The 56,762-nt window shown below is 60.0% G+C and carries 55 protein-coding genes (1 of these 55 running past the window's edge); 36 read left to right on the plus strand and 19 right to left on the minus strand.

What is annotated here, in order from left to right; genetic code table 11:
* Positions 1-104: 104 nt before the first annotated feature.
* The 3 genes from ACNKU7_RS00005 to ACNKU7_RS00015 all read left to right on the plus strand — a co-directional run bounded on the left by ACNKU7_RS00005 (position 105) and on the right by ACNKU7_RS00015 (position 2,382).
* Entirely contained in the window at positions 105-482 is a 378-nt protein-coding gene (locus tag ACNKU7_RS00005) for a DUF423 domain-containing protein (RefSeq protein ID WP_418294892.1), read from the plus strand.
* A 209-nt stretch (positions 483-691) separates the two neighbouring features.
* Positions 692-1,429 (plus strand): tRNA (guanosine(46)-N7)-methyltransferase TrmB, encoded by a 738-nt coding sequence (gene trmB / locus ACNKU7_RS00010; RefSeq protein WP_418294893.1) that lies wholly within the window; start codon positions 692-694, stop codon positions 1,427-1,429.
* A gap of 104 nt (positions 1,430-1,533) precedes the next feature.
* Entirely contained in the window at positions 1,534-2,382 is an 849-nt protein-coding gene (locus ACNKU7_RS00015) for a porin family protein (RefSeq protein ID WP_418294894.1), read from the plus strand.
* Positions 2,383-2,403: 21 nt separating this feature from the next.
* Here ACNKU7_RS00015 and ACNKU7_RS00020 read toward each other — a convergent pair whose 3' ends face one another.
* Positions 2,404-4,308, minus strand: a complete 1,905-nt coding sequence (locus tag ACNKU7_RS00020; RefSeq protein ID WP_418294895.1) for an ABC-F family ATP-binding cassette domain-containing protein — start codon at positions 4,306-4,308, stop codon at positions 2,404-2,406.
* An 85-nt stretch (positions 4,309-4,393) separates the two neighbouring features.
* On the opposite strand from ACNKU7_RS00020, the gene ACNKU7_RS00025 reads away from it, so the two are divergent.
* Positions 4,394-4,897, plus strand: coding sequence for a TIGR02444 family protein (locus tag ACNKU7_RS00025; protein ID WP_418294896.1), 504 nt, complete (start codon positions 4,394-4,396; stop codon positions 4,895-4,897).
* Positions 4,898-4,916: 19 nt separating this feature from the next.
* On the opposite strand, the gene ACNKU7_RS00030 is transcribed toward ACNKU7_RS00025, so the two are convergent.
* Positions 4,917-5,912, minus strand: coding sequence for a histidine kinase (locus ACNKU7_RS00030; RefSeq protein WP_418294897.1), 996 nt, complete (start codon positions 5,910-5,912; stop codon positions 4,917-4,919).
* 435 nt (positions 5,913-6,347) lie between these two features.
* On the opposite strand from ACNKU7_RS00030, the gene ACNKU7_RS00035 reads away from it, so the two are divergent.
* Entirely contained in the window at positions 6,348-7,151 is an 804-nt protein-coding gene (locus ACNKU7_RS00035) for an FKBP-type peptidyl-prolyl cis-trans isomerase (protein ID WP_418294898.1), read from the plus strand.
* Between the two features lie 89 nt (positions 7,152-7,240).
* On the opposite strand, the gene rsd is transcribed toward ACNKU7_RS00035, so the two are convergent.
* The 10 genes from rsd to rpmE form a co-directional block, all read right to left on the minus strand.
* Complete coding sequence (gene rsd / locus ACNKU7_RS00040; RefSeq protein WP_418294899.1) at positions 7,241-7,708, minus strand: sigma D regulator; 468 nt, start codon at positions 7,706-7,708, stop codon at positions 7,241-7,243.
* A gap of 149 nt (positions 7,709-7,857) precedes the next feature.
* A complete protein-coding gene (locus ACNKU7_RS00045; RefSeq protein WP_418294900.1) occupies positions 7,858-8,592 on the minus strand; it encodes an LrgB family protein in 735 nt (244 codons plus the stop codon).
* Positions 8,585-8,998, minus strand: coding sequence for a CidA/LrgA family protein (locus tag ACNKU7_RS00050; RefSeq protein WP_418294901.1), 414 nt, complete (start codon positions 8,996-8,998; stop codon positions 8,585-8,587). The genes ACNKU7_RS00045 and ACNKU7_RS00050 overlap by 8 nt, the downstream gene beginning before the upstream one ends.
* A gap of 24 nt (positions 8,999-9,022) precedes the next feature.
* Complete coding sequence (locus ACNKU7_RS00055) at positions 9,023-9,523, minus strand: disulfide bond formation protein B (RefSeq protein ID WP_418294902.1); 501 nt, start codon at positions 9,521-9,523, stop codon at positions 9,023-9,025.
* 7 nt (positions 9,524-9,530) lie between these two features.
* Positions 9,531-10,121 carry an acyl carrier protein phosphodiesterase gene (locus tag ACNKU7_RS00060; RefSeq protein WP_418294903.1) on the minus strand — a complete coding sequence of 197 codons (591 nt, stop codon included), beginning with the start codon at positions 10,119-10,121 and terminating at the stop codon, positions 9,531-9,533.
* A gap of 18 nt (positions 10,122-10,139) precedes the next feature.
* The gene (gene gshA, locus ACNKU7_RS00065; RefSeq protein WP_418294904.1) at positions 10,140-11,723 is read right to left on the minus strand and encodes a glutamate--cysteine ligase; all 1,584 of its coding nucleotides are present in this window, start codon (positions 11,721-11,723) and stop codon (positions 10,140-10,142) included.
* 61 nt (positions 11,724-11,784) lie between these two features.
* Complete coding sequence (locus ACNKU7_RS00070) at positions 11,785-12,267, minus strand: hypothetical protein (RefSeq protein ID WP_418294905.1); 483 nt, start codon at positions 12,265-12,267, stop codon at positions 11,785-11,787.
* A 122-nt stretch (positions 12,268-12,389) separates the two neighbouring features.
* A complete protein-coding gene (locus ACNKU7_RS00075) occupies positions 12,390-13,643 on the minus strand; it encodes a malic enzyme-like NAD(P)-binding protein (RefSeq protein ID WP_418294906.1) in 1,254 nt (417 codons plus the stop codon).
* 144 nt (positions 13,644-13,787) lie between these two features.
* Positions 13,788-14,597 (minus strand): thermonuclease family protein, encoded by an 810-nt coding sequence (locus ACNKU7_RS00080; protein WP_418294907.1) that lies wholly within the window; start codon positions 14,595-14,597, stop codon positions 13,788-13,790.
* Positions 14,598-14,635: 38 nt separating this feature from the next.
* Complete coding sequence (gene rpmE / locus ACNKU7_RS00085; RefSeq protein WP_418294908.1) at positions 14,636-14,848, minus strand: 50S ribosomal protein L31; 213 nt, start codon at positions 14,846-14,848, stop codon at positions 14,636-14,638.
* Positions 14,849-15,039: 191 nt separating this feature from the next.
* Between rpmE and ACNKU7_RS00090 the strand changes: the two genes are divergently transcribed.
* Complete coding sequence (locus ACNKU7_RS00090) at positions 15,040-17,265, plus strand: primosomal protein N' (protein ID WP_418295632.1); 2,226 nt, start codon at positions 15,040-15,042, stop codon at positions 17,263-17,265.
* A gap of 87 nt (positions 17,266-17,352) precedes the next feature.
* Positions 17,353-17,928, plus strand: a complete 576-nt coding sequence (locus tag ACNKU7_RS00095) for an SPOR domain-containing protein (protein ID WP_418294909.1) — start codon at positions 17,353-17,355, stop codon at positions 17,926-17,928.
* A gap of 10 nt (positions 17,929-17,938) precedes the next feature.
* On the opposite strand, the gene ACNKU7_RS00100 is transcribed toward ACNKU7_RS00095, so the two are convergent.
* A complete protein-coding gene (locus ACNKU7_RS00100) occupies positions 17,939-18,172 on the minus strand; it encodes a DUF2798 domain-containing protein (protein ID WP_418294910.1) in 234 nt (77 codons plus the stop codon).
* 117 nt (positions 18,173-18,289) lie between these two features.
* Between ACNKU7_RS00100 and hslV the strand changes: the two genes are divergently transcribed.
* The 6 genes from hslV to ACNKU7_RS00130 all read left to right on the plus strand — a co-directional run bounded on the left by hslV (position 18,290) and on the right by ACNKU7_RS00130 (position 26,259).
* Positions 18,290-18,829: an ATP-dependent protease subunit HslV gene (gene hslV / locus ACNKU7_RS00105; RefSeq protein WP_418294911.1), complete on the plus strand. Its 540-nt coding sequence runs from the start codon at positions 18,290-18,292 to the stop codon at positions 18,827-18,829.
* A 214-nt stretch (positions 18,830-19,043) separates the two neighbouring features.
* Positions 19,044-20,357 carry an ATP-dependent protease ATPase subunit HslU gene (hslU, locus tag ACNKU7_RS00110; protein WP_418294912.1) on the plus strand — a complete coding sequence of 438 codons (1,314 nt, stop codon included), beginning with the start codon at positions 19,044-19,046 and terminating at the stop codon, positions 20,355-20,357.
* A 73-nt stretch (positions 20,358-20,430) separates the two neighbouring features.
* On the plus strand, positions 20,431-20,811 hold the full coding sequence (locus ACNKU7_RS00115) for a gamma-butyrobetaine hydroxylase family protein (RefSeq protein WP_418294913.1): 381 nt from the start codon (positions 20,431-20,433) through the stop codon (positions 20,809-20,811).
* 138 nt (positions 20,812-20,949) lie between these two features.
* A complete protein-coding gene (locus ACNKU7_RS00120) occupies positions 20,950-22,797 on the plus strand; it encodes a PhoX family protein (RefSeq protein WP_418294914.1) in 1,848 nt (615 codons plus the stop codon).
* Positions 22,798-22,881: 84 nt separating this feature from the next.
* Positions 22,882-24,561 (plus strand): hypothetical protein, encoded by a 1,680-nt coding sequence (locus ACNKU7_RS00125; protein ID WP_418294915.1) that lies wholly within the window; start codon positions 22,882-22,884, stop codon positions 24,559-24,561.
* 117 nt (positions 24,562-24,678) lie between these two features.
* Positions 24,679-26,259, plus strand: a complete 1,581-nt coding sequence (locus tag ACNKU7_RS00130; RefSeq protein ID WP_418294916.1) for an alkaline phosphatase — start codon at positions 24,679-24,681, stop codon at positions 26,257-26,259.
* Here ACNKU7_RS00130 and ACNKU7_RS00135 read toward each other — a convergent pair.
* Positions 26,256-27,119, minus strand: a complete 864-nt coding sequence (locus ACNKU7_RS00135; RefSeq protein ID WP_418294917.1) for a CHAD domain-containing protein — start codon at positions 27,117-27,119, stop codon at positions 26,256-26,258. The genes ACNKU7_RS00130 and ACNKU7_RS00135 overlap by 4 nt on opposite strands.
* Positions 27,120-27,241: 122 nt before the next feature.
* On the opposite strand from ACNKU7_RS00135, the gene ubiE reads away from it, so the two are divergent.
* The 9 genes from ubiE to ACNKU7_RS00180 all read left to right on the plus strand — a co-directional run bounded on the left by ubiE (position 27,242) and on the right by ACNKU7_RS00180 (position 33,785).
* Positions 27,242-27,991 carry a bifunctional demethylmenaquinone methyltransferase/2-methoxy-6-polyprenyl-1,4-benzoquinol methylase UbiE gene (gene ubiE, locus ACNKU7_RS00140; RefSeq protein ID WP_418294918.1) on the plus strand — a complete coding sequence of 250 codons (750 nt, stop codon included), beginning with the start codon at positions 27,242-27,244 and terminating at the stop codon, positions 27,989-27,991.
* Between the two features lie 181 nt (positions 27,992-28,172).
* Positions 28,173-28,802: a ubiquinone biosynthesis accessory factor UbiJ gene (locus ACNKU7_RS00145; protein WP_418294919.1), complete on the plus strand. Its 630-nt coding sequence runs from the start codon at positions 28,173-28,175 to the stop codon at positions 28,800-28,802.
* Between the two features lie 2 nt (positions 28,803-28,804).
* A complete protein-coding gene (gene ubiB, locus ACNKU7_RS00150) occupies positions 28,805-30,442 on the plus strand; it encodes a ubiquinone biosynthesis regulatory protein kinase UbiB (RefSeq protein ID WP_418294920.1) in 1,638 nt (545 codons plus the stop codon).
* Positions 30,443-30,526: 84 nt separating this feature from the next.
* On the plus strand, positions 30,527-30,925 hold the full coding sequence (gene hisI, locus ACNKU7_RS00155; protein ID WP_418294921.1) for a phosphoribosyl-AMP cyclohydrolase: 399 nt from the start codon (positions 30,527-30,529) through the stop codon (positions 30,923-30,925).
* Between the two features lie 9 nt (positions 30,926-30,934).
* Positions 30,935-31,282, plus strand: coding sequence for a phosphoribosyl-ATP diphosphatase (locus tag ACNKU7_RS00160; RefSeq protein ID WP_418294922.1), 348 nt, complete (start codon positions 30,935-30,937; stop codon positions 31,280-31,282).
* A gap of 64 nt (positions 31,283-31,346) precedes the next feature.
* On the plus strand, positions 31,347-31,595 hold the full coding sequence (gene tatA, locus ACNKU7_RS00165) for a twin-arginine translocase TatA/TatE family subunit (protein WP_418294923.1): 249 nt from the start codon (positions 31,347-31,349) through the stop codon (positions 31,593-31,595).
* A gap of 30 nt (positions 31,596-31,625) precedes the next feature.
* Entirely contained in the window at positions 31,626-32,258 is a 633-nt protein-coding gene (tatB, locus tag ACNKU7_RS00170) for a Sec-independent protein translocase protein TatB (RefSeq protein ID WP_418294924.1), read from the plus strand.
* Entirely contained in the window at positions 32,255-32,989 is a 735-nt protein-coding gene (gene tatC, locus ACNKU7_RS00175; protein ID WP_418294925.1) for a twin-arginine translocase subunit TatC, read from the plus strand. The genes tatB and tatC overlap by 4 nt, the downstream gene beginning before the upstream one ends.
* A gap of 88 nt (positions 32,990-33,077) precedes the next feature.
* Complete coding sequence (locus tag ACNKU7_RS00180; RefSeq protein WP_418294926.1) at positions 33,078-33,785, plus strand: alpha/beta fold hydrolase; 708 nt, start codon at positions 33,078-33,080, stop codon at positions 33,783-33,785.
* Positions 33,786-33,822: 37 nt separating this feature from the next.
* Here ACNKU7_RS00180 and ACNKU7_RS00185 read toward each other — a convergent pair whose 3' ends face one another.
* Positions 33,823-34,056, minus strand: coding sequence for a hypothetical protein (locus tag ACNKU7_RS00185; RefSeq protein WP_418294927.1), 234 nt, complete (start codon positions 34,054-34,056; stop codon positions 33,823-33,825).
* Between the two features lie 103 nt (positions 34,057-34,159).
* Here ACNKU7_RS00185 and ACNKU7_RS00190 point away from each other — a divergent pair, with 103 nt between their 5' ends.
* Complete coding sequence (locus tag ACNKU7_RS00190) at positions 34,160-35,221, plus strand: aminopeptidase (RefSeq protein ID WP_418294928.1); 1,062 nt, start codon at positions 34,160-34,162, stop codon at positions 35,219-35,221.
* Here ACNKU7_RS00190 and dtd read toward each other — a convergent pair.
* Positions 35,152-35,589, minus strand: a complete 438-nt coding sequence (dtd, locus tag ACNKU7_RS00195) for a D-aminoacyl-tRNA deacylase (RefSeq protein ID WP_418294929.1) — start codon at positions 35,587-35,589, stop codon at positions 35,152-35,154. The two genes, ACNKU7_RS00190 and dtd, sit on opposite strands and share 70 nt — an antisense overlap.
* A gap of 99 nt (positions 35,590-35,688) precedes the next feature.
* On the opposite strand from dtd, the gene ACNKU7_RS00200 reads away from it, so the two are divergent.
* The gene (locus ACNKU7_RS00200; RefSeq protein WP_418294930.1) at positions 35,689-37,797 is read left to right on the plus strand and encodes a prolyl oligopeptidase family serine peptidase; all 2,109 of its coding nucleotides are present in this window, start codon (positions 35,689-35,691) and stop codon (positions 37,795-37,797) included.
* A 63-nt stretch (positions 37,798-37,860) separates the two neighbouring features.
* Here ACNKU7_RS00200 and ACNKU7_RS00205 read toward each other — a convergent pair whose 3' ends face one another.
* Positions 37,861-40,071, minus strand: a complete 2,211-nt coding sequence (locus ACNKU7_RS00205) for an Ig-like domain-containing protein (protein WP_418294931.1) — start codon at positions 40,069-40,071, stop codon at positions 37,861-37,863.
* Positions 40,072-40,292: 221 nt separating this feature from the next.
* Between ACNKU7_RS00205 and ACNKU7_RS00210 the strand changes: the two genes are divergently transcribed.
* From ACNKU7_RS00210 to ACNKU7_RS00245, 8 genes are all read left to right on the plus strand, one after another.
* A complete protein-coding gene (locus ACNKU7_RS00210) occupies positions 40,293-41,312 on the plus strand; it encodes an NAD-dependent epimerase/dehydratase family protein (RefSeq protein WP_418294932.1) in 1,020 nt (339 codons plus the stop codon).
* 115 nt (positions 41,313-41,427) lie between these two features.
* Entirely contained in the window at positions 41,428-42,021 is a 594-nt protein-coding gene (locus ACNKU7_RS00215) for a DNA-3-methyladenine glycosylase I (protein WP_418294933.1), read from the plus strand.
* 184 nt (positions 42,022-42,205) lie between these two features.
* Positions 42,206-43,054: a mechanosensitive ion channel family protein gene (locus ACNKU7_RS00220; RefSeq protein ID WP_418294934.1), complete on the plus strand. Its 849-nt coding sequence runs from the start codon at positions 42,206-42,208 to the stop codon at positions 43,052-43,054.
* On the plus strand, positions 43,047-43,640 hold the full coding sequence (locus ACNKU7_RS00225; RefSeq protein ID WP_418294935.1) for an MgtC/SapB family protein: 594 nt from the start codon (positions 43,047-43,049) through the stop codon (positions 43,638-43,640). The genes ACNKU7_RS00220 and ACNKU7_RS00225 overlap by 8 nt, the downstream gene beginning before the upstream one ends.
* Positions 43,641-43,802: 162 nt before the next feature.
* Entirely contained in the window at positions 43,803-45,695 is a 1,893-nt protein-coding gene (locus ACNKU7_RS00230) for a DUF885 domain-containing protein (RefSeq protein ID WP_418294936.1), read from the plus strand.
* A gap of 331 nt (positions 45,696-46,026) precedes the next feature.
* Positions 46,027-47,952 (plus strand): DUF885 domain-containing protein, encoded by a 1,926-nt coding sequence (locus tag ACNKU7_RS00235; protein ID WP_418294937.1) that lies wholly within the window; start codon positions 46,027-46,029, stop codon positions 47,950-47,952.
* 264 nt (positions 47,953-48,216) lie between these two features.
* Complete coding sequence (locus ACNKU7_RS00240) at positions 48,217-48,993, plus strand: outer membrane protein (RefSeq protein WP_418294938.1); 777 nt, start codon at positions 48,217-48,219, stop codon at positions 48,991-48,993.
* 197 nt (positions 48,994-49,190) lie between these two features.
* On the plus strand, positions 49,191-49,583 hold the full coding sequence (locus ACNKU7_RS00245) for an acyl-CoA thioesterase (RefSeq protein WP_418294939.1): 393 nt from the start codon (positions 49,191-49,193) through the stop codon (positions 49,581-49,583).
* 72 nt (positions 49,584-49,655) lie between these two features.
* On the opposite strand, the gene ACNKU7_RS00250 is transcribed toward ACNKU7_RS00245, so the two are convergent.
* Positions 49,656-50,084, minus strand: a complete 429-nt coding sequence (locus tag ACNKU7_RS00250) for an Hsp20/alpha crystallin family protein (protein ID WP_418294940.1) — start codon at positions 50,082-50,084, stop codon at positions 49,656-49,658.
* A 163-nt stretch (positions 50,085-50,247) separates the two neighbouring features.
* Positions 50,248-51,336, minus strand: coding sequence for a GGDEF domain-containing protein (locus ACNKU7_RS00255; RefSeq protein ID WP_418294941.1), 1,089 nt, complete (start codon positions 51,334-51,336; stop codon positions 50,248-50,250).
* Between the two features lie 73 nt (positions 51,337-51,409).
* Between ACNKU7_RS00255 and ACNKU7_RS00260 the strand changes: the two genes are divergently transcribed.
* The 4 genes from ACNKU7_RS00260 to ACNKU7_RS00275 form a co-directional block, all read left to right on the plus strand.
* Positions 51,410-51,952, plus strand: a complete 543-nt coding sequence (locus ACNKU7_RS00260) for a macro domain-containing protein (protein WP_418294942.1) — start codon at positions 51,410-51,412, stop codon at positions 51,950-51,952.
* 342 nt (positions 51,953-52,294) lie between these two features.
* Positions 52,295-54,703 carry a TonB-dependent receptor gene (locus tag ACNKU7_RS00265; RefSeq protein WP_418294943.1) on the plus strand — a complete coding sequence of 803 codons (2,409 nt, stop codon included), beginning with the start codon at positions 52,295-52,297 and terminating at the stop codon, positions 54,701-54,703.
* A 113-nt stretch (positions 54,704-54,816) separates the two neighbouring features.
* On the plus strand, positions 54,817-56,364 hold the full coding sequence (locus tag ACNKU7_RS00270; protein WP_418294944.1) for a tetratricopeptide repeat-containing sulfotransferase family protein: 1,548 nt from the start codon (positions 54,817-54,819) through the stop codon (positions 56,362-56,364).
* 91 nt (positions 56,365-56,455) lie between these two features.
* A protein-coding gene (locus ACNKU7_RS00275) for a glutathione S-transferase family protein (protein WP_418294945.1) crosses the window boundary here: on the plus strand, positions 56,456-56,762 show its 5' portion. 257 nt of this gene lie beyond the right edge of the window; the window shows 307 of its 564 coding nt (coding positions 1-307); its start codon is at positions 56,456-56,458; its stop codon lies beyond the right edge, outside the window.

Here is a 56,762-nt window from a genome sequence, read left to right on the forward strand (position 1 = left end):
GTCGGCGACGTCCTGTCGCCGACGCTTCTGAATACCCGCCCCCAGCAATCCCCCTTCGCGTTGGACAAATCTGCCTCGCAAGCCATTTTTGGAAGGGAAAATTGATGGCTAAATTGTATTTACTGCTCGCTGCATTTTTTGGTGGCACCGGCGTTGCCCTGGGAGCCTTCGGCGCCCATGGCCTGCGCAACAAAGTCGCAGAAAACCTGCTGGAAGCCTATAAAACCGGTGTGCACTACCAGATGATCCACGCCCTGGCGCTTATCGCCGTGGCTATCCTGATACATCAGATCGGAGCAAAAACCTCACTGGTGGTCAGCGGTGCCCTGTTTGCTATCGGTATCCTGCTTTTCTCCGGTAGTCTTTATGGCCTGACCTTCGGTGGCCCGAGAATCCTGGGGCCAATCACCCCACTTGGCGGATCGCTGATGATTGGTGGATGGATAGCACTGTTTATCGCCGCACTAAATTATTCAAAGTAATCACCAAACTAAGGTGGTTAGAGCCCAAAAACATGAATTGAAGGCCAAGTGCCGGGTACGGGTTTTCGGAAGCGTCGCAAACAGGATGTTTGCGCCGCAGCGCCCAGGGATGGGTTTACCGCGGTTCCGAAAACCCGTACCCGGTGCTTGACCGCCCCAGCACTAGCTGCGAAGCACCTGAAGGTAGCGACGTAGGCCCGAGGTACATGATGCAAGAAGAACCCACAAACCAAGAAGGTAACGAGGAAGAAGACTTCCCCTACCGCACCGAATTCAAAAAGAAATCCATCCGCAGCTACGTCATCCGCGGCGGACGCATGACCGAAGGTCAGCGCAAGGCGTTTGATACCTACTGGGCTCCCTACGGCCTTTCCCTGTACGGTGGTGGTATCGACCCGAAAGAAATCTTCGGGCGTGAAGCGCCGGTGGTGCTGGAAATCGGCTTCGGTATGGGCGACTCCCTGCTGGAAATGACACAGGCGGAAACCGACAAAGACTTTATCGGCATCGAAGTCCACCCGCCTGGTGTGGGTCGACTGATCAATAATGCAGGCAAGGCCGAAGTCAAAAACCTGCGCGTGTATATGGCTGACGCCATCGACGTACTGAACGATTGTATTCCCGACGCCAGCCTTGACCGGTTCCAGCTGTATTTCCCGGATCCCTGGCACAAGAAAAAGCACAACAAGCGTCGTATCGTGCAGCCGGAATTCGTCAGGCTCCTGTGCAGCAAGCTGAAACCCGGTGGCCTGATGCATATGGCGACCGATTGGGAAAACTACGCCGAACAGATGCTGGAAGTTCTGGAAGCAGAACAAATGCTGGAAAACACCGCGGGCAAAGGTAACTACGCCCCGCGCCCGGAATTCCGCCCGCAGACCAAGTTCGAGCGCCGCGGTGAGCGCCTGGGACACGGCGTCTGGGATCTGTTGTATCGCCGGGTTTAACGGGGTGCGAAGCGCGTCATAAATAATCAACTGCTCCGGGCGCCTGGCCAACGGAATTTGCTATCTTCAGTTTACCGCCGGTAAACGGAAGCTCCGGAGCAACAATGACAACAAGACGTAATGGATCCTGCGGGCCGCTGAGTACGCATCGCGGCCTGCAAATCTTCTCCCTGCTGATCGGCTGTTTCGGTTTTCTACTGAGCAGCCAGGCCCTTGCCGACCGCGAGGGCACGCTAAACCTCTATCTCAACGCCGGCCAGTACTGGTTTGACGACAAGCGGCTGGATGGCACCCCCTACTTCGGACTCGAGCTGGAAGACACCGCCGGTGGCGGCATAGGCTTTGGCTACAACATCAACGACCGCTGGGCGATCGAAGGCGTCTACGACCTGTTCAGCGTGAATGTCGACGATACCGACCTGGATGTTCGGGTCTCCAATTACCACTTCGACCTGCTGTACCAGTTTGGTGGCCGCTTCTGTGGAAACTTTGACTGGCAGCCCTATCTCGTGTTCGGAGCGGGAGAGCTGCGGGTGGATGAGGACTCCAGTGATGTCAGCTTCGACTGGTATCGCCGCCAGACCATGGTCAATTTCGGCGCTGGCCTGAAATACCGCCTCGGGCCGCGCTGGCAAGTGCGTGGTGATGCCCGCGGCTTCCAGGGCGTTGAGGAAGGCGGTCTGGACAGCTTTCTCAGCCTTAGCATCGGTTACCAGTGGGGTGCGGATCCGATCGTGTATGACCGCGATGGCGACGGCGTGCTGGACGATGCCGATGAGTGCCCGCAGACGCCTGCAGGCCTGGATGTAGACTTCCGCGGCTGTCCAATCGACAGCGATGGCGACGGGGTTCCGGACTACCTGGATCGCTGCGCGATGACCCCCATGGGCGTAACCGTAAACGAGGATGGCTGCGGGCGGCCATCCTACGACCCTGCTGACTTCGCAAAATAGCCACGCGCAACGGCGGCGGCGTCAGTCGCCGCGCGCCGCCTCCAATGCCTCCGAGACTTCGAGCCATTCCATCTCCAGCTTATCAAGCGCTTCCCGCGCTTGCCCCTGGGCTTGGGTCAGGCGCGCAATTTCATCCTGCTGGCCGCCGCTGTAGAGGTTTTCGTCGGCCAGCTGTGCCTCGACCTGTGCCAGAGCCTGCTCGGCCTTCGCCATTTTCTGCTCGATGCTCTTGAGTTTGTTGGTCAGGGGCTTGAGCTGTTCGCGCAGGGCAGCCGCGGCTCGGCGTTGCGCTTTCTTGTCCTCAGTGGGTTTTTCCGCGTTCACTGACGCCGTTTCTTCCTGCTTCTCCTGGCGACGGAAGCTCAGCAGCCACTGTTTGTAGTCGTCCAGGTCGCCGTCGTAGGGCTCGGCGCGGCCATTGGCGACCAGAATAAACTCGTCGGTGGTGTTGGCCAGCAGGTGGCGGTCGTGTGACACCAGCACGACGGCGCCGGGGAACTCCGCCAGTGCCATGGTCAGCGCATGGCGCATCTCCAGATCCAGGTGGTTGGTGGGCTCATCGAGCAGCAGCAGGTTTGGCTTTTGCCAGGCAAGCAATGCCAGCGCAACCCGGGCCTTCTCGCCGCCGGAAAAGCCCCCTACCGGTTCGAAAACGCGATCGCCGACAAAGCCGTAGCCGCCAAGGAAATCCCGCACCTGCTGCTCGCTGGCTTCCGGCGACAGTCGCTGTACATGCAGTAGCGGCGAGGCGTTGGCATCCAGCGCTTCCAGCTGGTGCTGGGCGAAATAGCCGATCTTCAGGTGCTCGCCACATTGCCGCTCGCCGCTGAGCACCGGCAGGTCGCCGGCGAGTGTCTTGATCAGTGAAGACTTGCCGGCACCGTTGGGGCCGAGCAGACCGATGCGCCGGCCTGGCTGGATACCGAGTTGCACCCTTTGCAACACCGGCTTGCCGGGGTAGCCGATTTCCGCCTCGCGCAGGTCAATCAGCGGGTTGGAAACCTTGTCCGCTGCGGGCAATCGGAAGCGGAATGGCGAATCGATATGGGCCGGGGCGATTTCCGCCATCCGATCCAGGGCTTTGAGCCGGCTCTGGGCCTGCTTCGCTTTGGTCGCCTTTGCCCGGAAGCGGCGCACGAAGTCTTCCATGTGCGCGCGCTCTGCCTGTTGCTTCTCGTACTGAACCTGCTGCTGGGCCAGGCGCTCGGCGCGCGCGCGCTCAAACGCGGTGTAGTTGCCGCTGTACAAAACCAGCTCCTGCTGTTCGAAGCTGACGATGTTGTTGACCACCGCGTCGAGGAAATCGCGGTCGTGGGAAATGATCAGCAGGGTACCGGGAAAGCGCTGCAACCACTGTTCGAGCCACAGGGTCGCATCCAGATCCAGGTGGTTGGTGGGCTCGTCCAGCAACAGCAGGTCTGCCGGGCACATCAAGGCGCGGGCCAGGTTCAGGCGAATGCGCCAGCCGCCGGAAAAGCTTTTCACCGGACGCTGCTGGTCGGCGTGGGAAAACCCGAGGCCGTCCAGGAGCTGTGCCGCGCGCGCAGGGCCGCTGTAGCCATCGATGGCCGCCATGCGCTCGTGCAGTTCGCCGATACGCTTGCCGTCGGTGCCATCGGTCTCGGCGGCATCCAGCTCCCGCTGCAGCGCGCGCAGGCGGTGATCGCCATCCAGGGCGTATTCCAGCGCACTGCGATCAGTGGCTGACACCTCCTGTGCCATATGGGCGACTTCCCAGTTTGCCGGAACGTCCACACTGCCGGCATCGCTGTCTTGCTGCTTAAGCAGCAGCTTGAACAGGGTGGACTTACCGCAGCCATTGGCGCCAATGACGCCTACCTTCTGGCCGGGAAAGATACGGCAGCTTGCGTTGCGTAACAGATCGCGCCCACCAATTTGCAGTGAGACGCCTTGCAGATTAATCACTGGATAACCTCTATGATGCTGCCGACATTTGTCTTGTGCATAACTGTCCTATGCTATCGGCATAACAAATCGCCGGGATTCTAACGTGACCGCAACCGCACCTCCATCTCCGCCAGCAGAACCGCTGCAGAACCCCCTCTGGCAGTTCAGCCTTGAGTTTTATCGCCAGCCTGAGGTGGCTGAATTTCTGCTCAACTGCCAGGACAGTCGCGGCGCGGATGTATGCCTCCTGCTGTGGGCCAGCTATGCCACTGCGTGTGGACGCCAGCTCAGCGATGAAAGCTGGCAGGTAGCGGATCGCGGACTTGCGCCGCGCCGGCGCATGATCAATAGCCTGCGCAACCTGCGAAGGCTGCTGGGGCGGGTCAATAAAGGCGGTAGCGTATACGAGTGGTGCAAGCGCTGCGAATTGCGCATGGAGCAGCGGCAGTTGGCGGCACTGTGGAAACTGCACGGGGAACACTGGCCGGAGAACCGATCCCCGCTGGAACTGGCGGGACAGCAATATGGTCTGCTGCAAAAAGATCAGGCCCGCTGGGCGGGCCTGATCGACGCGTACAGCCGGGCAAATATCGACCCGGTCAAATAGTTATACCCGCGTATTTTTCTCAATACTTGTGCTTGTGCTCTTCGGGGCCGTAATGCTTGTTTTCCGGCTCGCTGGCAAACAGGCTGTTGGGCGGCGTGCTCGGGGTAATGGTCGGCGTCACCGGAGTCACTGCAGCCGGGCTTGATTCCGGAACCAGGGGTTTGGGCTCAGACGTTTTACCCATCACCGGCTCTACGGTCGTGGAAACGGCCGGTGCTGAGTCGGGCTTGGCAGCCGCAGGTTTGCTGCCATTGGTTTTACCGGCGGATTTTGCCGCGGCTTTTTTAACAGTGGCCTTCTTGCTCGCGGGCTTTTTTGCAGCAGGCTGGGCTGCCGCTTTCTTCGCGGCCGGCTTGGCTGCTGGCGTGCTAGCGTCCGCTTTGTTGTCGGCTTTCGCCGCAGCGGGCTTCGCAGTGGCCTTTACGCTACTCTTTTTGGCCGGTGCTTTCTTTGCCGCGGCTTTTTTCGGGGCTGCCTTCTTGGCGCCTGTGGCCGGCTTCTCTGCGGCCTTCTTGGTTGCAGATTTGGTTGCGCTTTTTGCAGAGGCTTTCTTGGCTGCAGCTTTCTTGGTCGCAGCTTTCTTGGATTTCGGCTTGTTAGCAGCAATCACTTTCTTGGTGGTGACTGCCGCAGCCTTCTGCAGGGTTTCAGCAGTCTTGGCTGCGAGTTTCGCCGCAGCCTCAGCGGCCTTGGCTTCAGTGGCTGCTTTACTGGCGTCTTTGGCGGCTTTGTCGAGCTTGGTTACGGCTGCTTTTGCCGCATCCACTTTTTTCTTGGCGGAGTTTTTCGCCGCCGGTGTTTTCGCCTTGGTAACAGCGGCCTTGGCTGTAGCCAGCTTATCCTTGGCTTTGCTCAGCTGGGCTTTTGCGCTGGTTTCCGCCTTGGTGGCCTTTTGTACATTCTTGCCAGCGTCGGTAACTTCCTTGATGCGTGCTTTGTCCAGTTGGGTGGTCAGCTTGGCAATCTGTTTTTCTATGTCTGCAATAGAAACATCGGCTTTGCGTTTGGCGGCCATGGGTCAAATCCTGAGGTTGGTGTTCGGGAATAGTCGAGAGCCGGATACTTCCGCTCGGACCACCTCTCCGTAGCGTGAAATATTCGCGGGTTGAACGCTGATAATAGCGCTGTTATTTGTGAAGTGCATCCCTGTGGTTACGGCTTTTGAAGCATTTTATCGGTGTTAAAACCTTCTGGGCTGAGCGCGCTCACGGTTGGTATCGCCGGGGAATTCTTTGTGCAGACCCGTGGTCTCAATTGCCGTGATGTGCACCGACTGTAGGCATGGGTTAGACTTGCTCGTCGCCAGTTAGCCTGCCGGCACGCGTAAGCAAATGCTCAACTGTGACTTGTCGCACAATGCGCGAGCGGCTCTGGGTGTACAACGGCACGCAGGGTATGGAACTCTGTATATACATAATCAAAGCTTCACGGAAATAAAGAGACGATTCTCATGAATAAAACTTCTTTGGCTGCTGCGGTTGCTCTGGGCATTGCGCTGGTCGGCTGTAACAAGCAGGAGTCGGCTGGTTCTGCAGAAATTGCCCTGGAGACCCAGGAGCAGAAAGTCAGCTATATCATTGCTGAAGATATGGCGCGTCGCCTGAAGACCCAGGAAGTTGCCCTGGATCCTAAGATCGTGGCTATGGCTCTGGAAGACGTGGCGAGCGATCGCGATTCCCGTCTCAGCGATGAGGAGAAGCAGAAAGTAATCTCTGTATTCCAGGAAAACATGCAGGCCAAACAGAAAGAGCTGATGGCCAAGCAGGAAGCCGATTTCAAGGCGAGCGCCGATAAGAATCTCGAAGAAGGCAAGAAGTTCCTGGAAGAGAACGCCAAAAAAGAAGGTGTGCAGACTACCGAATCCGGTCTGCAGTACAAAATCATCACTGAAGGCAGTGGTGACAGCCCGACAGAGACCAGCGTGGTTGAAGTGGATTACAAGGGCACCCTGATTGACGGAACCGAGTTTGACAGCTCCTACAAGAACGGCCAGCCGGTTCAGTTCCCGGTCAATGGTGTGATCAAGGGCTGGACTGAAGCGCTGCAGCTGATGAAAGAAGGAGCCAAGTGGGAGCTGTACATTCCCTCCGACCTGGCCTACGGTCCGGGCGGTGCTGGTGGCCTGATTGGCCCGAACTCCACCCTTATTTTCGAGGTGGAACTGCACAAGGCGGATGTCAGCAAGGATCAGGGCGCTGCGGAAGAGAAGGCGACCGAAGAAGATCAGCCAGCGGACGATAACCAGGGCGAGTAATCGCCTGCGGCAATCAACGCATAAAAAAGGGGCTTTCTGCCCCTTTTTTTGTTTCTGTACTATAAGCCGGCCCAGGTTTGTGGGTGGCGTCACGCCAGCTGGTTTTTGTGCGCGGTATGCAGGGTGTCGATCATCCGGTCTTCCGCGGCAAACCGGGTTTCCAGGGCGACCCCCAGATTGGACAAATCCTGACTCAGTGCGCTCAGGTCATCGGTTTCCTGGTATTTGTCGTTGAAATCCACGGCCACATCCGTAGTAGCATCGATTTCCCGGTATAGCGCCTTGGCCTGCTGCAGGCCTTCGGAGTCGCCAAATGCCTGGCCTTCCTGTATCAGCTGGTCGTAGATTTCAAAGTGGCCGGCAGAAACATAATCCACCAACTGCTGGCACAGTTCGCGCAGGTTGCCTTCTGCTTCTTTGTCGCCGTCTTCAAAGGCCTTTTTTTCAGACAGGTGACAAAAGCTCACAAGCAGGTTCTGGCGGGAGTGTAGCCAGCGGTCAATGATCTCGCTGACGCCACCCCAGCGCTCTCGTGCAGATTTGCAGTTTTCCAACATCTCCGGGTTTCCTTATGTTACGTCGCTGCAGCTTCCAAAAGTCGGTGAATTCGAGAATGCGTTATTAGGAAGATAGAAGCTTCACCCGCCGTGGGCAAGCGCGCCGCCGGTATCTGCGCCAGTTTTGTGCGCGCTTGCCGAAAGCGCTTCTAGAGAGAGCTAAAAAGTGGTAAGAGCAGTGCGGTCAGTGCACCGCAAAGTCCCATGGCCAGAGCAGAAAAGGCGCCGCAGAGCGCACTGATTTCCAGCGCGCGTACAGTGCCAATGGCATGGGCATTGACGCCGATGGCGAAGCCGACTACCCGGTGATCCGTGATTTCCAGCCGCTTCAGGATGGCCGGACCAAATACCGCACCGACAATGCCGGTGAACGCCACCACGCCTGCGGTCAGGCTCTGTATTGCGCCCATTTCCTCCGCCAGTGCCAGTGCCACAGGGGTGGTCACCGATTTGGTGGTAAGCGCCAGCAGGACAGTGAGGCTGCCCCCCAGTGCGAGGGCGATGAGAACCGCTACCAGCGGTGCAAGCACCGCACCGATCAGCAGCCCAAGCATCAGCGGCCAGCCGGCCTGGCGCACGATCGCGATGTTTTGCCGGAGGGGTACCGCCAGCGCCACAACGGATGGGCCCAGGAGTAAATACAGGAAGCCGCTACCGCGCTGGTAGTCGGGATAGGTCGTGCCCGCAAGCGCAAGCGCAACAAACACCAGCAGGCTGGCACCGACGATCGGGTGCAATATGGGCGTACCGCTGCGTCGATAGAGCTTGAGTCCGAGCCAGAAGGCGATGACATTCAGCGGTAACAGCACCAGCGGGTGGTGCCCGGACAGCGGCTCGGCAAAGGCCGCCGTGGCATCGTGCAGCTGGCGCAGAAATTCATTCATCCCCGGCGCCCTCCGGTAAATTGTTGCGGTTGGCCGTGGGGCGCGTGCGCCTGAGCAGTGCGTTTAGAAGCAGGCCACTCAGGGTCAGTGTGACCAGTGTGCCCACGGTCATCGCCGCGAACAGCGCGAACCAGTCTCGGGGTGAGAGATCGCGCAGGAAGTAAATGCCCACCGCCGCCGGCAAAAATATCAGCACCAAAAGTTTGAGTAGCTGTTCGCTGACCAGGGCCAGCCCGCGCGGCACCTTGCCGTAAACCATCAACCCCAAAAGCAGCAGTAGCATGCCGAGTACCGAGCCGGGTACCGGGATTGGCAGGACTGCGGCCAGGCTGCGGCCGATCAGTTCAAAGGTGACCAGAATGGCGGCGCCGCCGAGCCAGTTCACGGCGGCTTTCAGGGTAGGCATTGAGGGTTGTGTTCCCGGGCGCGATCAGCTCTTGCGGAATGCCTGCCAGATGCCGAATAAAATCAGTCCGACAAAGCCCACTGCCGCCCAACCGGGGATGGAGAGGCCGAGCATGGTCCACTTCACTTCTGCACAGTTGCCGTCACCGGTAAGCAGGGTTTTGATTACCTCGGACATCGGGAAGACGTCAACCATATAGGTAATACCGGGGCCACAGGCCGGCACCTTGTCTTCCGGCAGGCTCTGCAGCCACAGCTGGCGACCGGAGAAGTAGAGCCCCCCGATTGCCCACAGGGAAATCAGCAGGCCGTAGACACGGCGCCCGATCTGGCTGGCGCCCTTCGGGTTGTGCAGGAATGCAATGAGTGAGACCAGCCCTACCCCGAGCAACATAACCCGCTGAGTGATACACAGTGGGCAGGGCTCCAGTCCCATGGCGTATTCCAGGTAGAAGGCGGCGCCGAGCAGGAAAACAACGGCGAGGAAAGTCAGCAAGAACGTAATGCGTGGGTTGGGCAGGGTCATGTGATTATTATCCGGAATTTTGCTGCCGGAACAGTACGGCCTGTTGCGACAAATCGGTAAACAGCGAGTGAAAGTCCTGCTCCAGTGCGGCGGCATCGGCCAGGAACAGGGGCACCAGTTGCGCCAGGGGCTGGGGCCTTTTCAGGCGTTCGCCCACGCGCGCGAGCGTGCGTTCGATCACAGCTACCTCGCGGTAGCCGGGCAGCAGTTTAAATTGCTCGGCGCGCTGAATAAATGCCTTTGCATTTTCAGGTATCCACAGCCTGCGTGCGCGGAAGTTTGACCAGCAGGTCTCGGTAAAAGTTTCCAGCGTCTCGGGATGCCACTGCTGCCAGTGACTGGCCAGCAGGTGATCGAACCAGATATCGAGACCAATGCCGCCCAGGCGCCGCCACTCGGGGCCGAGGCGCCTCAGTGCGGCGACGTAGGCCGGGTGCCTGTCGCTCAGCAGGTCAATGCGCCGGTGCAGGCGAATCCCGGCCTCGATGGGTTCAGGCAGGTTGCCTTTGAGTGGGCCCTTGACGAAGTCCCCGAGCAACCCGCCCAGCTGCCAGTCCGGGTCGGACCCGGAAAGCAGCAGGTGGGCGAGGTAGTTCACAGGGTAATGGAGCGCGAATCAGCGCTGGCAGAAGGTGTATTGGGCGTAGTATTTGCCCAGGAAGTCCTCGAAGCTGCCGGTGTCGGCGTCTTCAATGGCCTGCTGTTTTTGCAGGGATTCCTCGGCAAGGCGGGCAAATTCTGCCTGCTCGCTGGCGTCCAGCGGGCGATCGAGGAAATACTGCCGGTGTTGCTCCGCCTTGGCCGAGGCCCACTGGAAGAACGTCTGCTTGTGCTCGTGCATTTCCGCCAGCACCTGTGCTGCCGGGGTGAGCGTTTTGCCGGAAACCTTGTCGCGCTGGGCGCTTACCGCGCGGCGATAGTCTGCACTGCCCCAGGCCTGATCCAGTAAATCCGCCATGGGGTCAATCTGATCCAGCAGTTCACTGGCCCAGTCGGTGAGTTTGCGCTCACGGCCGTTGTGGATCAGTTCCAGCTCCGGATCCCGACCGCGATAGACAATACGCTGCTGGTTTTCCTGGATCGCGCGATAGTCGGCATCGTCGCTCAGTGGGCTGTCGCTCAACAGGCAGTGCAGCAGGAATGCGTCGAGGAAGCGCATCTGCGGCGCCTCGATACCCAGCGGGACGAAGGGGTTCAGGTCCAGGCAGCGCACCTCGATGTATTCCACACCGCGTGCATCCAGTGCCGACAGCGCGGTCTCCCCCATACCGGCCGGGTTCTTGGGGCGAATCGGCGAATAGAATTCGTTTTCGATCTGCAGCAGGCCAGTTGAGAGCTGCTGGTAGTTCCCTTCTGCGTCCTTCACTCCCAGTTCGTGATACGGCGGGTAGGGACGACTGATGGCTGCACACAGGGTCGACAGGTAGTTGGGCAGCTCGTTGTAGCAGACGATCAGGGATTTCTGCGCATCGCTGGTGTAACCCAGATCCCCCATCCGCAGCGACGTAGCCTGCGGGGCATAGAGGCTGCGACCGTCGCCATCGAACGGCTGCAGCTTGTGCTCGCGACCCTGCACAAAAGTGCCGCACACTGCCGGTGCCGCGCCGAACAGATAGATCAGCAGCCAGTAGTGGCGACGGAAGTTGCGGATCAGGTCGAAGTAGCGACGGGTTTTGAACGCGCACAGGCCCTCATCGCTACCCTCTTTTTCCTTCAGCCATTGCCAGAAGGTGTCTGGTAGCGAGAAGTTGTAGTGAATGCCGGCGATGGTCTGCATGGCGCGGCCGTAGCGCAGGCCGAGTCCCAGGCGGTAGACCGTCTTCATGGTACCGCTGTGGGACTTGCCGTAGCGGGCCACCGGGATGTCGTTGTCGCGGCCGATGCGCCCGGGCATGCTGTTGACCCACAGGCGCTCTTCGCCGATCTGGCTGTAGGTGTAGCGGTGGATCTGGTCGAGGATTTCCAGCGCCTGCTCCGGTGTATCCACCGGCGGCGTGATGAATTCCAGCAGCGCCTCGGAAAAGTCCGTGGTGATGCGGTCGTGGGTCATGGCCGAGCCGAGGCCCCTGGGGTGGTCGGTCTGGGCCAGCTCGCCATCCGCCGTTACGCGCAGGCTCTCTTTCTCAATCCCGCGGCGGATGTCTTTTAGTAACGCCAGGGATTCCGGCTGGGCCAGATCGGCCAGATTAAACTTGGGCACTCGAATCTCCTTTGAGCAGCCGGTTCGCAATCTGCCCGATATGGGGGCGGATCCCGGCGACTCAAGCCTGCGGTGTGGTGAGGGCCGATTCCAGGGGCTGATCCGGCTGGATTTCCGGGGTGTCACCCGGGTACTGATCCGGATTTATCTCCGGTTGGGGCTCTGGTTCCACTTCTGGTGCAGGCTGTGGATCCACTTCCGGGTTGTACTCCGGCGGCGTCTCCGCCGGATCAGTGTGTGGCAGCTCTTCGGGGTCACCGACGGCTTCTACCTCGGTCTCTGCAGACACTGCCCCCGCGGGCGCGAACGGCTCTTCGCTGAGGGCAGATTCCGGCACGATGGGCTGGCGCTTGCTGTCCAGTTCGCATTCGAGCAGCTCGATGCGCAGGGATACATTGCGCGTATTGGCCTCGAACATCTGGTTGATCGCAACGTCTTTGTATTCGGTGCGGAACAGTTTGGCGTTCTCGCGGCCGTCGATCCATTCGTTGCTTTTGCTTAAAAACTGCTGGTGCTGATTGGTCAGCACGAAGACTTGGCTCATGCGGGGGGACATCGTTGCTCAGACATGCAGGCCAGTTTAGCGGTCGCTGGGGGGAGGCTCAAGGATTGGGGGGCGAAACAGGGTGGCAGAAGCCGGCCTGCCGGCTTCTGCAGATTGCGCACTCAGAGGCCCTTGAGCGGGTAGTGCTCCGGATATGGCAGGCACGCGGCGCCACTGTCTACGGCGGCGCGGGCTACGGCCGCGGCCACTTCCGGCAGCAGGCGCGGGTCTGTTGGCTTGGGCAGGATGTAGTCCGCGCCGAACGCCAGTTCGATACCGCCGTAGCCTGCACGCACCGAGTCCGGCACGGGTTCGTGGGCGATCTTGCGAATGGCCTCGATGGCAGCCAGCTTCATGTCCTCGTTGATGCGGCTTGCACGCACATCGAGGGCACCGCGGAAGATAAACGGGAAGCAGAGGACATTGTTGACCTGGTTCGGGTAGTCCGAGCGGCCGGTGGCCATGATCAGGTCGTCGCGGGTGGCGTGGGCCAGTTCCGGCGAAATTTCGGGGTTGGGGTTGGAGCAGGCGAACACCACCGGTTTTTCCGCCATGCGCCGCAACTGCTCCGCCGACAGCAGGTCGGGGCCGGAAACCCCCAGGAATACGTCGGCGCCCTCGATTGCGTCGTCCAGGGTGCGCATTTCTGTGTCGCGCGCCCACTCGCCCTTGTAGGCGTTGATATCGGTGCGCCCCGCGTGGATGACCCCGCGGCTGTCGAGCATGGTGATCTGGTGCTTGCGCGCGCCCGCGGCCAGCAGAAGCTTGCAGCAGGCGGTTGCCGCGGCGCCGGCGCCAAGGCACACGATACGCACGTCTTCAATACTTTTCCCCTGGATTTCCAGCGCGTTGAGCATGCCCGCTACCGTGACAATCGCGGTGCCGTGCTGGTCATCGTGGAATACCGGTACTGAACAGCGCTCGATCAGGGCCTCTTCAATATGGAAGCACTCCGGCGCCTTGATGTCTTCGAGATTGATGCCGCCGAAGGTATTGGCGATGGCGGCCACGGTTTCGATAAAGCGCTCGGGGCTCGGTGCTTCAACTTCGATATCCACCGAGTTGATATCGGCAAAGCGCTTGAACAGCAGCGATTTGCCTTCCATTACCGGCTTGGATGCCAGCGGACCCAGGTTACCCAGGCCGAGGATGGCGCTGCCATTGGATATCACCGCCACCAGATTGCCCTTGCCGGTGTAGAGGTAGGCTGCTTCAGGATCCTTGGCGATTTCGCGCACTGGCTCGGCGACGCCGGGGCTGTACGCGAGAGACAGATCCTCCTGGGTCTGGGCGGGTGTGGTGAGTTCCACCGAAAGTTTGCCCGGTGTCGGCAAGGCGTGATAGTCGAGCGCTGCCTGGCGCAGGGATTTGGTCATCTGGATGTCATCTCTTTGGTGTGTAACGCCACCGATATTCTGTGATCGGCGGTCGGTGCTTGGTAGCGGCTCTTGGGGTAAAGAAGCGAGCGAAGAATAACGAGACGACTGGGAATTCACAAGCTCACAAACTGAGCAGGAGGGTTAATATTTCCTAATTTCGATAGTAAATTCGGAATCCACCGCAATAAACCATCTTTTATTTTTTCTGTTTGAGGATGCGTATCTCGCCCCCCTGTCGACCAGCCACCCTTTCACTTCTATTTCACGCCCTTGCCAATCGCGCCGGTCAAAGTGGCCATAATCCCGTTCCGGATCGAGGCGCACAGCTACCGGGCCGTCGAGCTCGAGCCACAGGTAGCGGTTCTGGTCTACGCTCTGCACCCTGCCCGCCAGGCGCACGAAGCCGCCATCACCGGGGCGCACGTCGGCCGCGCGCAAGGGTGGCCAGACACCGGGCGCCCAGAGGCCACGATGCGCCAGGCGCGCTTCCTCCTCGCGACTGGCCAGACATTCCGCCAGAGCCAGGTTTGGTGCCTTGGCGACGTGGAAGGCGAGCCCGGCGGCGAGCAGTGCGGATTCGAGGCTGTCGCCCCTGTGGTTATACACATGTGCCAGAACGCGACCGTACTTGTCGCGCCGCTCCTGATCGTAGACCAGCTCCAGGTCGCCGCCGGCGAGGAAGCGTTCGACAAATTCCTTAGATTCCTTCGCCAGTGGCTGCGCCCGCTGGCCACCGTGCGCCAGCTCGGGGGCATTCACGCCGATAAGGCGCACCCGGCGCCCGTCTTTAAGACGCAGGGTGTCGCCATCCACGACCTTGCGCAGGGCGACCAGTTCATCGGTGGGGCCGAGGACACAATCCGCCAGCGCGAATGGAGAAAGGAGCAGCAAAAAGGCACAAAAAAAGGCACCGAGGTAAGACCTGGGTGCCTTTTTTGCTGCAACACACATGTCGGATGCCGGTGCGGTGCCTGAGCGAACCGTTGCCGTTACTTGGCGATGCGGCTGCCGAAACGCTTCTTGAAGCGGTCTACGCGGCCACCGGTGCTGGCTTGCTTCTGCTTGCCGGTGTAGAACGGGTGGCAGTTGGAACACACGTCCAGCTGGAGATCTTTGCCCAGGGTGGAACCCATTTTGAAGGTGTTGCCACAGGAGCAGGTCGCAGTGATTTCTACGTAGTTCGGATGGATATCGGATTTCATGATGGCCTCTTTTCGACACCGCCACCAGGTCGTTTGCCAGGCACGGAATCGTCGTTGGTGCAGGGGACAGGTCCCCGGGCTGTTTAAAAAGTCGGCGCATACTATCAGATTAGCCCGGTGATTCAAGCATAAGGTTCTGCGTTATCATCGCCACTTTTGCGCCAGTAGTAGGGAGAAGCGCTTTGGAGCTTGTGGGGGCTGAAACCGGTCAAATTCGGGAACATCCGGTCATACTGCGCCTGGCAGTTCCGGTGCCCTTGCGCCGCCTGTTTGACTACCTTCCGCCCGCGGGACTGACGGCAGCGGATCTGCAGCCGGGTCAGCGCTACTGGGTGCCGTTTGGCAACCGCACGCTGGTGGCTGTGCTGGTGGATGTAGTTCGTGAATCGCCTCTGGCTGAGCTCAAGCCGGCGCTTGAGCGCATCGACCGCGAGCCCCTGTTTGACCTGCGCAGCCGCCAGTTTCTGCAGTGGGCTGCGGACTATTACCAGGCGCCGGTTGGCGAGCTGTACGCCGCCGCGCTGCCGGTGGCCCTGCGCAAAGGCAAGCCGGCGGATCACTGGGCGGAACAGTGGCTCGAACTCACCACCGAGGGCAAAGGGCTGCCGGAAACGGCACTGGCGCGGGCCAAAAAACAGCAGGAGCTGCTGCAACTGTTGCTGCGCAGCGGACGCCAGAGTCGCACCACCCTGAACGCGCGCGGACTCAACAACAGTGTGTGCAAGGCGCTGGTCGAGCGCGGACTCGCGCGCTGGGTAGCCGGGCCCACCGCGCCGCCGCCGATGGAAGACGTGGCGCCCCGCCCCGCGCCGGAGCTGAACGACGAACAGCGACAGGTCATCGATGCAGTGGCACTGGGTGACTTCAGCGCGGCATTGCTCGAGGGCACCACCGGCAGCGGCAAAACCGAGGTTTACCTGCGCCTGATGGCGCGCGCACTGGGCGAGGGCCACCAGGCCCTGCTGCTGGTGCCTGAAATCGGCCTCACGCCCCAGACTCTGCGCCGTATCGCTGCGCGCTTCCCCGACCACCGTATCGCGGCCCTGCACTCGGGCCTCGCCGACGGCGAGCGCGCCCGCGCCTGGCTGTCGGCGGCCAGTGGTGTGGCGGATATCGTGATCGGAACGCGATCTGCCATTTTTACCCCGCTGCCGCGGCTGGGGGTGATTCTGGTGGATGAGGAGCACGATGGCTCCTTCAAGCAGCAGGATGGCGTGCGCTACTCCGCCCGCGACCTGTCGGTGGTGCTGGCGCGCAATGCCGGTGTGCCGGTACTGCTGGGCTCCGCTACCCCGTCACTGGAAAGCCTGCACAATGCACTGTCCGGCCGCTATCAGCACCTGCGCCTGCGCCATCGCGCCGGCAATGCACGCCCGCCGCAGATCAGCCTGGTACCCACACTGCACCAGCCGTTGCAGGAGGGTTTTGCGCCCCAGTCCCTGCGCCATATCCGCGATACGCTGGCACGCGGTGAGCAGGCGCTGGTGTTTATCAATCGCCGCGGGTATGCGCCGGCACTGACCTGCGACGACTGTGGCTGGCTGGCGGATTGCCCACACTGCTCCAGCAAGCTCACCCTGCACCGGCGCCAGCGCCACCTGCGCTGCCACCACTGCGATTACCGCCAACCGGAGGTGCACAGCTGCCCGCAGTGCCATAGCCGCAATATCAATGCGCTGGGCACCGGCACTGAGCGCAGTGAGGACTTCCTTACGCACACCTTCAGCGATTTCCCGGTCATCCGTGTGGATCGCGACACCACTTCGAGCAAGCAGGCCCTGGATCGATTGCTGGAGCCGGCGCGCAACGGTGAGCCCTGCCTGTTGCTCGGCACCCAGATGCTCGCCAAGGGGCACCATTTGCCGAAAGTCACGCTGGTGGTGATCCAGGATGCCGACGGCGGCCTGTTCAGTGCGGACTTCCGCGCCCCGGAGCGCATGGGGCAGCTGCTGGAGCAGGTAGCCGGCCGCGCCGGTCGCGGCGACCTGCCCGGCCACGTGCTGGTGCAGAGTCGCTACCCGGAGCACCCGCTGCTGCAATTGCTGCTGAATAAAGGTTATGGAAGCTTCGCCCGCCAGCTGCTGGAAGAGCGCGAGCTCACCGGTCTGCCGCCGTTCCGTGCCATGGCACTGGTGCGGGCCGAGTGCGAGGAGCCCCGCTGGGCGGAAGAGTTCCTGAATAACGCCCGCAACTACCTGCAGGCGCTGGCCCCGCCCTCGCCCCAGCTGCAGTATCTGGGGCCCGTGCCCGCACTGCTGGAAAGAAAGTCCGGCCGCTTCCGGTTTTACCTGCAGATCACCGCCGAAAAGCGCGGGTTGTTGCAGGGCCTGCTGGCGCGCTTCACCCAGTGGGCGGAAAGCAACAAAAACCGCCGGCTGCGCTGGGCCGTGGACATGGATGCGCAGGAGCTGTCCTAGTGCGCTGCCGATCGGAGACTGCACCGCACGCGAACAGGCGGTACAATTTGCCGCTGAAAATGCCAATAAGATTTACGAGAGATCCCCATGAGCCGCCGCAATACCCGCCGAAACCAATCTACCGGTAAACCCGCCTGGGTCTGGTTTGTGCTCGGCAACTTCGTCGGGGGCTTTGCGGTTTTCATCTTCCTGCTCAACGACCTCAAAACCGAGCAGGCCAAGGTTTCGGCAAAAGGCAGCAAGCCAGCGGCGGAAAAGACCGCGCCTGCCGAATCCAAACCGCGCTTTGACTTCTATACCCTGCTGGAAGAGAACGAGGTCAAGGTACCCAAACCCAAAAGCCAGCCGGTGCGGGTGCGCGACAGTGGTGACAGCAGTGGGGATGGGAACAAAACCGTCGATCACAGCGACCCGTCGTCCAACCTGGTCTACATCCTGCAGGCCGCCAGCTTTCGCGATGCGGCGGAAGCCGAGCGCCTGCGCGCACAGCTGATGCTCGCCAACCTCGATGCCAAAGTGGAGTCTGCCAGTGACAGCCGCGGCACCTGGCACCGGGTCATCGTCGGGCCCTATACCAGCCGCTCAAAGGTGGCCAAAGCACGTGAAATACTTGCGGATCACCGCCTGATGCCGCTGGTCTTGAAGCGGCCGGCGAAAGGTTGAGGCGCCTGCCTCAATCCTGCGCCACCAGCTTCTGCGTAATCCAGTGTGCGACCGGCGCAATGATCGACACCAGTGGAAACGCGATCGCCCAGGCCACCAGCCAGGCATGGAACCAGCGGGTCACGAACCCCTCGGTCAGGCCGGTATTCATCAGCGTCACCACACCGGACATCATCGCCGACATAAACAGCGACATAAATAACGCAAAAACCAGCGTGTAATACCGGCGCTTGATACGAGCCACAGGCCGTTCCTCGGGGAATGAAAAAATTGGCGCCAATTATAGGTGGCCAACCGGGAAGTTGAAATCTGGCCCCCTAGCCCACACTTAGAGGTACTCAACCCGAACAGTGAGGCACACGTGGAACAATATCGCGGTACAACCATTCTCTCCGTCCGTCGCAATGGCAAAGTCGTCATCGGCGGTGACGGACAAGTCTCCATGGGCAACACCATCATGAAGGGTAACGCCCGCAAAGTCCGTCGCCTCTACAACGACAAAGTCATCGCCGGGTTTGCCGGTGGAACCGCCGACGCCTTCACCCTGTTCGAACGCTTCGAAGCCAAGCTGCAGGCCCACAACGGCCAGCTCACCCGCGCCGCCGTCGAGCTCGCCAAAGACTGGCGCACCGACCGCGCCCTGCGCCGCCTCGAGGCCCTGCTGGCGGTAGCCGATGAAAGTGCGAGCCTGATCGTGACCGGTAACGGCGACGTCATCCAGCCGGAAGACGACCTGATTGCCATCGGTTCCGGCGGCCCCTTTGCCCAGTCCGCCGCCCGCGCGCTGCTCGACAACACCGATATGGATGCGCGCAGCATTGTTGAGCAGGGTTTGAAAATTGCTGGCGATATCTGCGTGTACACCAACCACAATCACACGATTGAAGAGCTGAGTTACTGATCACGGGTTTTCTAACGAAGAAAATATCCACGAATTGAAGGGCGGACGCCGGGGGCAGGTTTCAGGACTGTCGGAAACAGGGATGTTTCCGACAGAGCGTACAGGGATGTATTCACAGCGGTCCTGAAACCTTCCCCCGGTGGCCGTCCGCCACCGCACCGGCTCCAAAGCGAACGAAGCTGGATCAAAGCGAGAAAGAATCCGAGTAAAGACCATGTCCATGACCCCCAGAGAAATCGTCCACGAACTCGACCGCCACATCGTCGGCCAGAATGATGCCAAGCGCGCCGTTGCCATCGCCCTGCGCAACCGCTGGCGCCGGATGCAGGTCAGCGAAGAGCTGCGGGCCGAAATCACCCCGAAGAACATCCTGATGATCGGCCCCACCGGCGTCGGCAAAACCGAAATTGCCCGCCGCCTCGCCAAACTGGCCGGTGCCCCCTTCATCAAGGTTGAAGCCACCAAATTTACCGAAGTCGGCTACGTCGGCCGCGATGTGGAATCCATTGTGCGCGACCTGGTGGAAATGGCGATCAAGCTCGAGCGCGAGCGCGCCATGGCCGGCGTAGAGCAGCGCGCCCAGGACGCCGCCGAAGAGCGCGTTCTCGATGCCCTGCTGCCCCCCGCCCGCTCCACCGAACCGGGCGACCGCGACTCCAGCACTCGCCAGGTTTTCCGCAAAAAACTGCGCGAAGGTGAGCTCGACGACAAGGAAATCGAAATCGACGTTTCCGCTTCGCCCATGGGTGTTGAAATCATGGCGCCCCCCGGTATGGAAGAGATGACCAACCAGCTGCAGGGCATGTTCTCCAGCATGTCCAAGGGCAAAACCCAGAAGCGCAAGCTCACCGTCAAACAGGCCCTCAAGCAGCTCACCAACGATGAAGCCGCCAAACTGATCAACGACGAAGAGATCAAGACCCGCGCGATCCAGTCGGCAGAGCAGAACGGTATCGTTTTCATCGACGAAATTGACAAAGTGGCCAAGCGTCAGGAAAGTGGCGGTGCCGATGTTTCCCGCGAAGGGGTACAGCGTGACCTACTGCCGCTGATCGAAGGCTGCACCGTCACCACCAAGTACGGCATGCTCAAGACCGATCACATCCTGTTTATCGCATCTGGTGCATTCCACCTGTCCAAGCCCTCGGACCTGATTCCCGAATTGCAGGGACGCCTGCCGATTCGTGTGGAACTGAGCTCGCTGACGTCCAACGATTTCCAGCGCATCCTTACCGAGCCTTCGGCGTCACTTACCGAACAGCAGAAAGCGCTGATGGAAACCGAGGGCGTAAACCTGAGTTTCTCTGAAGATGGTATTCGCCGCATCGCCGAAGTGGCGTTTGAGGTGAATGAGTCCACGGAAAATATCGGTGCCCGCCGCCTGCACACCGTGCTCGAACGACTGCTGGAAGAGATTTCTTTCATCGGTGGCGACGGCGATAGTTCTGTGAACATTGATGCTGCCTACGTTGACAAGCACCTGGGCGAACTGAGCAAAGACGAAGACCTGTCCCGCTTCATTCTCTAATCGCCTCCCGGCAGGAGCCTGTTCGCATGCAAACAGGCTCCTGCTACGGTCAAACGGTAACACCGGAATTTCCATGACTGCCCCGAAAAAAATTCGCCTCAACAAATCGGACAAACAACTCATCCTGCAGTACAGCGATGGTGAGTTTTCCCTGCCGGCGGAATACCTGCGGGTGTATTCGCCCAGCGCAGAAGTCCGGGGGCACGGCGCCGGCGAAGGCAATCTGGTGAGCGGGAAAATCAATGTCGGCATAGACAAGGTGGCCGCAGCGGGACGCTACGCGCTGCAGATTTTTTTTGACGACGGCCACGATAGCGGTATTTACACCTGGGCTTATCTGCGTGAACTGTGCGAGCAGAAAGCGCAAAAATGGCAGGCCTATCTTGAGCGCCTGCAGAAAGAAGGCATGGGTCGCGACCCTGATGAAAGTCCGGTTAAATTTATCGGCGGATAACCTGTACGTTTGTGCCTCGTTCGCTTAACAAAAATTTAATCAACACGTCATACAAGCTCACTGTCGTGTAATTTCCCTGTCACGGGCGCTCGATTAAATCCCCCGATCCAAAATAATTTTGATTTTCGGGGGCAATCAATGATTCCTTTTCCAAAAACGCCACTGGCACTCAAGTTGGGTGTGGCTCTGGCGGCACTCGCGCTCATTCCCGGCTGCAGCGACGATAATGATCCCGCTGAGGTTCCGGTCGTTACGCCCGCGCCCAATCCCGATGACAACACCGGCGAAACGCCAGCGCGCACCTTGAGCTTCACCGGTGTAGCAGCGCCGAGTAGTGACAGTGAAAAGCGCCAGATTCTCGCCTCGCCCACGGTCACCGTGGACGGTGAAGAATATGCCATCGGCTTCCACACCCTGCTGCGCTCCGGTGACTCGGTAAACGGCAATGTAGTTTTTGGCCAGCTGGTAGATGCCGCTGGTCAGCCCCTGTACGACGAAGACGGCATGCTCAAAGTGACCGATGCCAATGAGCACACCTCGCTGCTGCCCATCGGCGATCGCCTGTTTTCCGTATCGCAAATGGAAACCCGCCCGGGTGCCATGTTCCTGATGGAGCTGGATCAAAACGCGGAAACTGGTGAGCTCTCCACCAAAGACCTGTGGCAAATCGACCAGTCCGGCGTGGACGGCGGTTGGGTACACTGTGCCGCTTCTGTCACCCCGTGGAATGCACACCTGGCGTCAGAAGAATATGAGCCGGATGCCCGCGCGCTGCCGACCAGCGCCGAAGCTGCAGAAGATGGCTACTCCGCGGGTATGCTGGATTACTACGCCGACCCGAGCCAGTGGAACCCTTATTTCTACGGCTGGAATATCGAAATCAACGTGGCTGCCGAAGGCGACGCTGCGCCGACCACCGACCTGGTCAAGCACTACGCCATGGGCCGCCTGGCCTTCGAGCTGTCCTACGTGATGCCGGACTCCAAAACCGTATACATGACGGACGACGGCACCAACGTCGGCTTCTACATGTTTATCGCGGATACCGCGGGCGACCTGAGTGCCGGCACCCTGTATGCCGCCAAGTGGAACCAGACTTCCGCCGAAGGCCTGGGTAGTGCGGATCTCGAATGGATCTCCCTGGGTCATGCCAGCAATGACGAGATCGATGTTGCGGTACACGGCGCCGACGGCGTTCCGGCTCTCACCTTTAACGATATCTTCGCAGTGGATACCGAAGGCTGTGTCGAAGCCGCCACCAACGGCAATACCGAGTGCCTGAGCCTGAAGCCGGGCATGGAAACTGCCGCCTCCCGCCTTGAGACCCGCCGCTATGCCGCGTTTATGGGTGCTTCCACTGAATTCCGCAAGGAAGAAGGGGTGACCTTCGACCCTGCGGGCAGCAAGCTCTATGTGGCCATGAGCGAAGTGGGTAAAGGTATGACCGACGGTGTCGGCCATATCCAGATCGCCGAGAAGAATTCCTGCGGCGCGGTCTACCAGCTGGATGTAGCCGCGGACAGCGACATCGGTTCCGATTACGTTGCCATCAACATGAGCGGGCTGATCGGCGGCATTCCTGCGGAATATCCGGAAGACAGCCCCTTCGCCAGCTACACGTGCGACGCGGATGCCATCGCCAGCCCGGACAACGTCACCTTCATTACCGGCTACAACACCCTGATCATTGGTGAAGACACCGGTTCCGGCCACCAGAACGACGTGATCTGGTCCCTCAACCTGGACGAAGTGGATGCGGCGGATTACACCGCGGGCATGACCCGGATACAGACCACACCCTACGGCTCCGAGACCACCTCGCCCTACTGGTACCCGAACATCAACGGCTTCGGCTACCTGATGAGCGTGATCCAGCACCCCTACGGTGAATCCGATGGTGACAAGCTCGCCCCCGGTTCCCTAGAGCACCGCGCCTACACCGGTTACGTGGGCCCCTTCCCGGCGATGGATGTCAGCGACGAGTAGGTCATTACCTGCAGTAAAGCCTTGCACAAAGCCTCGGCCGCTTTCGGCCGGGGCTCTCCCTGTTAGTGAACTCGAGTCAGATCCATGCGTGTATATCTTCCGCTAGCCGCTGCGGCGATCACTGTTTTTTCCGGGCACCTGCTTGGCAATGAAATTAACCCGTCCGCGGAACCGGAAAATCTCGGCCGCCTCTACCTGTCCAACCCCGCAGCCGTGACTCCACCCCAGTGCTATACGAAAACGGAAAACCGCGATGCTGCGGCGAGTAATCCCTGCTACGTGTGCCATACCAATGGCCAGGCCCCGAACTTCACCAACGATCCCGACCTGCAATTGCGTTACGATTTCGCCGAACCCGCGCGCACCAACCGCTGGCACAACCTGTTCAAAAACCGGTCCGGTTATCTGGCGGCGGTCAGCGACAGCGAAATTCTGGAGTACGTGCGCAGGGACAACTACCGCGCGGAAAATGGCCGGGTGCCGCTGGCGGAAAAGCTGACCGACGACCTGCCCGCCCATTGGGATGGCAACCGCAATGGCCGCTGGGACGGCTATGTGCCGGATGTGGGTTTCAACTTCGATCAGCACGGATTCGACCGCGACAGTAGTGGCCGCTTGACCGGCTGGCGGGCCCTCGCGTACACGCCTTTCCCGGGCACATTTTTTCCGACCAACGGTTCCACTGACGATGTGCTGATCCGGCTGCCGGCCATGTATCGCAACAGTGAACAGGGGCGCTACGATGCAACGGTGTATCGCGTGAACCTGGCCATCGTCGAGGCGCTGATCAAACGCCGCGACGTTGCCATTGAAGCGGTGGATGAAACCGCTTTTAACGTGGATCTGGATAAAGACGGCGAACTCGCCACGGCCACCCAGGTGACCTACGACTGGGCGCCGCGAGAACAGCGCTTTATGTCGTACGTCGGAGAGGCGCGACTGGCGCAGCAGCGCGCAGAGGCGCCTCTTTCCGCCGGCTCTTACCCGCTGGATACGGAATTCCTGCACAGTGTGCGTTACCTCGACATCAACGGAGATGGCGAGGTGGCGATGGCCGCGCGCATGAAGGAATTGCGCTACGCGCGCAAGATGCGCTGGGTGACCTACTTCCAGCACCGCGAACTCTCCGCAGATGAACTCAAAGACGCCCGCGATTTTCCCGACCGCCTCGAGCCAGTAATCGGCGATATCGAACTCGGTGTCAGCAATCGCCGCGGCTGGCGCTACAGCGGGTTTATCGAGGATGCCCACGGCGAGCTGCGTCCGCAATCCTATGAAGAGCTGGCTACCTGCAGCGGCTGCCACGGCGCGATCGGAGCCAATATCGACGGCAGTTTTGCCATGACCCGCAAGCTGGACGCCAGCGACAGTTTCCAGCGCGGCTGGTATCACTGGATCCAGAAACCCCTGGCAGGCATACCGGAGCCGCGGCGAACTGATGGCGAAGGAGAATATGCGTATTACCTGCGCCAGGTGGGCAATGCCGACGAGTACCGCTCCAACGATGAGGTGCGCGAGCGCTTCTTCAACATGGACCGCACCCTGCGAACGGCGATGCTCGATAAACTTGCCGCAGACATCAACACGCTGATCATGCCTTCACCCCGTCGCGCACTGGATCTGAACAAGGCCTACCGCGCAATCGTCGAAGAGCAGAGCTACCGCGAGGGCCGTGATGCGGTGATCACGCCCAGGGAAAACCTGTTGCGGGAAGTGGCCGAAGGCCAGGAAACCGGGGTAGAGAGAGTGTCTTCTTACTTCTGAGCGCCGGGCAATTTCCGAATTGGCCGTGGAAAACTCGCGGGAGCGGTCACGGCTCTGTAATATCTCTCCGATCTAATCTGCGCCACTACGTGCCAGTACTTGTTCGGGAGTTACAGAATGATCCGGAAAGCAATCACCGCGGCCCTCGCAACCAAGGTCCTCTCTACTACCGCGCTCTCGCTGGCAGTGCTGCTGTCCGCTTCGCACGGCTATGCCGAGGCGCTGCCCTCCCGCCAGCAGGGCAGCCACTGGTATGCCGAAGGCCAGAGCGCGTTACAGCAAGCCATGGGGCGCGAAATCAATAACGAGCGTGGTGCCGCCAGGAACATTATTCTTTTCGTGGGTGATGGCATGGGTATCTCCACCGTCACCGCCGCGCGGATTCTCGCCGGCCAGCAACACGGGCTTGCGGGTGAGGAATACCAGCTCAGCTTCGAAAAAATGCCCTTCGCCGGCTTGATCAAAACCTATAACACCAACCAGCAGACACCGGACTCCGCCGGCACCGCCACTGCAATGGTTACCGGGGTGAAAACCAAAGCTGGGTTTATCAGTGTGGATGAAACCGTGGCTCGCGGCGATTGCCCGGCGAGCCTTAAACACGGCCTCACCAGCGCACTGGAGCTGGCTGAATCCCAGGGCAAGCGCACAGGCATCATCTCGACTGCGCGTATCACCCACGCCACCCCCGCCACTACCTACGCCAAGTTGCCGGAACGCGGCTGGGAATACCAGGCACCGGAGGGGTGTCGCGATATCGCCGCGCAGCTGGTGGAAATGCCGGTTGGCGATGGTATCGACGTGATCATGGGCGGCGGCCGCCGCGGCTTCCTGCCCGCGGAAATGACCGACCTCGAGGGCGTATCAGGCAAGCGTACTGATGGTCGCAACCTGGTGCAGGAGTGGCAGCAGCGCTATGACAAAAACGCGGTATACATCGAGAACCAGGCCGGATTCGACAAGTTTGATACCAAGTCCACCGACAAGCTGTTGGGCCTGTTCCAGCCTTCCCACATGCGCTACGAATCCGACCGCAAGAACGACGAGGCCGGCGAGCCTTCCTTGAGCGAAATGACCGCCAAGGGCCTGGAGCTGCTGGGGAAAAGTGATTCTGGATATTTCCTGATGGTGGAAGGCGGGCGCATCGATCACGGGCACCACGCGGGCAATGCCTATAACGCACTGCACGACGCAGTGGAATTTGCCAAAGCAGTACAGGTGGCCATGGAAAACACGGATCCGCGCGATACCCTCATTATTGTCACCGCGGATCACAGCCACACCTTCACCATTGCCGGCTACCCCACCCGCGGCAACCCGATTCTCGGCAAGGTCGTGGGCAACGACGAGCTCGGCGAACCCATGAAAACCCCGCAATTGGCTGGTGATGGCAAACCCTACACCACCGTGGGCTACGCCAACGGCGCGGGCTACGCCCATCGCGGCGGGGAAACCGATGCAGATGGGCGGGAAGAATTACCGATCCACGCGGGGCGCGTGGACCTGGCCAAGGTGGACACCCGGGCGCCCGGCTTTCACCAGGAGGCGCTGGTACCGGCACCGAGTGAAACCCACGGCGGTGAAGACGTTGGCATCTGGGCGCGCGGTCCCGGCGCACACTTACTGAGCGGCACCAATGAGCAGAGTTTTATTTTTCACGTGATGGCGCACGCCGCCGGTTTGCTGGAAAAACGTTAAATATTCTTTTTGCTGGGCGCGGGGATTCGATGGTTGCGCTGATGGTGCCATTTTTTACGGGCAAACAGGTATGCGCACTCGCGCTCGATATTTTCGCGCAGTTGTTGGAGGCGCAAGTCCGCCTGATCCAGTAACGGAATCAGTTCGCCGTCCAGGCCCTCGTCCGTCAAAACGAGAAACGTGCGCAGGCGCCGCAAGTCACGCCAGTCGCCCAGGTCACTGGCGAGCCTGTTAAGACTTTTGCAGCGGCCACCGATTCTCCGCGGCTTCAGTTTTTTCAGCAGGCGGCTGTGATACCACTGGTCTTTCACGCGCTTGCGCAATGCGTGGAAGCGCTCCTCGTCGTCCCCGGCCAATGCCGCCTGTGCTGCCTTGTAGGCGCGCCGGTAGCTTTGGGCATACCCATTCAGCAAGTCCTTTTTCGTCAGCGGCCCCAGATTCCAGAGCTCGATGCGCCCCTTGCCCTGCAGCAGCAGTTGCCGGGCCTGTTCCAGGGCCTGTGCCGTGTTGCTGGTGTCGATACAGGCGTTCAATAGTGCGGCGGTAACGGGAAAGCGTTCCGCCCCCAGTTGCCTGGTCAGAGCGTCGTACAGGGATACCGCGTCGCGGCTATCGGAAAGCACATCAGCGATTTTCCGGTAGTGGGCATTCTCAAGCAGGTAGATCTGCTCACAGGCCGGGTTGCCAGTTCGGATCAGGCGCGCCAGTGCGCGCATTTTTTTGCAGTGTTTACGGATCTGGTGGGTGGCCTCGCCGGGCTGGAGCTGCGACGCGCAGCGCAGTGCTAAAGATACCTGTTCGCTAGCTATGCGCTTTAGTGCAGCTTGTAGTGGCTTGTTTCGGCGAAACCTATAAGTCATGTATGTTCCCGAATATCCAGATCCAGATATTGCCCAAAGTTTAGTGACTGCTTCGTGGGCGAGTGCCCAGAGGCGCTACCGCATGTACAATAGCTCCCTGAATTTCGCACAGCAGGCACAAGATGACGGAACGCAAGACGACCCATTTCGGCTACCAGCAGGTACCGGTCGAAGAAAAGGCCGGTCGCGTGGCGGATGTTTTTCACTCGGTGGCGGCCCGCTACGATGTGATGAATGACCTTATGTCCGGTGGTATTCACCGCCTGTGGAAGCGTTTCACCATTGAGCTGTCGGCGGCGCGGCCGGGGCAGACGATCCTCGACATTGCCGGTGGCACCGGGGATCTGACTGCGCGCTTTTCCCGCATTGTGGGCCCCACCGGCAAGGTGGTACTGGCGGATATCAATGAGTCGATGCTGAAGGTGGGGCGTGATCGCCTGCTGGATCGCGGTATTGCGGGCAATGTAGAGACGGTGCAGGCGGATGCCCAGTACCTGCCCTTCCCCGACAATACCTTCGATTGCATCACCATCGCCTTCGGCCTGCGCAATGTCACCGATAAGGATCTGGCGCTGCGCTCTATGCTGCGGGTGCTGAAGCCAGGCGGTCGCCTGCTGGTACTGGAGTTCTCCAAGCCGCAGTCGAAACTGCTGGAAAAGGTCTACGACCATTACTCTTTCCGCCTGCTACCGTTTATGGGCAAGCTGGTGGCCGACGATGCCGACAGTTACCGCTATCTCGCCGAGAGTATCCGGATGCACCCGGATCAGGAGACCCTGAAAGACATGATGGGCGATGCCGGCTTTGTGGACTGTGAATTCCACAATATGACAGGCGGCATCGTGGCGCTGCACAAGGGCATCAAACCCTGATCACTGATCAAGGAATGAGATTCCGTGGCAGCCCGACTGGCGGCAACACCTCGCGAAACACGCCGTGAACCCATCCATGGGCGCACTTCGAAAACATCCCTGTTTTCGAAGGCCTCGCGAGGGGTTCCCGCCAGCCGGGCTTTCGCATCTGCGCTCAGCGCACTGACAAACTCGTAAAATAATGACCGATCCCACTTTCCGCGCCGGCTTCGACGCCACCCTGGAAACCGCCATCAATACCGCCCTCCGGTACGATCCGGGCACCCTTGCGCGCCTGCAGAAACTGGCGGGCAAGGTGCTGGCGGTAGACCTCACCGCGCCAAAAATGACCCTGTTCCTGCTGATCGAAGACGACGGCATCGAGGTACACAGCCGCTGGAATGGCGAGGTGACCACGGAGCTGCAGGGCTCGGCCCTGGCGTTCCTGCAACTGCTGAAAAACCGCGATGCCACGCCGGCCAAGCTGGGGGTGGCGGTGCGCGGTTCCAGCGCGTTTCTCGCCGAATTGCAGTCCATCCTGCGGGATCTGGACGTGGACTGGGAAGAGCCCCTGGCGCAGGCGCTGGGGGATGTGCCGGCGCACCAGATCGGGCGCGGTCTGCGCACGGCCGCCGGCTGGCTGCGCGAGGCGCTGGGCAAGGCACCGGGCGCGGCGGCAGAGGCGGTGAGCGAAGAGTGGCGGGTGACCCCGCCGCAGGCCCAGTTTGAAGCTTTTGCCGATGACGTGGCCGCATTCACCCAGGGGGTGGATCGCCTGGAGGCGCGGATTGCCCTGCTGCGTGCGAAGCTGGACCGCCGGGGAGCCAACTGACCGTGCCGATAGCGAGAACCCTGACCATCGCGCGGGTATTCCTGCGTTACCGCCTGAACGAGCTTGTGCCAGCGGAACACCAGCCCCTGTGGCTGCGTGCCCTGTGGGCGCCGGCGCGATTGCTGCCGCAGAGCCGCAAGGCCAGATCCATGAGCCGTGGCGAGCGCCTGCGCTCGGCGCTGGAGGCGCTGGGACCCATCTATGTGAAGTTCGGCCAGCTGCTGTCGACACGCCCGGATCTGCTGCCGCCGGATATTGTGCTGGAGCTGAACAAGCTGCAGGACAAGGTACCGCCCTACCCAGCGGATCAGTGTATTGCGCGCATCGAAGCCGCCCTCGGCGCGCCGGTGGACGAATTGTTTGCCGAGTTCGATCGCGAGCCGCTGGCGTCCGCGTCTGTGGCCCAGGTGCACGCAGCGCGCCTGTTTGGCACCGATGGCGAACCCGGCGCATCGGTGGTGGTGAAGGTATTGCGCCCCGGTATCGACAAGGTGATCGCGCAGGATCTGCACCTGCTGGGCTACATCGCCCGCTGGATCGAGCACTACCTGCCCGACGGCCGGCGCCTGCGGCCGGTGGAGGTGGTGGAGGACTACCGCCACACCATCGAAGGCGAGCTGGATCTGGTGCGCGAGGCGGCGAATGCATCGCAGCTGAAACGCAATTTTGCCAATTCGCCGCTGCTGTATATCCCGGAAGTCTACTGGGACTACACCCGCGAGAATGTGATGGTGCTGGAGCGCATCGACGGCATCCCGGTCACCGATCTCCAGCAGCTGCGCGCGCAGAACACCAACATGGAGCTGCTGGCCGAGCGCGGGGTGGAGATCTTCTTCAAGCAGGTGTTCGAGCACAATTTCTTCCACGCGGACATGCACCCGGGCAATATTTTTGTTTCCCGCCAGCAACCACAGCGGCCGCAGTACATCGCCATCGACACGGCGATTGTCGGCAGCCTGACCCGCGAGGATCAGTACTACCTGGCGCGCAACCTGCTGGCGATGTTCCGCCGCGATTACCGCATGGTGGCGGAGCTGCATGTGCAGAGCGGCTGGGTGCGGGCGGATACCCCGATCAATGCGTTCGAAGCCGCGATCCGCGCGGTATGCGAGCCGATTTTTGAAAAGCCCCTGGGCGAGATTTCCTTTGCGCGGGTGCTGATCAGCCTGTTCCAGACCGCGCGCCGCTTCGACATGGCGGTGCAGCCGCAGCTGGTGCTGCTGCAGAAGACCCTGCTGAATATCGAAGGGTTGGGCAGACAGCTTTATCCGCAACTGGATCTGTGGAAGACTGCCCATCCATTTTTGGAACGCTGGATGCGCGAGCGTATCCATCCGCGCACCATTGTGGGCGAGATCAAGCGCTACGGCCCGGAATGGCTGGAAAAATTCCCCCAGTTGCCGCAGATGGCGTTCGCCGCGCTGGAACAGGGGCGCGAATTGGCACCCCAATTGCACCGTCTCGGGGATGAGCTGGCGAGCAGCAAGCGCCGCGGACGCGCCCGCTATGCGCGCCTCGTGTCCGGGGTGTTGCTGGCGGTGGGCGCTGCCCTGGTGGCCTCGCCGGGGTTACTGGCGCAGGTTCCGGCGGCGAGCTGGGCACTGGGTGCCACGGCACTAGCCCTGTTGCTCTGGCCCTGATTGACGCTCCGCCCCAAACAGGCGTTGCGGGACGGTAACCCGGGCAGCCAGCCTACAATAACCATTGAAGTAAGGATGCATCCCTTGAGCGATACCGATTTCACTGAAGCGGTCAGCTGGAACAGCGACGGGCTGGTGCCCGCCATCGCGCAGGACTACCAGACCGGGCGCATTTTGATGATGGCGTGGATGAACCGGGAGTCGCTGCGCCTTACCGTGACCGAGGGCCGCGCGGTCTACTGGTCGCGTTCGCGGGGCAAGCTGTGGCGCAAGGGCGAATCTTCCGGTCATGTGCAGCAGGTGCGCGAGCTGCGCCTCGACTGCGACGGCGACACGCTGGTGTTGCTGGTGGAGCAGCTGGGCGGTATCGCATGCCACACCGGGCGCACCAGCTGTTTCTATCGGGTGTTCAAGGAAGGTGAATGGCACATCAACCAGCCGGTGATCACCGACCCGCAGACAATATACGCAACGGATCAATAAGCTTTCGACATGAGTAATATGCTGACACAACTGGATCGTGTACTGCGGATGCGCATTCAGGAGGGGGATGCGGAGTCCTCCTACGTGGCGTCCCTGCATCACAAGGGGTTAAACAAGATCCTGGAAAAGATTGGCGAGGAAGCCACCGAACTGGTGATTGCCGCCAAGGATGCCGAAGGCCAGGACGCTGACTCTGATGCGCACCGCGCACTGATCGGTGAGACCGCGGATCTCTGGTTTCACTCGCTGGTGATGCTGGCGCATCTGGGCACCGATTCCCGTGAAGTACTGGATGAACTCGGGCGTCGCTTCGGGCTTTCCGGGCTGGAAGAAAAGGCCGCGCGGCCGCAAAGCTGAATTAAATTGGCACCGCCCCATGGGCGAGGCGCTATAAAACATAGAGCATTATCAGGAGCATTCCATGGGCATTAGCTGGCAACAATTACTCATCCTGCTGGTCATCGTACTGCTGATCTTCGGCACCAAGCGCCTGCGCAACCTCGGTGGTGACTTGGGCGGTGCGATCAAGGGCTTCAAGAAAGCCATGAAGGAAGAGGACAAAAACAAGGAAGACGAAGACGCCAAGGATCCGGAGTTGCTGGGCAAGGATGAACAGGTCAAGCCGCAGCAGAAAACGTCCGCGGAAGACAAGCACACTCAGGATAAATAACCCAAGCGGGTCACAGGGCGAGCACAACGCGTGTTTGATATCGGCTTTTTTGAACTGCTGCTGGTTGGGATCGTCGGTCTGGTCGTGATCGGACCGGAGCGTTTGCCCGATGCCGTGCGTACGACCGTGCGCTGGTGGAACCAGATAAAACATACCCTGAACAGCGCCAAGGACGAGCTGGAGCGTGAAGTGGGCGCCGACGAAATCCGCCGCGAGCTTCACAATGAGCGCATCCTCAAAGAACTGCGCGAAAGCCAGGAAGAAATGGAGCGCTCGTTCAAGGCCGCTGAACAGAAATTCCAGCAGGATCTCGACGCGGTGAAGCGCCAGGGCACACTGGAGACCGAAGTGCCGTTTGACCGGGAAGCCGAAGCGCTGGCGGATCAGCGGGTCGCCGCCGCCGATTACCTGCCGGAGGAAGACCATCACGAGCGACGCGCAGAAGACTACCTGCCGGAAGAGTACGAAGAGGATTCGGATCAGGAAGACCCGGAGTACCCGGAGCACCTGCACGATTACGGGGATCCGGAATACAACCCGCACCACCCGGATCATTTTGCACACGACGATGCCTTCCCCGAAGAAGGTGAGCCCACCCCCCTGCAGGGAGAGGGTGAGGAGTCCGACAACCGATCTTCGCAGGCGGAAGACAAGCGTCCATGAGTGATAGAGAACAACCGTTTATCGAGCACCTGATCGAGCTGCGTAACCGACTGCTGAAAATTCTGCTGGCCGTGGTTGCGATCTTTGCCTGCATGATGCCGTTCGCCAATGAAATCTACGATTTTGTTGCCGATCCGCTGCAGGCCCGCCTGACCGAAGGCGCGGGCATGATTGCCACAGAAGTGACCTCCCCGTTCCTGACCCCGTTCAAGACCACCTTCGTTCTGGCATTTTTTGTCGCCATCCCGTTTGTGCTTTACCAGTTCTGGGCATTTATTGCCCCGGGGCTGTACAAGAAGGAAAAGCGCCTGTTGGCGCCGGTGATGGTTTCCAGCGTATTTCTGTTTTACGCTGGAATGGCCTTTGCCTACTTTGTGGTTTTCCCGATTATCTTTGACTTTTTTATCAGCTCGGCCGATGCGGATATCAAAGTAATGCCGGATATCCGCAGCTATCTCGACCTGGCACTGAAGCTGTTTTTTGCCTTTGGCTTCGCGTTTGAAATTCCCATCGCCACGGTACTGCTTATCTGGAGTGGTGTGGTCAGCGCCAAAGATCTGGCCAGGAAGCGCCCCTATGTTATCGTGGCCTGCTTTGCGGTCGGTATGCTGTTGACGCCGCCGGACGTTATCTCCCAGACGCTGCTCGCGGTACCGATGTGGTTGCTGTTTGAAGTGGGCATATTTTTCGGGCGCTGGATCAAGCGTGATAACACCGCGACTGCCTCATAGTTCCCTGTTTCTGAAGGGCCCGGTGCGCGTTGCTCGTCAAGCAAACGCGTGCCGGCTGCTTGCCGCGTTCATCTTCCTCCTTTGTTTTTTGTCCGAAGCCCGCAGCGAGGAGCCAGATCAGGTTCCCTGTGTCATTCTCCTGCACGGCATCACCAAAGACCGCACCTCAATGGAGCCCATTGCGCAGGCGTTGCTGGCGCAGGGGTTTTATGTCGCCAACATCGATTACCCGTCCCGCCAGTACCCGATTCAGGTCCTGGCCGAAATGGCCGTGCCCCGCGGCCTGGCGGCCTGCGAAAGAGCGGGCGCAGCGCCAGTCCATTTTGTCGCCCACTCCATGGGCGCCCTGCTGCTGCGCCAGTATTTTGCGCAGCGGAGTGCCCAGCAGGTGCGGCGCGTGGTCATGCTGGGGCCGCCGAACCGGGGCAGTCGACTGGGAAACTTTTTATCGTGTATCCCCTGGATCAAGGACATCAACGGCCCCGCGGGCAAGCAGATGGGCGTGGACGAACATTCGGTTCCGAGCCAGCTGGGGCCGCTGCCCTTCCCCGCCGGGGTCATCGCCGGCACGCGCAGCTGGAATCCGCTGTTCGCAGCGATCATCGAGGGGGATGACGACGGCATCGTCGGCCTGCCGAGCACTTATGTACAGGGTGTCTGCGCGCGGGTCGTGAAGCCGGTTACCCACGATGGGCTGACCTCAGACAAACGGGTGATCGAGGAGGTGGTGCGCTACCTGCGTGCGGGCAAATTCAAGGCGCCCGATGCAGAGTACTTTTCCTGCGAGGGTCAGTAGCACCGCGAGTGGAGCCGGGTGTGTGAATGCGCGCTGCTCAGCCCAGGATAAAGGCTATGCTGATGAATCCGAGTGCCCCGAGCGCCATGACAAACAGCTGGCGGTGTTGTTGCCATGCAGGCAGGAGCGACAACAGTGCCACGGGCGGCAACAGCAGGGCGACGACCCCGTGGGCGGTGGATTGGGCGAAGCACACCCGAACCAGATAGATCCACAGCGCGGCACTGAGTACCAAGGAAAAAACCAGACAGATGGCGGCGACAGGTTGCATGGATGTTACCCGGAAATCGTTCCTCCCGTATCTTAAGTTAGCCCTTTCACGGCCGCTTGGTTGCATCTGGCGCTTGTGTGGTCTTGCACTGGCGAGCATTGCATTGGCGGGCTGTGAAACGGTGTACTTCTACTCCCAGGCCGCCAGTGGGCAACTGAAGATCCTCGCCGGCCGCGAGCCGATCGACCGCCTTGTCGGCGATGACACCACCGATCCCAAGCTGAAAACCCAGTTGCAATGGGTGCAGTCCATCCGCGCCTATGCCGGCGCTGAGCTGCACCTGCCGGTGGGCAGTGCCTACAGCGAATTCACCCAGCTTGAAAACGAATACGCTCTCTGGAACCTGATTGCGGCGCCGGAGTTCTCCCTGTCGCCCAAGCGCTGGTGCTATCCGATTGCGGGCTGCGCCAGCTACCGCGGTTACTTCGACAAGGCCGACGCGCAGGCCCAGGAGGCCAGGTTCCGGGCGGAGGGCTACGACGTGTACCTGGGGCCGGTACCCGCTTACAGCACACTGGGTTGGTTTGACGATCCGGTGCTGTCCAGTTTCGTGAACTGGAAACCGGACCGGCTCGCCAACCTGCTGTTCCATGAGCTGGCGCACCGCCGGGTGTATATCTCCGGGGACACCGGGTTCAACGAGAGTTTCGCCACTGCGGTGGCGCAGATTGCGCTGCCGGGTTGGCGCCGCCGTCAGGGGATTCCCGAGCCGGCGGTGGCGAGCGTGGAGCAGGCACGGCAGATCAACAGCCTGATGGTGATCGCGCGCAGGCAGTTGCAGGGCATTTATGCCTCGAACGACAGCGATGCGGCAAAGCGCGCGCAGAAGGCACAGACCCTGCAGCGGCTGCGCAGCTGTTATCGCACGCTCTCCGCAGGCTGGGAGCAGGACGCCCGCTTTACCACCATGATCGAGAAAACCAACAACGCGACACTGGCTCTGGTGAGCGAATACCAGTCTCAGGTGCCTGCGTTCGTCCGCCTGTACCAGGACTCGGGAGCGGACTGGGAGCGCTTCTACGAGGCCGCCGAAGCGCTGGGGAATCTGCCGAAGGATGAGCGCAAGGCGCGCCTCAAGTCACTGAACGAGCGGGCTCAGGCCTCGAGCAGGAAGGTCACCGGACCGTCGTTACAGAGTGAAACCTGCATGTCGGCGGCAAACTGACCGCCAGCCACTGATGGCAACCGGGCCTGTGCCTGTTCGAGGAAGTAGTCGTAGAGTTCCTCGGCCTGTTGCGGGCTGGCGCCGCGGCTGAAACTTGGGCGCAGCCCCTTGGCGGTATCTGCCACCAGGGTGAACTGGCTGACCACCAGCAGGCCGCCTTCCGCCTGCTGCACGTTCAGGTTCATCTTGCCCTGCTCATCGCTGAACACGCGGTAGTGCAGCACCTTGTGCAGCAGCTTGTCGGCGGATGCGCGGCTGTCTGAGGCCTCGACACCAAGAAGCAGCAGTATCCCGTGGTCGATGGCGCCGACGGTTTCTCCGGCCACTTCCACCCGCGCATGCTTTACCCGCTGTATCAATCCCTTCATCGTAAACCTCTTCTAAACTCGACGCGGCCCGGTAGAACCGGGAGACAGAATCGCCTAGATTAGCCCAACTCAGAAGATGTAAAAACCGGACGCCCAGCTATGAAAAAGACTTTCCTGGCGCTGGCCGCAGGCATTGTTGCCAGCGCCACTGCCTTCGCCGCGAATCAGTACCCGGCCACGCCTGCGGTCGAACAGAAGGATGACTATTTCGGCACCGAGGTCAGCGACCCCTACCGCTGGCTGGAAAACCTCGACTCCCAGGAAGTGAAAGACTGGGTAAAGGCGCAGAATGAACATTCGCTGCCGACCCTCCGGGCGCTGCCGGGCTGGCAGAAAATCAACGAGCGCCTGACCCAGCTGTGGCAGTACGAGCGCTACGGTGTGCCCTACAAAAAGGCCGGCCAGGTGTTCTACGAATACAACGACGGCACCTGGGATCAGAACGTCTTTTACAGCACCGCAGATATCCACAAGGATGGCGGTGTGGTGCTGGATCCGCGCAAGCTGAGTAAAGACGGCACCATCGCCGCAAAAAATTACTCCGTGAGCCCCAAGGGCCGCTACCTGGCCTATGGCACTTCCGATGGCGGCACCGACTGGACCGACTACCATGTGCGCGACCTCAAGACCCGCCGCCTGTTGCCGGATCACCTGACCGGGATCAAATTCAGCGATGCCAGCTGGGCCAAGGACGAGTCCGGTTTCTACTACAGCCGCTACCCGTTCAACAAAGACGGCAGTGCGGATGACGGCAAGCAGGTCGCCGTTTACTTCCACAAAATCGGCGAGCCCCAGAGCAGGGATCAGCTGGTCTACCAGATCAACGACCACCCCACCCGCAACCCGGGTGCCACGGTCAGTGACGACGGCAATTACCTGATCTTCGGCATTTTCGACGGCTACGACAGCAACGGTATCTACTACCGCGACCTGCGCGATGACAACGGCAAGGTGGTGAAACTGCTCGACGACTGGGACGGGCTGTATACCTACCTGGGCAACAAGGATAAAACCTTCTACTTCGAGACCAATGCCGGCGCCACCAATGGCCGCGTCGTCGCCATCGATCTCGACAAGCCGGAAAAGGCCAGCTGGAAAACCCTGGTATCGGAGCAGAAGAACGCCCTGCAGGGCACCAGCCTGATCGGCGATCGCTTTGTGCTGCACTACCTGGAAGACGCCAAGTCGAAAGTTGTGGTTACCGACCTGAACGGCAAGCAGCAATACGAATTGAAACTGCCGGGCATGGGCACCGTTGAGGGCTTCTACGGCGAGCCGGGCGACAGCGAAACCTACTACTCGTTCAGCAATTTCCTCAACCCGCCGAGCATCTACAAGCTGGACGTTGCCACTGGCAAGAGCGAAAAGGTCAAAGCGCCCAAGTACCCGGCGGACTTTTCCGATTACACCGTCAGCCAGCATTTCTTTACCAGCAAGGATGGCACCCGCGTGCCCATGTTCCTGGTGCACAAAAAAGGCATCAGGCACGACGGCAGTAACCCGACGCTGCTGTACGGCTACGGTGGCTTTAACTCGGCGCAGCTGCCGCGTTTCTACACCCGCTTTGCCGGCTGGCTGGATATGGGTGGCACCTTTGCCATGGTGAGCCTGCGCGGTGGCAGCGAGTACGGCGGTGACTGGCACAAAGCCGGCACCAAGCTGCAGAAGCAGAATGTGTTCGATGACTTTATCGGTGCGGCCGAATGGCTGATCGATGAAAAGATTACCTCGCCGAAGAAGCTCGCCATCATGGGCCGCTCCAATGGCGGCCTGCTGGTAGGCGCAACCGAAGTGCAGCGCCCGGAGCTGTTTGCCGCGGCGCTGCCGATTGTGGGGGTGCTGGATATGCTGCGCTACCACACCGCGTCGGCCAACGCGCGCCAGTGGTCGAGCGATTACGGGCTGTCAGAAAACAAGGATGAGTTCGCGGCGCTCTACGCCTACTCGCCGGTGCACAACACCAAAAAAGGTGCCTGCTACCCGGCCACCCTGATTACCACCGCCGATCGCGACGATCGCGTGGTGCCCTGGCACAGCTACAAATTCGCCGCCGCACTGCAGCGCGACCAGGGTTGCGACAAGCCGGTATATCTTGCCGTGGAAACCCGCGCGGGCCACGGTGCCGGCAAGCCGGTGTGGATGCAGGTGGAAGACTTCACCAACCAGTACGCGTTTCTGGCACAGCAGCTGGGAATGAAGCTCGATTGAATGGAGGGCGCGTATGCGCCCCGGTCATTGGCGGCACCACCGGGTGCCGCCTGCCTCCTGTTTTTATTGCGCAATCACAAATCGATCGACATAGCTGTAGAGGAATGTGTTCGGGCTGAAACTGAAACTGTATTGTTTGGACAGGTCGGTCTCGTTGTGCACCCGAATGTAATACTCGCCATTTTCCTCGTAGAGTAGCTCAAACTCCCGGAAGCGATATTCTTCACAGTTGCTGGCGCCCGTCGGGCAAGACGCCATATAGGTTTGCGTATCGCGGTCGTAGTAATAGTGCAGCTCCAGATGGCTGCCCTGATCCGACCAGGTAAAACCATTGCCATTTTCCATGAAGTTCGTGCCGGTGCGCTCCAGGTCACTTCCGTTACCACCGGTGCGGAAGTCAAACCCAAAACTCAGATCGTGGTAAGCGGATGTCGGCGATACCACACTGAACGGCGAGTCCTTGTATACCAGCTTGATGGGCGTGGTGAGCGCGCTCGATGTCACAACCGGTATCACCATGTCGCCGCCCATACTGGCGAGGGAGCCGTCGTCACGTTTTAGCAACGCTATTGTGCGCAGGCCGGCACCGTCATAGCCCACCGGAATATACTCGATCGTGTCTCCGCGTCCGGAAACCATCAAAAGTCGGCCGTTTTCCAGTACTTCACCGGTAGCGGTATCGGTATAACCGTGTTTGATATCAAAGCGCTGGGTGAAACCGCCAGCAGCATTTGCTGTGGAGACGGTGGTTTGCCAGCGGCTGCTCACGGTATAGGTATTGGAGTCAAGGTCACGATAGCTGCTGATGGCAAAGGCATTATCGAGGAAGCCTGAAAAATCACCGTGAGTGAAATTATTTACCTGGTAATAGCGCGGAGGCAGCGCATAGGTCTCCCCCGATGTGATGCACTTGTAGGTTTCCACGCTTGTAAAAGCGGCGAACACCGGGGTTTCAAGGTAGCGCCTGAGATCCCGCGCGACAGCGATGGATCGATGGTATCCATTTGCGTCTGCCGGGCAATTTTCCACACTGTGCGCAGCATCTCTTAACTCCGGAAATAGCCCCTCGATGGAGAGGTTGATCTCCCCTGCGCTGCTGGTGAATGTTCCGAGGTTTTCCCCACTTTTGTGGAAAATATTCTCGGCCAGGTAGAACGCATTGGAGTCGGTATTGCTTAGCTGAATGGCAAATCCATAGGGGCGACGGATGGAGGATGGACCCTCGATAAAAACCAGTTCCTGATAGGGCTGCAGAGCCAGAGGTTGCGACTGGTTTTCATCCTGCAGTACCGATGTCCGATAGGACTCGTACTTCGCGCTGTCACTGGTCTTGAGTGATTCCGCAATGGCGATAGCCGCCGGGAAATCCTGCAGCAGCGCATAGGAATCGGTCTGGGTGAACTCCGGCCACTGGTCGCCGGCCAACAGGGATTTCAGGGTGATGGCGTTTTCCATCAGCAGGTCTTGCGGAAGGATCTGCGATGCCGCGATTAATTTCTCCCGCGAGAGGATTTCCTGACCTGCGGCGCGCTCGATCAGTGCTGCAGCGCTGGTGCTGGCCGCAGAAAGATACAGTGTGGCCAGTTCGCCTTCGGAAACCGAGTAATCGAGGGCCGCATCTTTCAGTTGTGCACCTGCGCCGAGATACGATCTGAAAACAATCGGCTTCTGCGGGGCCGCCTGATCGAGAGTCGCCGTGGCGATCACGACACTGTCGTCAGCCGGCAGCGGTATGTTTAGCTGGAAAGCCCCATTGTTGGCCCGGGTGCGATATGAGGTGGTAGAGGCATCGCCTGCGATACGCACTTCCACATTCGCGCTGGCCAGCCGGCTTTCTCCCAGTTTGCCAGTTACCGACATGCCGGGACTGACAACAACAGTGACCGATGCAGAGGCTTGCAGGGCGCCGTCGGTAATGGAATAGGTAAAGGTATCCTCACCGGTAAAATCCGCGGGAGCCTCATAGCGGATCTTTCCATCAACAATCGTTGCGGTTACCCCCTGGGCTGATTCCTCAATTGTCGATATTGCCAGAGTGTCACCGTCCTCGTCGGTATCGTTGGCGAGGACGTCAATGGTGACCTGCCTATCGCGATCGAGCATCGAGACGCGGTCATCCACGGCAGCCGGAGCCCCGTTGGTGGGGGCGGGTTCCACCGGTTGAGGCTGTGCATCACCCGAGCCTCCGCCGCCGCCTCCACAGCCGGACAACAGGGAAGTAACAAACAGAGACAGTATGAGTGTGGAACAGGTCGGTATATTCAAAGGCTTCAAGGCGGCCCCCCGGGCTTAACGTATTTTTCACAGTGTTTGCGGGACTTCTTCCGGGGACGCAGGGATAAAGTGCCCGGAGGCCATACGCTAGCAAGAGGCGGATAAAACGCCATTGCACCTTGGTATTAGAATTTTGTTCCTGTGAGGGAATCGATACTGGATCGATGAGGGTGGTTTCTGGCAAGCTCTGGTTTTGATTGCCAAAACGCAAGCGAGATTTTATGCGCGCATTTGTCACCGGCGGTACCGGGTTTCTGGGTGCCAACCTGATCGAACAGTTGCTGGCCGACGGCTGGCAGATCACTGCCATGCACCGCAATGGCTCGGATACCGCACTGTTGCAAAAGCTTGGGGTGGATCTGGTGGAGGCGTCGCTGGCCGATATCGACTCCCTGCGCGCGGCGCTGCCGGAAAATCTCGATGCGGTATTCCATGTGGCTGCGAACACCAACATGTGGCGTGGCGGCAATGCCCAGCAGTGGCAGGACAATGTAGTGGGCTCCGGGAATCTGGCGCGCGCAGCGCGCGAGCACTTCGCCGCTCAGGAAAAGCCGGGCCGCTTCATCATGACCAGCTCCATTTCCGCCTACGGCTACCACCGCGAGATGATTACCGAGGCGAGCCCGCAGCTGGCCGATGACCCCCGTCACCACTACCTGTACACCAAGAAGCGCGCCGAAGCGGCAGTGCGGGAAGAAGTCGCCCAGGGACTGGATGCGGTATTCCTCAACCCCTGCGCCATTGTCGGCAAGTACGACAAGTCCAACTGGGCGCAGACCTTCTTCATGATTGCCGAAGACAAGCTGCCCGGTGTCCCCCCCGGATCCGGTTCCTTCTGCCATGTCGGCGAAGTGGCGCGGGCCCACATCAGCGCCTATGCGCGCGGCCGCACCGGCGAGAACTACATCATTGCCGGTACCGATGCCAGCTTCCTCGATTTCTTCACCTGTATTGCCGGGCTGGTGAACAAGCCGGCGCCACAGCGCACCACACCGGCAATCGCGATCCGCGCTATTGCCGCCCTGAAAGAGCTGGGTTCCCGTTTTTCCGGGCGCGAGCCGGCGATAACGCCGGAAAAGGCGGCGATGCTTACGCGGCGCGTGGTCGGGTGCTCGGATAAAGCGGTGCGCGAGCTGGGTTACCGCACCGGACACAGCCTGGAGGCGATGTTGACCGAATCCCGCGACTGGCTGGTTGCCGAGGGGCTTCTGGCATTGCCGGCGGGCCAGCACAAGGGGTAAGCCGATGAACCGGAGAAATATCATTTTCAGCCTGGTGCTGCTCCTGCTGATCCTGCAGCTGATCCAGCACTACTTTTTTTCCGGTGCCCCCTAGCGGCGGCAAGAGGAATCGTCGATGTCGGAAAAACGCTGCAGCTGGTGTCTCTCCACCCCGCTTTACCAGCAGTACCACGATGAGGAGTGGGGAGTGCCAGTAGTGGATGACCCCACCCTGTTTGAGTTCCTGATTCTCGAGGGCGCCCAGGCCGGGCTGTCGTGGATAACCGTGCTGAACAAGCGCGAGAACTACCGAGTGGCGTTCGACGGATTCAATGCAGAGAAAATCGCTCGCTACACACCAAAGAAGGTGGAGGCGTTACTGCAGGATCCGGGGATTATCCGCAACCGCCTGAAGGTGGAATCCGCGGTGAAAAATGCCCGGGCCTACCTGAAGCTGCGGGAGGCCGGCAGCAGCCTGTCGGATTTCCTGTGGCAGTTCACCGACGGCCGCTGTATCGACAACCGCTTCAGCAACATGCGCCAGGTACCGGCGAGCACCCCGGTGTCCGATGCCATGAGCAAGGCGCTGAAAAAGGCCGGTTTCAACTTTGTCGGCAGCACCATCATGTACGCCCATATGCAGGCGACCGGGATGGTGAACGACCATATGCTGGATTGCCCGGCGCACGACCGCTGTGTCGCCATGGCGAAGAAGATGCGTCTGCTGTAGCGCCCGGTTTCCATCCCGCACTGCACCTGCCAGCCACTGTACTGCTCACACCAACGGTATTGCGTTGTGCAAAACCGCAGGGCAAGGCTATGCACGGCCGCGCCGGTTGCCGTATTCTTGGCGATTGTTTTTTGACCGTTGTGCGCGCCGCACATTTCGGAAGTCGAACGGGAGGGGGTAACTCATGGACAAAATCAAACAACAGCTGGATGCGCTGTGGCCGGTGGTCATGGGCGTGGGGCTCAACATCCTGTGGGCGCTGCTGGCGCTTTTCGTGACCTGGATTGCCGCCAAGCTGGTGAGCCGCGCGATCGGCCGTCTCACCGAGCGCGGCATCGATGAAACCCTGGTGCCGGTGCTGGATACCCTCGCGGTATGGGGCACTTATGTGGTGGGTGGCCTGGTGGTGCTGGATATCTTCGGCGCTAACACCACCAGTCTTGTGGCGCTGCTGGGTGCTGCGGGCCTCGCCATCGGCCTGGCCCTGAAAGACACCCTGCAGTGTATTGCGGCGGGCTTCGTGCTGCTTGGGCTGCGCCCGTTCCGGGTGGGCGAAACCATCCAGTTTGGCAGCACCATCGGCACCGTGCGCAAGGTGGGCCTGTTCACCACCGAGCTGGACACCGTCGACGGCCTGCGGGTATCGGCCCCCAATGACAAGGTCTGGGGCGAAACCCTGACCAACTTCACCCGCAACGCCAGTCGCCGGATCGAAATCATCGCCAGCATCGCCTACGGGGATGACATCGAGACCGGCATGAACGTACTGCGCCGCCTGGTGGCGGAAGAACCGCGGATTCTCGCCGACCCCGAGCCCGCCTTCGCGGTGCGCGCGCTGGCCGACAGCTCGGTCAACCTGCACCTGCGCGCATGGACCACGACGGCGGATTACTGGGACGTTTACTGGTCGCTGATGAAACAGCTCAAGCCGGCACTGGAAGCCGAGGGGCTCACGATTCCCTTCCCGCAGCGCGAGCTGCATATTGTCAATCAGGCCGAAAAGCGGCCACTGGAAAAAGCGGTACATGAGTAGTTTGTTTTCCATCGCGCCACTCAACTGGAGCGGTATTCTGATCGCCATGATCTGTGCTGGCGGCATCGGCCTCGAGCGCCAGTTGCGGGGCAAACCCGTGGGTATCCGCACCTCGATACTGATCGTGCTGGGTACCTATACCTTCACGGCGCTGGCAGTATCCATTGGTCAGGGCGCGGATCAGGCGCGGGTGCTGGGGCAGGTGATTACCGGTATTGGTTTTCTCGGCGCCGGCGTGATGCTGGCGCGGGACGGGGTTGTGGTTGGGGTAACGTCTGCCGCCACCATCTGGGTGCAGGCTGCCATCGGCACGCTGATCGGTTTCGGCAAACCCGGTACGGCGCTGACCATTGCCGGTCTGGTGCTGTTCGTATTACTGGGGGTGGATATCCTCGAGAACTACTCCACACGCCTTACCCGCGGCGTGCACGCGCGCTACCGCCGCTGGCGCGACAAGCGCGAGCTGCGCGACGCCCTGGCCCAGGATCTGCAACGGGATGAGGAGGGGGTTGTCAGCGCTGGGCCACTGCAGGATGTGGAGCCGGCACCCGAAGCAAAAACTGCGCAGGTAATGAAAAGCACCTGAGTAACCGAGACCGGCGTCGCGGACGCTGGTCTCAGCTGCAGGTACATTCGCCGAAGACCTGTCGCCCTGTGGCGCTGAACATGTCATGCTGGCCGGCTGAAAATTTCCAACCGGTCATTTCTGAATTTCTGAATTTAATCCGAAAACAAAAGAGGCAAAGCAATGCGTAAAGCGCTCTTGAGCCTGGTGATAGCGTCCGTGATCGGCGGCTGTCAGCAAAGTGAAGAACCCAAGCAGCAGAGTGAACAGCTCGATTCCGGCGCCGCACAGGTGGTGGCACCGGCCGGTGGCGAGCAGACCGCACAGGATCCGGCAGCTGAAACCGCGCGCCTGACCGAGTGGCTGGATGAGCGTTTTGAAGAAGAACTGCAGTTCAGCCCCATGCAGCTCAGCTACCTCGGGCGCAAGGAACAGTACGACAAAGTCGATGATATGAGCCTGGCCGCGAATGAGCGCGAACTCGAGTGGAAAGCCAATACGGTTGCTGAGCTGAAGAAGAACTTCGACTACGACAGCCTGAGCGACGCCGGCAAGGAGTCCTATGACCTGTGGGTATTCCAGTACGAGCAGGCCAAGGCCAACAAGCCCTTCTGGAACCACAGTTACTTCGCCAGCGAACTCTACGGCCCGGAAGCCTCCCTGCCCACTTTCCTGATCAACCAGCACAAGGTGGACACCGTCGAAGACATGCAGGCCTACATCGCCCGTATCGGCGGTATCAGCCGTGCTCTGGGGCAGCTGTTGGAGCGGGCCCAGGGGTCTGCCAAGGACGGGGTGCGTCCGCCGCTGTTTGCCTACGACCTGGCGATCAAACGCGCGACCAATGTGACCACCGGCCAGCCGTTCGGCGGTGAGGAAGATGCCCCCCTGTACGCCGATGCCAAGGGCAAGATCAATGGTCTGAAAGAAGCCGGCAAGATCGATGACGCGCAGGCGGCAGAGTTACTGGCGCAGGTGGAAAAAAGCCTGAAGGAAGAGTTCAAGCCGTCCTTTGACACCTACGTCGCCTGGTTGCAGGAAGACCGCGTCAATGCCGATAAAGAGCCGCGCGGCGTTTCTGCCCTGCCGGACGGCAAGGCCTACTACGACAACCGCCTGGCCTACTACACGACTCTGCCCCTGACTGCAGACGACGTGCACCAGATCGGTCTCAACGAAGTCGCGCGCATCCGCAAGGAAATGGAAGGCATCAAGGCGCAGGTGGGCTTCGAAGGTTCTCTGGCGGAGTTCTTCACCTTCATTCGTACCGACGACCAGTTCTACTACCCGAACACCGACGAGGGGCGTGAAGAGTACCTGAAAGAAACTCAGGGCTTCCTCGACGATATCGAGAAAAAACTGCCGGAATACTTCGGTATCCTGCCCAAGGCTGGCCTGGTGGTAAAACGTGTTGAGGCTTTCCGCGAAGTGCCGGGCGGTGCCCAGCACTACCAGTCAGGTACTCCGGATGGTTCCCGCCCGGGCACCTACTATGTGCACATGTCTGACATGAGCGCGCTGTCCACCACGGACATGGAAACCGTGACTTACCACGAGGGAAGCCCTGGCCACCATATGCAGATCTCCATTGCCCAGGAGCTGGAAGGTATCCCGAAATTCCGTACCCAGGCGCATTTCACCCCGTACATCGAGGGCTGGGCGCTCTACTCCGAAGCGCTGTCCAAGGAGATGGGCCAGTTCAAGGATCCCTACAAGGACTTCGGCCGCCTGACCGCAGAAATGTGGCGCGCTATCCGCCTGGTAGTGGATACCGGCATGCACGCCAAGGGCTGGAGCCAGGAGCAGGCGGTGGAATATTTCCTGGAAAACTCGGCGATTCCGGAAGGTGCTGTGCGTTCTGAAGTGCGCCGCTACCTGACCCTGCCGGGCCAGGCTACTTCCTACAAGATCGGCATGCTGAAAATCCAGGAGCTGCGCGCCAAGGCCGAGAAAGAACTGGGCGACCAGTTTGATATCCGCGCCTTCCACGATACCGTGCTCGGAGGTGGCGCACTGCCACTGCCGCTACTGGAAAAACGTGTAAACGACTGGATCGTATCCGTTAAAGCGGGCTAAGCCTCGCGCATCCCGGGCGCCGGTGCTGGCCAAAGCCAGGCCGGCGCCTGCCTCTTTCTTCCTGCATAAACTGCCTTTCCTTCTTGTACGGTCGTACCTATTTCTTTAACGGCGCGTTATTCCCCTGTTTTGTGGACGGTATATCACAAAAGTGGGAGTCTCAAGGCGCCACCCTGCCATTATTCAGCTGCACCGCAGGGACTGGCTCCGCCCGCCGGGTCGGCCAGCCGTTCCAGGCTTCACCTGCAGGCATTTCTTCTTTCATCTGACGTACGCAAGGATTGCGTTGCCGCAGCCAAAGGCCGGAATCCGGGTGATACGGGGGGAATCTATGCAACCTGTTTTAGCTGTCGCCATCCGTTGTTTGTTATTGCTGCCGCTTGCTCTGGCGCTGGGCTGTGAAAAGGGTGCGCCCGGTGAGGAGGCCATGCAGGCCTCGGCCGATGTCTCTGCAGCAACACAATCCTCGGCCATTCAGGCCTCTGTACCTGTCGAGCCCCTCCAGCAAAAGCCCGAGAGTGAGAGCGAGCGCCTTAACGCGTGGTTCGACGCCCGTTACGAGGAAGAACTGAATTTCAGCCCCCTGGAGCTTACGCGCCTGGGCAGCAAGCGGCGCTACGGTGAGCTGGATGACTTCAGTGAAGCGGCACTCGACCGCAAGCTGGCCTGGAAGGCGCTTACGATTGCTGAACTGCAGACCGAATTCGATTACCAGGCGCTGGATTACGAAGCCAGGGCGTCCTTCGACCTCTGGATGTACCAGTACGAAGTGATGAAGCGGGATGCGGCTTTCCGCAGCAATGAATACCTTTTCAACCAGATGTGGGGCTATCACACGGAGCTGCCCAGGGTGCTGGTGAGTGAGCACAAGGTGGATGACCTGGCCGATGCGCAAGCCTATATCAGCAGGCTTGGTGCCATTGGCAGGGCCATCGATCAGCTGCGTACCCGGGCCGAGCGCTATGCGGAAGGCGGGCTGCGTATGCCCGGGTTCGCTACTGCGGAGGCCCTCAAGTCGTCCCGGGCCCTGCTCGATGGGGCTCCATTTGCCGAGGGGGAGGACACCGTCCTGTGGCGGGATTTCGCGGGCAAGGTAACGGCGCTAAAGGAAGCGGGAAAAATTACCGCGGAACAGCAGGCCGAGCTGCAGGCCGCGGCTGAAACTGCCATGGTCGAGCAGATGCAGCCGGCCTATCGCGCGTTGATTCAATGGTTGCAGGCCGAACAGGAGCGGGCGCCTGAAGAAACGATCGGTGCTGCCGAGCTTGAGGGCGGTGAAGACTACTACGCCCACGCCCTGGCGCTGTACACCAGCACCGCGATGAGCGCGGAAGAGATCCATTATATTGGGCTGGCAGAAGTGCAGCGCATCCGCCGGGAAATGGCGCGGGTGAAAAAGGAGGTAGAGTTTGACGGCGACCTGCACGAATTTTTCGATTACATGCGTACGGATTCGAAATTTTTCTACCCCGATACGGACGCGGGGCGCGACGCCTATCTGGAGGATTCACGCGCACTCCTCGCGAAAATGGAATCCCGTTTGCCAAAGTATTTCGGTCTCAAACCCAAGGCTCCACTGGAGGTCAGAAGGGTCGAGGCCTTCCGCGAGCGCGATGGCGGCGTACAGCATTATTACCCGCCAACACCGGACGGATCACGACCGGGCATTTACTACGCACACTTGAGTGATATGGCCGCCTATCCCAAATCGGATATGGCAACCATTGCTTACCACGAGGGGTATCCCGGACACCATATGCAGCTTGCCATACAGCAGGAGCTCCCCGGCCTTCCGAAATTTCGCACCCAGTTCTTTTCCAACGCCTATGTGGAGGGCTGGGGACTGTATGCGGAGGCCTTGGCACGGGAAATTGGTGCGATGAAAGATCCGTACAGTTATTTCGGCAGCCTGCAGTCGGAAATGTGGCGCGCCGTGCGTCTGGTTGTAGATACCGGTCTGCACGCCAAAGACTGGAGTGAAGACCGGGCCGTGGAATATTTTCTCGAAAACACGTCAATGCCGGAAACGCTGGCGCGAGCGGAAGTGCAGCGCTACCTGGTTATTCCTGGCCAGGCTACGGGCTACAAAATCGGGATGATGAAAATTCAGGAGCTGCGCAACCGCGCACAGCGGGATCTGGGTGAGCAGTTTGATATCCGCGGTTTTCACGACACCATCCTGGGCGGCGGCGCCCTGCCCCTGCCAATTCTGGAAGCGAGGGTGAAACACTGGATCGCTGAAACTGGCGCGGGCTGACGAACCGATGCGTACGTGAAGGCGGGCAGTGCCCGCCTTTTTTCATCCTGATTTTCGCGGCATGGCGCGTATAAATTCATTTTGACGGAAAATAAAATTTTATTGCTACGCGTAGGGTTAATCTTCGGATCTGAAGGCAGCGCTGGAATATTTCAAACTGTGAAAAATGGCAGATTTAGAAACCCCGGAAACTTTTTCCATGATCTGGTTGCGACTAGATTCCGTAAAGGTATCTGCGTTTTTTGGAAAATACGGAATTTCTTTATGTCACAGAAAAAACCGATTGCACTGGCTATTGCCCTCGCTCTGTCTTCATCTGCTGTGATGGCCGATGGTTTTTACGTGAGTGGCTCGCTCAGCTACAACGACATGGATGACACCAGAAACGACGGTGTCTTTACCCAGGAATTCATCACTGGGCCAGGAACCACAATCCCCGCCGGCGTGGCACTGCCTGCGGGAACCGATGTCCGCTGGCGCACCGATGTCGACAGCGGTGCAGGGGTTAATCTGGCGGTTGGCTGGCACACGCCAAATATGCGTTTTGAAGTGGAGTATGCCTACGCCAAACATGATGTTGATCGTCACTTTGGCGTTTCCGCAGCGGGCATTGCACTTGGCGCGGAGGATGCGGGAGTTCTGGTTTCCGGTGCCCCGGGTAACCTGGGTGTGTCGGTGGCCGATCTTGTGAACGATGGGCGCGGCGACTTCACCGCAGATTATCTGTTTTTCAACGCCTACTACGATTTCGATGCGGGCTGGGCCCTGAATCCCTATTTCGGCCTGGGTATCGGTAATGCCTGGGTCGATGTGAAGTATCGCCCGTCCGGAGTGTCGATTATTGACGACGATGACAGCACCCTTGCCTACCAGGCCATGCTGGGCCTCAATTACGACTGCAGTGAGCAGCTGAAATTCTTCGGTGGTTTCCGCTGGCGCCAGACCGAGGATATCGAAGTGGATGCGCGCCTGCTGCCGGCAGAGTTCGACATCGAAAATGAAAGCTGGCTGGCTGAAATAGGCATGCGCTGGGCTTTCTGATCACCCGGCCGCGCCCTTTGGGTGCGCCGGACTCCGCCCGATTCCCTCTGCCGTTTTATGGGGAGATCGGGCGGTCATTTCACAGCGTTCCGGTCAACAGATCCTCCGCCATGTAACACCGCGTGGTATTGCTATATCATGCGTGGCTTTATTTTTTCGCTTACAGAAAACCGAGCCAGTTACAGGATTGCCTTGCCATGTTTACGTACCAGGTGGAGCCGCGCTTTTCCGAAACCGATGCCCTCGGGCATATCAACAACACCGTCGTTCCCGCCTGGTTTGAGCAGGGCCGGATGCCGATTTTCCGTATCTTCAATCCGGATTTGTCCCTGGTGCAGTGGAATTTGATTCTGAAAAAAATGGAGGTGGATTTCGTTGCGCAGATCTACCTGTTTTCGCCGGTGGAAATCCGCACCAGTATTCTCGCGGTAGGAAATACCTCACTGACCATCCATCAGGAAGTCTGGCAGAAGGATGAACTGGTGGCGCAAGGTGATTGTGTGATGGTGCACTTCGATTATGAAAACCAGACCAAGGCACCGATTCCAAAACCGGTGCGCGAGGTGCTGGAACAGCACCTGGTGAAATAACGGAATTCTCGCTAGCCACTGCGGCCTTCCAGTAAGGCTGCAGTGGCTGGTCGGTTGCACACCTCATTGGGATCAGTGAATTTCGATGCGGTGACTGACCGGCTGTTTTGGCTCGATCTTGGGCACCTTGAGTTTCAGTACCCCGTCCTCGAAGCTCGCATCAATATCGGCTTCTCCGATACCTTCCCCAAGGTTGAAGCTGCGGGTAAATTTACCGTAGCGCCGTTCCTGGCGGATGATGCGGCTGTCCTTTTCTTCTTTGTCTTCCTGTTCCATTTCCGCTTCGATACTGAGTACGCCATCCTCAAGGGTGACATTCAGGTCTTCCTTGCGTACTCCGGGCATCTCAGCGCTGATCTCATAGCCACTTTCCGTTTCACGGATATCCACACGAGGAGAGAAAAACCCCTCGCGCGCTTCAGTCAAACCGCGACTGCTGGAGAGTAGCTTGTCAAACACACTGTCCACATCCCAGAGGGTGTCTTTGGGTATGAGTTTCATAGCCACCTCCCAATACCGTTTGCGCTGATATCAGGTTGCCCGATAAATCCGGGCGTCTGAATTATAGTGTGGTGACCGGTTGTTTCCCGAAGAGACAGGCCGCGCGGGGAGCGGGCAGTGTTTGAGTGGGATGCGGTGGTGCGGGCGGAGGGCGCCCGCACATTCAGTCGGAGACTACCTGGTTGCGGCCGCCGTTTTTGGCGCGGTACATACGCGCGTCGGCTTCGGCGAGCATATTGTTGTCGCCGGAAGCGGTGCCCGAGTTACCTTCGGCGACGCCAAAGCTGATGGATACCCGCACCGGGTGCTCGTAGGTATCGCTCAATGCCTCGACCTTCATGCGCAGCTTTTCTGCCAGCACGCCGCCGCCGGGCACGTCGGTGTTGGGCAGCAGGATCAGGAATTCCTCCCCGCCCCAGCGCGCGACAATATCGTCGGCGCGGGTGTTTTCCTGCAGAACCCTGGCCACATCGCGCAGTACCTGGTCGCCGAAGCCGTGACCGTAACGGTCGTTGATGGCTTTGAAACCGTCGAGATCGCCGATCAGCACGGTGTAGCGCCCCGCGAGCTCGCGGTTGCGCCGCTCCAGTTCATCGATCGCGCGATAGGCTTCGCGACGGTTCGCGAGGCCGGTCAGGGCATCGGTGCTGGCGTGGCTCTCGAGTTCCGCAGTGAGTGTGTGCAGCATCTGCTGGGTCTGGTGCCGGCTGCTGTCGAGGATGGCAGTGAGCGCGGTGAGGGCGCCGAATACGGCAATAAAGCGCGCGCGGTGCGCGGTGTCGTATTCCGCCAGCAGCCCGGGAAAATCCGGGTAGAAGAGTACCAGGGCCGTTGCCCCGCCGATGCCGGCGAGCGTCGCGGTACCCCATTTGTAGCCGTACAGGTTGATGAACCCCGGCACCAGCATGACGGCCCACATAAGGCCGGTGTTGTTCACGCCGCCGGACAGCAGCAGGTAGAAATACAGTACCAGCAGCAGGACACCCACCAGTATCGGCGTCTTGCGGCTGGGGCCGGCGGTATTGACCCCGATATAGGCCAGCAGGATTACGCCGGCGACACCGAACAGTGTGCCCGCGAGGACAATATCCGGTGTCGTCAGGGCGATCACGCCCATCGCGCCAGTAATCGCCAGGGCAAACAGCAGCATATAGCCGGAGGCCTGGATGCGCCGGCGCAGCTCCAGTCCCAATGCCTGTACGAGGGGATCCGAATATCCGAGATTATTGTTGCTGTTATACGTGTGTTCCATGGTCTCTTTGCGTCGCTGTTCAGGCCCGGCCCTGGGCCATCGCCAAAAGGTGACTGGCGAACAAGCTATAGTAATGGCGAACGGCAATGGCGCGGAGTCATCCATGGGGCAGCTGCAGCTAATTTGTGACGACATTCTCAGAATCGAGGCGGATGCACTCATCTGCCCGGCCCACAAGCACCTGGTTCGCGGGCGTGGGCTGTCGGCACAGGTCTACGATCGCGCCGGTGACGAGCTGATAAGTGAGTGCTTACAGTTGCCTGAGTGCGCTATAGGGCAGGCCTGCGTCACCAGTGCGCCCAACCTGCCGGTGCATTACCTGGTGCATACCGTGACGCCCCAGTGGAGCAGCGGTGATCAGTGGGGTGTCGCTGCCGTCGCGCAGTTGCGACAGTGCTACGAAAGCGCGCTGGCGGTGGCGCGCGCTCGCAATCTCCAGCGCCTGCTGTTCCCCGCCCTCGGCGCCGGTACCAATCGCTTCCCTCACGAAATCGCCGCCCACCAGGGGCTCGAAGTACTGCGCGATGCGCTGGATGAGTTTGCGTTACTCACCGTTTGCCTGCACACGCAGTCAGCCCTTGGCACCTGGCGGCAGGTCGATAAGCGGTTTTTTTAACCATCGCAGACTTACCCACCGCTGCTGGCCCTTGCGTGGCGTTGCGGGCGGCGACCGGTGCTGGAAAAACCGGCGAATTTTTCCAGCCTCCCCGGTAAAAATACGGGTGACCCCAAAGTCTCTTCCTGTTGTTGGTCTGGTTAATCAGGGACAGCAAAAACAGGATTGGCACAAAATTCAACAACCGCATTTTCTGCAGCTTTCAAGTGATATTCTGCGGATATCTTCTGTTTTATGTGTCCAATTCAAAATATGAACATGATGAGCCAAAATTTTGGGGACTTGCGCCGGTTTAACAAAAAGTGCCTGGCGCTCGCAATTTCGTGTACCGCGCTGCCACTCATGACCGCCGCCAAAGCGATCGCGCAGCAGTCAGAAGAAAGCCAGAGCAAGCCGGTATTCGAAGAAGTCGTGGTGACTGCCAGCCGTCGTGCCGAGAGCGTGATGGATACCCCGATCAATATCTCCGCGGTCGATGGCGGCAAGATTGAAGACTTGCGCCTGAACGACGTGGCCAAGCTGGCCTACTACACCCCGGGCCTGACCGTGGTGGATCGCGGTCCGCGCAATAACTCACCGGATATCGTGGTGCGCGGCCTCAATACCGGCGGCCTCGGCCCGGGCTTCGACAGCAGTGCCGTCGCCATCTATCTGGGTGAAACCCCGTTGACCGTGGATCTGAACCCGGTGGATCTGGAGCGCGTGGAAGTGCTGATCGGCCCGCAGGGTACCCTGTACGGCCAGGGCACCCTCGGTGGCGCTATTCGCTATATCCCGCGCAAGGCGGAGTTCGGTGAATACACCGCAGAAGTGCGCGGCAACGCCAGCCGCAATGCCGAAAGCGACAGCTTCGGGCAGGAATACGGCAGCACCCTGAACCTGGGCTTCAGCGACACACTGGCGCTGCGCGTGAACCTGGATCAGGTCAGGGATCCGGGCTTCATCGACTACAGCTATGTGGTGCGCGAGCCCGGCGTATCGAACCCGCAGCCGGACTTCTCCAACCCGCAGGACGTTGCCGCCAATCTGCGCCGTGTAAAAGACGCCAGCGGCGCTGAAATGCTGTCCGGCCGTGCCAACCTGCGCTGGGCCCCGAACGACTGGCTGGAAGCCAATCTGTGGCACTACCAGCAGGACACCAAGGCCGAGGGGCGCCAGCTGAATAACCAGCTCGCGTTTGGCACCGGGCGCTACGAGTCTGCCGCGCGGGTGGAGGAACCCAATCACTTCACCAACAAGCTCACCAGCCTGGAACTGAGTGCGGATCTGGGGTTTGCTGAAGCCACTGCTACCTACGGCGAGTCCGAATACGACGAGCTGGGCCAGCGCGACCAGACCGACCTGCTGTTGGGCTTTGAGTACGGCTACGAGGAATTCCCCAGCTTCTCCGCCTATACCCGCGAGGAAGCCAGCGAGGAAACCGAAACCTTTGAACTTCGGCTGGTATCCCAGAGCGACGGGCCGCTGTCGTGGGTGGCCGGTTACTTTACTACCGAGAAGCAGCGGGACTTTGTCAGCATGGAGTTCGTGCCGGGCTTCGACCAGTTCGCGGTGGACAACTTTGATGGCATTCAGCTGCGCCCGGACGGCCTGGAGTACATCGAGCTCACCGACCGCCTCAGCAAGGAATCCGCACTGTACGGCGAAGTGAGCTACCAGATCACCGACCGCTGGTCGGTCACTGCCGGCTATCGCGCCTATGAATACGAGACCGACATCACCGGCGGCTTTGGCCTGCCGCTGCTGGAGACGGTATGGGACGGCGCCCCGCAGGACGCGATCAATGTCGATCTCCGCCGCAACAGGGGCAGCGACGACGGTGACCTGTTCAAGCTCAACACCTCCTGGGACATCAGCGATGACGGCATGGTGTATTTCACCTATTCCCAGGGTTACCGCATCGGTGGTGTGAACTCGGTACCGGAGTGCAGCCCGGCGCAGTTGGCCGGAGAAGATGACGGGCAGAAGCTGTGCGCCCAGTCGCACGAGCTCGTGTACCAGCCGGATCTGATCGACAATTACGAGATCGGCTACAAGGGCCTGGCCGGTGAGAGTGTTTCCCTGACTGCAGCACTGTTCTACATCGACTGGAGCGCCCTGCAGCTGTCCAGCACCACCGAGTTCGGCAACCTGCCGATTCTGGCCAATGGCAGCACCGCATTCAGCCGCGGTCTGGAACTGCAGGGGCAGTGGATGATCCGCGACAACCTGGACCTGAATTTCAGCTACGCCTACACCAACGCGGCACTGAGTGATGATGCCCCGGGCCTGGTCGGAGATTACACCGCCGAAAAAGGCGCGCGCCTGCCGGGACACGCTGAACATCAGGGCTCCCTGAACCTGAATTACAGCACCCAGCTGCTGGGCCGGGATCTGCTGCTGAACTACGGCCTGGTGTTTGCCAGCGATGTATACAACATCATCGGCGGGCCGGAAGATCCACTGTATGCCATCGACGAGGAAACCGGAGAGCGCATCGCCGGCGATCGCGGTGGCGAGGCCATCCCCGGCTACGCGATCCACCATATCTCCGCCAGCCTCGAGCAGGATAACTGGCTGGTGCAGGCCTATGTCGACAACCTGTGGAACAAGTACTACGTCACCGGCACCCGCACCAGTCGTCGCGCGGATGTACTGCAGAGTGAGACTGATGGCCCCGGTACCCTGTATGGCGACTTCAACCTGCGCTCCTACGCGCAGTATGTAGGAACGCCGCGCACCATTGGCGCCCGGGTGACCTACCGTTTTTAATTGGTAGCGCCCAGCAAACAAAAGCCGGTCTGGATAACCCGGGCCGGCTTTTGTATTTTCACCTTATGCAAACGCCAGATACCCCCCAAACGGCAGACCTGCACCGGCGTGCAGTGAGCGCACTCAACCGCGGTGCGTTTGCCGATCTTGCCCAGCTTGCGGCGCAATTGCAGCAGGTTGCCCCGGAAGTGGCGGATGGCTGGTTCTTTGCCAGTATTGCCAGTGCCGCTGGCGGAAAGGTTCGCCGCGCGCTGGCGCTGGTGGAGCGCGCCGTGCGGCTTGATTCGGCCAACGCTGAATACCTGTCACAGCAGGCTCGCTGCCAGGTTCAGCTGCACCAGATCGCCGCGGCGCGCCGCACCGCTGATCGCGGCATGCAGTGTTCGCCATCCTCTGCGCTACTCCTGGACACCTTCGGGGTGATCTACAGCAAGGTCGGTGAGCACCAGAAAGCCGCCCAGGCCTTCCGCCTCGCCGTGGCGAACCAGCCGCAGAATCCGCAGTTCCAGTTCAATCTGGGCAGCGCGGAGCAGTTTCTCGGCAACCTTGAGGCTGCCTGTACCGCCTACGAAACTGCCATCCGGCTGCGCCCGGATTTCGCCCGTGCCCACTGGGCGCTCTCGGAACTGGAAAAAAACCGCCGCGAGAGCCGGCGTTTGCCGCAGCTGCAGAAAATTCGCCAGTCCCGGCACTTTGCCCCTGAGGAACAACTGTATCTGGCGCACGCCGTGGCGCGCGAGCTTGAACGCGCAGGGGATTTCCACGGTGCATTCCAGGCACTCGCTACGGCCAAGCACGCATACAGGGAGAAAATCCGCTACGACTTTTCCCGTGACCAGGCCCTGTTTGACGGGGTGCGTGCGACATTTTCCCGTGCGCCGGATACAGTCCCGGATGCCGGCGGCAACCAGGCCATATTCGTGCTCGGTATGCCCCGCTCCGGAACCACCCTGATCGAGCGGGTTCTGCACAGCCACCCACAGGTCTATTCGCTGGGGGAATTGCAGGATTTCCCCCTGGCAGCGAAACGCGCGTCCCGCAGCGCCTCAAATGCTGTGCTCGATGCCAGCGTGCTGGGTGGCCTGGCAGAGGCCGACAGGCAGGCCATTGGCCAGGCCTATCTCGCCAGCGTCGCCGACCGCCTGCAGGCGGCGGGCAGTTCGGCACCGCGGTTTGTGGACAAGCTGCCGATGAATTTTTTCTACGTTGGGCTGATCGCACAGTGCCTGCCCGGTGCCTGCTTTGTACTGCTGGATCGCCACCCGCTGGATACCTGCCTCAGTAACTACCGCCAGCTGTTTTCGTTTCAGTTTGCCTACTACCACTACAATTATGACCTGCAAGATACAGCGCGCTATATTGTGCAGTTCCACCAGCTGATGGAACACTGGAAGCAGCTTTACCCGCACCGTATACATGAAGTGAGTTACGAGCGCTTTACTGAAAGCCCGGAAACGGAGAGTCGGCGATTACTGGCGTTCTGCGATTTGCCGTGGGACGACCGTTGCCGGGATTTTTCCACAGCAGAAGGCGCGGTGAGTACCGCGAGTGCCGCGCAGGTGCGCCAGCCGGTATATCGCAGCGCGGTGGCGCGCTGGAAAAAATATGAAAGGGAGCTGGCACCGGCGATCGAAGTGTTCACTCGAGCCGGGCTGATTTAATTTCCCCGCGCTTGCTGAAGAAGCGGTTGCTCGGCTTGATCCAAAGTCTTTCATCGACACCATCGAATTAAAAACAAGGAATGATCGAAACATGAAACTTTTTGGCAGTTTTACTTCTCCTTTCGTGCGCCATTGCCGTATTGCGCTGATGCAATCCGGGCTCGACTGGGAAATGGTCGAGCTGGATATCCACACCAGTAAAGATCCGGGAACGCCGACGCTGCGGGTGCCCTATCTGCAAGATGGTGCGCTGCAGCTGAATGACTCCACGTCAATTTTGAAATACGTGCGCGAAAAATCTGGCCAGCAGTTCATTATTGATGCGAAGGAGTTCGATCGCTACTGCCTTGCCAATACCCTGCTCGATGCCGCGATCAACCTGTTCCTGCTGCAGCGCA

Source organism: Microbulbifer weihaiensis (genome assembly GCF_048323715.1).
Classification (GTDB): Bacteria; Pseudomonadota; Gammaproteobacteria; order Pseudomonadales; family Cellvibrionaceae; genus Microbulbifer.

Bases quoted from the DNA above. Each gene is read 5' to 3' on its own strand.
- rpmE (WP_418294908.1), bottom strand. From the start codon at position 14,848: ATGAAATCCGATATCCATCCGAACTACGTAGAAATCACTGCGACCTGC.
- ACNKU7_RS00160 (WP_418294922.1), top strand. From the start codon at position 30,935: ATGAGTAATATGCTGACACAACTGGATCGTGTACTGCGGATGCGCATT.
- ACNKU7_RS00080 (WP_418294907.1), bottom strand. From the start codon at position 14,597: ATGTGTGTTGCAGCAAAAAAGGCACCCAGGTCTTACCTCGGTGCCTTT.
- ACNKU7_RS00230 (WP_418294936.1), top strand. From the start codon at position 43,803: ATGCGTAAAGCGCTCTTGAGCCTGGTGATAGCGTCCGTGATCGGCGGC.
- ACNKU7_RS00015 (WP_418294894.1), top strand. From the start codon at position 1,534: ATGACAACAAGACGTAATGGATCCTGCGGGCCGCTGAGTACGCATCGC.
- ubiE (WP_418294918.1), top strand. From the start codon at position 27,242: ATGACGGAACGCAAGACGACCCATTTCGGCTACCAGCAGGTACCGGTC.
- ACNKU7_RS00005 (WP_418294892.1), top strand. From the start codon at position 105: ATGGCTAAATTGTATTTACTGCTCGCTGCATTTTTTGGTGGCACCGGC.
- tatC (WP_418294925.1), top strand. From the start codon at position 32,255: ATGAGTGATAGAGAACAACCGTTTATCGAGCACCTGATCGAGCTGCGT.
- ACNKU7_RS00045 (WP_418294900.1), bottom strand. From the start codon at position 8,592: ATGAATGAATTTCTGCGCCAGCTGCACGATGCCACGGCGGCCTTTGCC.
- ACNKU7_RS00260 (WP_418294942.1), top strand. From the start codon at position 51,410: ATGGCGAACGGCAATGGCGCGGAGTCATCCATGGGGCAGCTGCAGCTA.
- ACNKU7_RS00235 (WP_418294937.1), top strand. From the start codon at position 46,027: ATGCAACCTGTTTTAGCTGTCGCCATCCGTTGTTTGTTATTGCTGCCG.
- rsd (WP_418294899.1), bottom strand. From the start codon at position 7,708: ATGTTGGAAAACTGCAAATCTGCACGAGAGCGCTGGGGTGGCGTCAGC.
- ACNKU7_RS00125 (WP_418294915.1), top strand. From the start codon at position 22,882: ATGCGTGTATATCTTCCGCTAGCCGCTGCGGCGATCACTGTTTTTTCC.
- ACNKU7_RS00145 (WP_418294919.1), top strand. From the start codon at position 28,173: ATGACCGATCCCACTTTCCGCGCCGGCTTCGACGCCACCCTGGAAACC.
- hslU (WP_418294912.1), top strand. From the start codon at position 19,044: ATGTCCATGACCCCCAGAGAAATCGTCCACGAACTCGACCGCCACATC.
- ACNKU7_RS00210 (WP_418294932.1), top strand. From the start codon at position 40,293: ATGCGCGCATTTGTCACCGGCGGTACCGGGTTTCTGGGTGCCAACCTG.
- trmB (WP_418294893.1), top strand. From the start codon at position 692: ATGCAAGAAGAACCCACAAACCAAGAAGGTAACGAGGAAGAAGACTTC.
- ACNKU7_RS00255 (WP_418294941.1), bottom strand. From the start codon at position 51,336: ATGGAACACACGTATAACAGCAACAATAATCTCGGATATTCGGATCCC.
- ACNKU7_RS00120 (WP_418294914.1), top strand. From the start codon at position 20,950: ATGATTCCTTTTCCAAAAACGCCACTGGCACTCAAGTTGGGTGTGGCT.
- ACNKU7_RS00220 (WP_418294934.1), top strand. From the start codon at position 42,206: ATGGACAAAATCAAACAACAGCTGGATGCGCTGTGGCCGGTGGTCATG.
- ACNKU7_RS00265 (WP_418294943.1), top strand. From the start codon at position 52,295: ATGACCGCCGCCAAAGCGATCGCGCAGCAGTCAGAAGAAAGCCAGAGC.
- tatA (WP_418294923.1), top strand. From the start codon at position 31,347: ATGGGCATTAGCTGGCAACAATTACTCATCCTGCTGGTCATCGTACTG.
- ACNKU7_RS00035 (WP_418294898.1), top strand. From the start codon at position 6,348: ATGAATAAAACTTCTTTGGCTGCTGCGGTTGCTCTGGGCATTGCGCTG.
- ACNKU7_RS00050 (WP_418294901.1), bottom strand. From the start codon at position 8,998: ATGCCTACCCTGAAAGCCGCCGTGAACTGGCTCGGCGGCGCCGCCATT.
- ACNKU7_RS00200 (WP_418294930.1), top strand. From the start codon at position 35,689: ATGAAAAAGACTTTCCTGGCGCTGGCCGCAGGCATTGTTGCCAGCGCC.
- ACNKU7_RS00250 (WP_418294940.1), bottom strand. From the start codon at position 50,084: ATGAAACTCATACCCAAAGACACCCTCTGGGATGTGGACAGTGTGTTT.
- ACNKU7_RS00055 (WP_418294902.1), bottom strand. From the start codon at position 9,523: ATGACCCTGCCCAACCCACGCATTACGTTCTTGCTGACTTTCCTCGCC.
- ACNKU7_RS00215 (WP_418294933.1), top strand. From the start codon at position 41,428: ATGTCGGAAAAACGCTGCAGCTGGTGTCTCTCCACCCCGCTTTACCAG.
- ACNKU7_RS00075 (WP_418294906.1), bottom strand. From the start codon at position 13,643: ATGACCAAATCCCTGCGCCAGGCAGCGCTCGACTATCACGCCTTGCCG.
- ACNKU7_RS00240 (WP_418294938.1), top strand. From the start codon at position 48,217: ATGTCACAGAAAAAACCGATTGCACTGGCTATTGCCCTCGCTCTGTCT.
- dtd (WP_418294929.1), bottom strand. From the start codon at position 35,589: ATGAAGGGATTGATACAGCGGGTAAAGCATGCGCGGGTGGAAGTGGCC.
- ACNKU7_RS00130 (WP_418294916.1), top strand. From the start codon at position 24,679: ATGATCCGGAAAGCAATCACCGCGGCCCTCGCAACCAAGGTCCTCTCT.
- ACNKU7_RS00225 (WP_418294935.1), top strand. From the start codon at position 43,047: ATGAGTAGTTTGTTTTCCATCGCGCCACTCAACTGGAGCGGTATTCTG.
- ACNKU7_RS00030 (WP_418294897.1), bottom strand. From the start codon at position 5,912: ATGGCCGCCAAACGCAAAGCCGATGTTTCTATTGCAGACATAGAAAAA.
- ACNKU7_RS00070 (WP_418294905.1), bottom strand. From the start codon at position 12,267: ATGAGCCAAGTCTTCGTGCTGACCAATCAGCACCAGCAGTTTTTAAGC.
- ACNKU7_RS00135 (WP_418294917.1), bottom strand. From the start codon at position 27,119: ATGACTTATAGGTTTCGCCGAAACAAGCCACTACAAGCTGCACTAAAG.
- ACNKU7_RS00115 (WP_418294913.1), top strand. From the start codon at position 20,431: ATGACTGCCCCGAAAAAAATTCGCCTCAACAAATCGGACAAACAACTC.
- ACNKU7_RS00185 (WP_418294927.1), bottom strand. From the start codon at position 34,056: ATGCAACCTGTCGCCGCCATCTGTCTGGTTTTTTCCTTGGTACTCAGT.
- ACNKU7_RS00245 (WP_418294939.1), top strand. From the start codon at position 49,191: ATGTTTACGTACCAGGTGGAGCCGCGCTTTTCCGAAACCGATGCCCTC.
- ACNKU7_RS00095 (WP_418294909.1), top strand. From the start codon at position 17,353: ATGAGCCGCCGCAATACCCGCCGAAACCAATCTACCGGTAAACCCGCC.